At 59.8% G+C, this 57,671-nt stretch carries 46 protein-coding genes (1 of these 46 only partly in view); 29 read left to right on the top strand and 17 right to left on the bottom strand.

The features are described 5' to 3' along the window. Nucleotides 1–211: 211 nt before the first annotated feature. On the bottom strand, nucleotides 212–601 hold the full coding sequence (locus J0X15_RS17495) for a RidA family protein (RefSeq protein WP_206943525.1): 390 nt from the start codon (nucleotides 599–601) through the stop codon (nucleotides 212–214). A gap of 392 nt (nucleotides 602–993) precedes the next feature. On the opposite strand from J0X15_RS17495, the gene J0X15_RS17490 reads away from it, so the two are divergent. The 8 genes from J0X15_RS17490 to J0X15_RS17455 all read left to right on the top strand — a co-directional run bounded on the left by J0X15_RS17490 (nucleotide 994) and on the right by J0X15_RS17455 (nucleotide 8,569). Beyond that, on the top strand, nucleotides 994–1,995 hold the full coding sequence (locus J0X15_RS17490) for an ABC transporter substrate-binding protein (RefSeq protein WP_206943523.1): 1,002 nt from the start codon (nucleotides 994–996) through the stop codon (nucleotides 1,993–1,995). A 150-nt stretch (nucleotides 1,996–2,145) separates the two neighbouring features. Next, nucleotides 2,146–2,970: an ABC transporter ATP-binding protein gene (locus J0X15_RS17485; protein ID WP_331461951.1), complete on the top strand. Its 825-nt coding sequence runs from the start codon at nucleotides 2,146–2,148 to the stop codon at nucleotides 2,968–2,970. A 41-nt stretch (nucleotides 2,971–3,011) separates the two neighbouring features. After that, complete coding sequence (locus tag J0X15_RS17480; RefSeq protein ID WP_408015353.1) at nucleotides 3,012–3,848, top strand: ABC transporter permease; 837 nt, start codon at nucleotides 3,012–3,014, stop codon at nucleotides 3,846–3,848. A gap of 3 nt (nucleotides 3,849–3,851) precedes the next feature. Next, the gene (locus J0X15_RS17475) at nucleotides 3,852–5,189 is read left to right on the top strand and encodes a cytosine deaminase (RefSeq protein ID WP_206943517.1); all 1,338 of its coding nucleotides are present in this window, start codon (nucleotides 3,852–3,854) and stop codon (nucleotides 5,187–5,189) included. Next, nucleotides 5,186–6,592, top strand: a complete 1,407-nt coding sequence (locus J0X15_RS17470; RefSeq protein WP_206943515.1) for an FAD-binding oxidoreductase — start codon at nucleotides 5,186–5,188, stop codon at nucleotides 6,590–6,592. The genes J0X15_RS17475 and J0X15_RS17470 overlap by 4 nt, the downstream gene beginning before the upstream one ends. Before the next feature lie 110 nt (nucleotides 6,593–6,702). Further along, nucleotides 6,703–7,284 (top strand): NAD(P)H-dependent oxidoreductase, encoded by a 582-nt coding sequence (locus J0X15_RS17465; protein ID WP_206943513.1) that lies wholly within the window; start codon nucleotides 6,703–6,705, stop codon nucleotides 7,282–7,284. Further along, a complete protein-coding gene (locus J0X15_RS17460) occupies nucleotides 7,284–7,871 on the top strand; it encodes an NAD(P)H-dependent oxidoreductase (RefSeq protein ID WP_206943512.1) in 588 nt (195 codons plus the stop codon). The genes J0X15_RS17465 and J0X15_RS17460 overlap by 1 nt, the downstream gene beginning before the upstream one ends. 113 nt (nucleotides 7,872–7,984) lie before the next feature. Next, nucleotides 7,985–8,569: a MarR family winged helix-turn-helix transcriptional regulator gene (locus tag J0X15_RS17455; RefSeq protein ID WP_206943664.1), complete on the top strand. Its 585-nt coding sequence runs from the start codon at nucleotides 7,985–7,987 to the stop codon at nucleotides 8,567–8,569. A gap of 30 nt (nucleotides 8,570–8,599) precedes the next feature. Here J0X15_RS17455 and chrA read toward each other — a convergent pair whose 3' ends face one another. After that, nucleotides 8,600–9,946: a chromate efflux transporter gene (gene chrA, locus J0X15_RS17450; RefSeq protein WP_206943510.1), complete on the bottom strand. Its 1,347-nt coding sequence runs from the start codon at nucleotides 9,944–9,946 to the stop codon at nucleotides 8,600–8,602. 856 nt (nucleotides 9,947–10,802) lie between these two features. Between chrA and J0X15_RS17445 the strand changes: the two genes are divergently transcribed. Then, nucleotides 10,803–11,027, top strand: a complete 225-nt coding sequence (locus tag J0X15_RS17445) for a hypothetical protein (RefSeq protein WP_206943508.1) — start codon at nucleotides 10,803–10,805, stop codon at nucleotides 11,025–11,027. Nucleotides 11,028–11,054: 27 nt separating this feature from the next. Here the strand turns inward: J0X15_RS17445 and J0X15_RS17440 are convergent, their stop codons facing one another. Beyond that, entirely contained in the window at nucleotides 11,055–11,543 is a 489-nt protein-coding gene (locus J0X15_RS17440) for a methylated-DNA--[protein]-cysteine S-methyltransferase (RefSeq protein WP_206943506.1), read from the bottom strand. 199 nt (nucleotides 11,544–11,742) lie between these two features. On the opposite strand from J0X15_RS17440, the gene J0X15_RS17435 reads away from it, so the two are divergent. The 4 genes from J0X15_RS17435 (at nucleotide 11,743) to J0X15_RS17420 (ending at nucleotide 15,410) form a co-directional block, all read left to right on the top strand. Further along, the gene (locus J0X15_RS17435; RefSeq protein ID WP_231710472.1) at nucleotides 11,743–12,693 is read left to right on the top strand and encodes a DMT family transporter; all 951 of its coding nucleotides are present in this window, start codon (nucleotides 11,743–11,745) and stop codon (nucleotides 12,691–12,693) included. A gap of 179 nt (nucleotides 12,694–12,872) precedes the next feature. Then, a complete protein-coding gene (locus J0X15_RS17430) occupies nucleotides 12,873–13,532 on the top strand; it encodes a L,D-transpeptidase (RefSeq protein ID WP_206943504.1) in 660 nt (219 codons plus the stop codon). 102 nt (nucleotides 13,533–13,634) lie between these two features. After that, the gene (locus J0X15_RS17425; protein ID WP_206943502.1) at nucleotides 13,635–14,171 is read left to right on the top strand and encodes an OmpA family protein; all 537 of its coding nucleotides are present in this window, start codon (nucleotides 13,635–13,637) and stop codon (nucleotides 14,169–14,171) included. A gap of 81 nt (nucleotides 14,172–14,252) precedes the next feature. Continuing rightward, on the top strand, nucleotides 14,253–15,410 hold the full coding sequence (locus tag J0X15_RS17420) for a LacI family DNA-binding transcriptional regulator (RefSeq protein WP_209015426.1): 1,158 nt from the start codon (nucleotides 14,253–14,255) through the stop codon (nucleotides 15,408–15,410). A gap of 18 nt (nucleotides 15,411–15,428) precedes the next feature. Here J0X15_RS17420 and J0X15_RS17415 read toward each other — a convergent pair whose 3' ends face one another. Next, nucleotides 15,429–17,567 carry a diguanylate cyclase gene (locus tag J0X15_RS17415; protein ID WP_206943499.1) on the bottom strand — a complete coding sequence of 713 codons (2,139 nt, stop codon included), beginning with the start codon at nucleotides 17,565–17,567 and terminating at the stop codon, nucleotides 15,429–15,431. Between the two features lie 215 nt (nucleotides 17,568–17,782). Here J0X15_RS17415 and J0X15_RS17410 point away from each other — a divergent pair, with 215 nt between their 5' ends. Then, nucleotides 17,783–18,739: a 2-hydroxyacid dehydrogenase gene (locus tag J0X15_RS17410; protein WP_206943490.1), complete on the top strand. Its 957-nt coding sequence runs from the start codon at nucleotides 17,783–17,785 to the stop codon at nucleotides 18,737–18,739. Between the two features lie 400 nt (nucleotides 18,740–19,139). On the opposite strand, the gene J0X15_RS17405 is transcribed toward J0X15_RS17410, so the two are convergent. Beyond that, on the bottom strand, nucleotides 19,140–21,080 hold the full coding sequence (locus J0X15_RS17405; RefSeq protein ID WP_209015425.1) for a HoxN/HupN/NixA family nickel/cobalt transporter: 1,941 nt from the start codon (nucleotides 21,078–21,080) through the stop codon (nucleotides 19,140–19,142). 233 nt (nucleotides 21,081–21,313) lie between these two features. On the opposite strand from J0X15_RS17405, the gene J0X15_RS17400 reads away from it, so the two are divergent. Further along, complete coding sequence (locus J0X15_RS17400) at nucleotides 21,314–22,378, top strand: Glu/Leu/Phe/Val dehydrogenase dimerization domain-containing protein (RefSeq protein WP_206943488.1); 1,065 nt, start codon at nucleotides 21,314–21,316, stop codon at nucleotides 22,376–22,378. Nucleotides 22,379–22,640: 262 nt separating this feature from the next. Here J0X15_RS17400 and J0X15_RS17395 read toward each other — a convergent pair whose 3' ends face one another. The 6 genes from J0X15_RS17395 to J0X15_RS17370 form a co-directional block, all read right to left on the bottom strand. Then, nucleotides 22,641–23,555 carry a LysR family transcriptional regulator gene (locus J0X15_RS17395; RefSeq protein WP_206943486.1) on the bottom strand — a complete coding sequence of 305 codons (915 nt, stop codon included), beginning with the start codon at nucleotides 23,553–23,555 and terminating at the stop codon, nucleotides 22,641–22,643. Between the two features lie 65 nt (nucleotides 23,556–23,620). Beyond that, nucleotides 23,621–25,216: a gamma-glutamyltransferase family protein gene (locus J0X15_RS17390; RefSeq protein ID WP_206943484.1), complete on the bottom strand. Its 1,596-nt coding sequence runs from the start codon at nucleotides 25,214–25,216 to the stop codon at nucleotides 23,621–23,623. A 17-nt stretch (nucleotides 25,217–25,233) separates the two neighbouring features. Beyond that, the gene (locus tag J0X15_RS17385; RefSeq protein WP_206943482.1) at nucleotides 25,234–25,740 is read right to left on the bottom strand and encodes a DUF2937 family protein; all 507 of its coding nucleotides are present in this window, start codon (nucleotides 25,738–25,740) and stop codon (nucleotides 25,234–25,236) included. A gap of 26 nt (nucleotides 25,741–25,766) precedes the next feature. Beyond that, nucleotides 25,767–26,741 (bottom strand): WD40 repeat domain-containing protein, encoded by a 975-nt coding sequence (locus J0X15_RS17380; protein WP_206943480.1) that lies wholly within the window; start codon nucleotides 26,739–26,741, stop codon nucleotides 25,767–25,769. Nucleotides 26,742–26,751: 10 nt separating this feature from the next. After that, nucleotides 26,752–27,858, bottom strand: a complete 1,107-nt coding sequence (locus J0X15_RS17375) for a CobW family GTP-binding protein (protein WP_206943478.1) — start codon at nucleotides 27,856–27,858, stop codon at nucleotides 26,752–26,754. A gap of 166 nt (nucleotides 27,859–28,024) precedes the next feature. Further along, nucleotides 28,025–29,014, bottom strand: a complete 990-nt coding sequence (locus J0X15_RS17370; RefSeq protein WP_206943476.1) for a fatty acid desaturase — start codon at nucleotides 29,012–29,014, stop codon at nucleotides 28,025–28,027. Nucleotides 29,015–29,239: 225 nt separating this feature from the next. On the opposite strand from J0X15_RS17370, the gene J0X15_RS17365 reads away from it, so the two are divergent. Continuing rightward, nucleotides 29,240–29,953 (top strand): spermidine synthase, encoded by a 714-nt coding sequence (locus tag J0X15_RS17365; RefSeq protein ID WP_206943474.1) that lies wholly within the window; start codon nucleotides 29,240–29,242, stop codon nucleotides 29,951–29,953. 105 nt (nucleotides 29,954–30,058) lie between these two features. Further along, a complete protein-coding gene (locus J0X15_RS17360) occupies nucleotides 30,059–31,240 on the top strand; it encodes a pyridoxal phosphate-dependent aminotransferase (protein WP_206943473.1) in 1,182 nt (393 codons plus the stop codon). A gap of 497 nt (nucleotides 31,241–31,737) precedes the next feature. On the opposite strand, the gene J0X15_RS17355 is transcribed toward J0X15_RS17360, so the two are convergent. Then, nucleotides 31,738–32,496, bottom strand: a complete 759-nt coding sequence (locus J0X15_RS17355) for a gamma-glutamyl-gamma-aminobutyrate hydrolase family protein (RefSeq protein WP_206943471.1) — start codon at nucleotides 32,494–32,496, stop codon at nucleotides 31,738–31,740. A gap of 507 nt (nucleotides 32,497–33,003) precedes the next feature. On the opposite strand from J0X15_RS17355, the gene J0X15_RS17350 reads away from it, so the two are divergent. The 6 genes from J0X15_RS17350 to J0X15_RS17325 all read left to right on the top strand — a co-directional run bounded on the left by J0X15_RS17350 (nucleotide 33,004) and on the right by J0X15_RS17325 (nucleotide 41,051). Further along, nucleotides 33,004–34,104 (top strand): TRAP transporter substrate-binding protein, encoded by a 1,101-nt coding sequence (locus J0X15_RS17350; RefSeq protein WP_206943469.1) that lies wholly within the window; start codon nucleotides 33,004–33,006, stop codon nucleotides 34,102–34,104. Nucleotides 34,105–34,186: 82 nt separating this feature from the next. Further along, the gene (locus tag J0X15_RS17345) at nucleotides 34,187–35,224 is read left to right on the top strand and encodes a TRAP transporter small permease subunit (protein ID WP_206943467.1); all 1,038 of its coding nucleotides are present in this window, start codon (nucleotides 34,187–34,189) and stop codon (nucleotides 35,222–35,224) included. Between the two features lie 26 nt (nucleotides 35,225–35,250). Further along, a complete protein-coding gene (locus tag J0X15_RS17340) occupies nucleotides 35,251–37,917 on the top strand; it encodes a TRAP transporter large permease (protein ID WP_206943465.1) in 2,667 nt (888 codons plus the stop codon). 289 nt (nucleotides 37,918–38,206) lie between these two features. Beyond that, nucleotides 38,207–39,274: a ferrochelatase gene (hemH, locus tag J0X15_RS17335; protein ID WP_206943463.1), complete on the top strand. Its 1,068-nt coding sequence runs from the start codon at nucleotides 38,207–38,209 to the stop codon at nucleotides 39,272–39,274. A 314-nt stretch (nucleotides 39,275–39,588) separates the two neighbouring features. Next, nucleotides 39,589–40,572, top strand: a complete 984-nt coding sequence (locus tag J0X15_RS17330; protein WP_206943657.1) for an SPFH domain-containing protein — start codon at nucleotides 39,589–39,591, stop codon at nucleotides 40,570–40,572. Then, nucleotides 40,572–41,051 (top strand): NfeD family protein, encoded by a 480-nt coding sequence (locus J0X15_RS17325; RefSeq protein ID WP_206943462.1) that lies wholly within the window; start codon nucleotides 40,572–40,574, stop codon nucleotides 41,049–41,051. The genes J0X15_RS17330 and J0X15_RS17325 overlap by 1 nt, the downstream gene beginning before the upstream one ends. Nucleotides 41,052–41,527: 476 nt before the next feature. On the opposite strand, the gene J0X15_RS17320 is transcribed toward J0X15_RS17325, so the two are convergent. The 3 genes from J0X15_RS17320 to J0X15_RS17310 all read right to left on the bottom strand — a co-directional run bounded on the left by J0X15_RS17320 (nucleotide 41,528) and on the right by J0X15_RS17310 (nucleotide 44,306). After that, nucleotides 41,528–42,382, bottom strand: coding sequence for an OmpA/MotB family protein (locus J0X15_RS17320; RefSeq protein ID WP_206943459.1), 855 nt, complete (start codon nucleotides 42,380–42,382; stop codon nucleotides 41,528–41,530). 15 nt (nucleotides 42,383–42,397) lie between these two features. Next, nucleotides 42,398–43,165, bottom strand: a complete 768-nt coding sequence (locus J0X15_RS17315; protein ID WP_206943457.1) for a motility protein A — start codon at nucleotides 43,163–43,165, stop codon at nucleotides 42,398–42,400. Between the two features lie 130 nt (nucleotides 43,166–43,295). Beyond that, nucleotides 43,296–44,306 (bottom strand): KpsF/GutQ family sugar-phosphate isomerase, encoded by a 1,011-nt coding sequence (locus J0X15_RS17310; protein ID WP_206943455.1) that lies wholly within the window; start codon nucleotides 44,304–44,306, stop codon nucleotides 43,296–43,298. Between the two features lie 157 nt (nucleotides 44,307–44,463). Between J0X15_RS17310 and J0X15_RS17305 the strand changes: the two genes are divergently transcribed. The 3 genes from J0X15_RS17305 to J0X15_RS17295 all read left to right on the top strand — a co-directional run bounded on the left by J0X15_RS17305 (nucleotide 44,464) and on the right by J0X15_RS17295 (nucleotide 48,688). Next, on the top strand, nucleotides 44,464–46,089 hold the full coding sequence (locus J0X15_RS17305) for an outer membrane beta-barrel protein (protein WP_206943453.1): 1,626 nt from the start codon (nucleotides 44,464–44,466) through the stop codon (nucleotides 46,087–46,089). Nucleotides 46,090–46,176: 87 nt separating this feature from the next. Beyond that, nucleotides 46,177–47,442, top strand: coding sequence for a lytic murein transglycosylase (locus tag J0X15_RS17300; protein WP_206943451.1), 1,266 nt, complete (start codon nucleotides 46,177–46,179; stop codon nucleotides 47,440–47,442). 49 nt (nucleotides 47,443–47,491) lie between these two features. Beyond that, entirely contained in the window at nucleotides 47,492–48,688 is a 1,197-nt protein-coding gene (locus J0X15_RS17295) for an SGNH/GDSL hydrolase family protein (protein WP_206943449.1), read from the top strand. Between the two features lie 82 nt (nucleotides 48,689–48,770). Here the strand turns inward: J0X15_RS17295 and J0X15_RS17290 are convergent, their stop codons facing one another. Together J0X15_RS17290 and gltB are read right to left on the bottom strand one after the other, a co-directional pair. After that, nucleotides 48,771–50,213, bottom strand: coding sequence for a glutamate synthase subunit beta (locus J0X15_RS17290; RefSeq protein WP_206943447.1), 1,443 nt, complete (start codon nucleotides 50,211–50,213; stop codon nucleotides 48,771–48,773). 100 nt (nucleotides 50,214–50,313) lie between these two features. After that, the gene (gltB, locus tag J0X15_RS17285; RefSeq protein WP_206943445.1) at nucleotides 50,314–55,056 is read right to left on the bottom strand and encodes a glutamate synthase large subunit; all 4,743 of its coding nucleotides are present in this window, start codon (nucleotides 55,054–55,056) and stop codon (nucleotides 50,314–50,316) included. Between the two features lie 748 nt (nucleotides 55,057–55,804). Here gltB and J0X15_RS17280 point away from each other — a divergent pair. The 3 genes in view from J0X15_RS17280 to J0X15_RS17270 are tightly spaced (at most 29 nt apart) and all read left to right on the top strand, a layout consistent with a single transcriptional unit that may run on beyond the window. Beyond that, complete coding sequence (locus tag J0X15_RS17280) at nucleotides 55,805–56,104, top strand: BufA1 family periplasmic bufferin-type metallophore (protein ID WP_206943443.1); 300 nt, start codon at nucleotides 55,805–55,807, stop codon at nucleotides 56,102–56,104. 29 nt (nucleotides 56,105–56,133) lie between these two features. Next, entirely contained in the window at nucleotides 56,134–57,078 is a 945-nt protein-coding gene (bufB, locus tag J0X15_RS17275; RefSeq protein WP_206943441.1) for an MNIO family bufferin maturase, read from the top strand. Then, a protein-coding gene (locus J0X15_RS17270) for an HvfC/BufC N-terminal domain-containing protein (RefSeq protein WP_209015424.1) crosses the window boundary here: on the top strand, nucleotides 57,068–57,671 show its 5' portion. 203 nt of this gene lie beyond the right edge of the window; 604 of the gene's 807 nt are visible here — the first part of the coding sequence; its start codon is at nucleotides 57,068–57,070; the stop codon falls past the right edge of the window. The genes bufB and J0X15_RS17270 overlap by 11 nt, the downstream gene beginning before the upstream one ends.

Below are 57,671 nucleotides of genomic sequence, written 5' to 3'. Positions count from 1 at the left end.
TCCTTGAACTGGGACCTGCAGGCTTTGATAGCGGCGCAATGGCCACCCGAGTTCCGCGCAGGGCGGGAATTATCCCTCAAATGTCAAACAGCACGGAGGCTTGTCAGCCAGTCCGTGCCTGTACGCGGTCTATCAGCCCCTCAGCAGCAGACCGGTGCACAGTTTTCCTAAGTCACGCGAGCCGGTGCAAGCGTTTTTTGGCAACGTCGTTTCAATCCGGTTTCGCTGCCACAACTTCGACCTCCACAACGAACTCTTCACGGGTGAAGCCGGAGACGATCATCAGCGTGGAAGCCGGGGCGGGGTCGCGGGTGAACTCGTCGCGAACCTTCATGTATCCGGCCATATGCTCGCGCCCGGTGACATAGGCGTTGATGCGCACCAGATCCGAGAAATCCATGCCGGCCTCGGCGAGGATTTCGCGGATGTTCTCGAAGCAGACCCGCGTCTGCGCCTCGACGCCTTGCGGGATCTGGTCGTCGACGGTGATGCCGAGTTGCCCGGAGGTGAAGACCAGCCGATGGTCGGCAGGCACTTCCATGCCGTGGCTGTAGCGGGCGAAGGGCGCGCGGACGCTGGAGGGCAGAAGGGATTTGGTCATGGCGATGCCTTGTCGAGGGTCATTGTTCCCAAGTGGCGTAGCTCAGGTTCGCGTCGCTCGACAAGAGGACCGCTGCCGAAGCTTTGACCATGGCGTTTCTACAAAGTGATTATTATTTGGGCAGAAGGTGTTTTAAAACGGAGTTGCTCAGGTGCTACCCATCCGGCGTGAGGAGGGCTTCCACCGCGGAAGTCTCCTGCTGGTTGCGTCAAGGGTTGTGCGGGCCGTGCTTGGCACAGGGCTTGCAAAACAATTCAGGCGTGATTGCCTGATCCGCTCCCAGGGCCTGTGGAGGCACAGCGGCAGAGCAACGGACCGGTTTCAAGATATGCCCTGCGATGGAGAGATCCGCGCGGGTGGCCGGTCATGAGCGACAGGAGAGGTTGGACAATATGCGCACTTCTATGACTTTCGGAATTCTGGCAGCAGCCTTGATGACAACCACCAGTGCCCATGCGCTGGACCAGGTGAAGTTCGGCACAAACTGGCTGGCCCAGGCTGAGCACGGCGGGTACTATCAGGCCGTTGCCGATGGCACTTATGAGAAATACGGCCTCGACGTCGAAATCATCCAGGGTGGTCCGCAGGCTGCCAACCGTTCTCTGCTTCTGGCAGGCAAGATCGATTTCTTTATGGCCGGCAACATGCTGCAGCCGCTGAATGCGCTGGCCCAGGACATTCCGGTGATCGAAGTTGCCGCGATCTTCCAGAAAGATCCGCAGGTCATCATCGCCCATCCGGATCAGGGTCTGGAAAAATTCGAGGATCTGGCCACTCTGCCGACCATCTTCATGGGCAAGGACGGCTTTGCTTCCTACTTCCAGTGGATGAAATCCGCCTACGAAGGCTTCAAGGACGAGCAGTACAAGCCCTACACCTTCAATCCGGGTCCGTTCCTGGCCGACAAGCAGTCCGCTCAGCAGGGCTACATCACGTCCGAGCCTTTCGCGATTGAAGAAGTCGGCGGCATCAAGCCGAAGCTGTTCCTGTTGGCCGATGCCGGTTTTGAGACCTATTCGACGATGATTGAAGGCCGCAAGGACTTCGTCATGGAGAACAAGGATCTGACCCAGCGCTTCGTCGATGCGACCATCGAAGGCTGGTACAACTATCTCTACGGCGATAACGCGGCTGCCAACGAATTGATCAAGAAGGACAATCCTGAGATCACCGATGCGCAGATCACGTTCTCCATCGACACCATGAAGTCCTTCGGACTGGTGGAATCCGGTGAAGCGCTTGAACAGGGCATTGGCTGCATGACCGACGAGAAGCAAAAAGGCTTCTACGACACGATGGTCACAGCCGGCGTGGTCGAGGCAGGATTCGACATCACCGATGTCTACACGACAGAGTTCGTGTGCAAGGGCGTTGGTATGGATCTCAAGGGCTGATTTCAGCTCTCCAGCCTCTCCTCAACAATAGCCTTCTGTTAGCATAGGGTTCGTGCGGCGGTTCATTCCGCCGTGCGCCCCTTCTTGCAGCAGACCCGGTGCATGTGCGCCTGGCCGGCTTCTGGCCTAAAACGGAGCTTTCCCGTGACAATCGAACCGGCTACGGCCGCTGTTTCTCCCGATCATTCGCCCACCGGCAAATCCCTTGTCAGCCTGAAGAACGTTTCCAAGGTCTTTTCCAACGGAACGACCGCTCTGCAGAACATGAGCCTGGATATCCGGCAAGGCGAGTTCATCTCGCTGCTGGGCCCGTCAGGCTGCGGAAAATCCACGGTGTTGCGCATTATCGCCGGTCTGGGCGACCCGAGTGCGGGCAGCATCGACTGGCCGACGGCCAGCCATGATGCCAGCGGCAAAGCCCTGCCCGAAATCAGTTTCGTCTTTCAGGAGCCGACGCTGATGCCATGGGCGACCGTCTTCAACAATGTCTGGTTGCCACTGCGGCTGAAGGGGCAGTCGAAAGAGACCGCCCGCGATCAGGTGCTAGAAGCGCTTGAGATGGTTGGGCTGGACAAATTCGCCGAGGCTTATCCGCGTGAGCTGTCCGGCGGCATGAAGATGCGCGTGTCCATCGCCCGGGCATTGGTGACGCGGCCCAAGCTGTTGTTGATGGATGAGCCTTTCGCCGCCCTGGATGAAATCACCCGCTTCAAGCTGAACAACGACCTTCTGCATCTGTGGGAGAAGTTTGGCTGGACCGTGATCTTCGTGACCCACTCGGTGTTCGAGAGTGTGTATCTGTCGAACCGGATCGTCGTCATGGCAGCCCGTCCGGGCCGCGTCGTTGGCGACATGCCCGTCGGTGCGCCTTACCCGCGCAATGAGGACTTCCGCACCTCTCCTATCTACAATGACTACTGCAGGGACGCCTCCGCCGCATTGCATGCGGCCATGGATGCGAATGATCACCTATGAGCACAGTCAATCAAACAACAGCTTCCACCACTTCGGCGCATGTGCCGGCTGATCTGGATGAGCCAGCCCCGATCCTGGTGTCGAAGGACAGCGGAACGGCCAAGGTGTTGAAGGTCCTGATCCCTTTTACCATGCTGGCACTTCTGGTGATTGTCTGGGCCTGGTATGTCGCTGCTTACGATGTCCCGCATTACATTTTGCCGAGCCCATGGCGCGTGGCGCAGGCGCTGGTCGAGGACTGGGGCACGCTATCGGGCGCGCTGCTGATCACCTTGAAGATCACCTTTTCGGCGCTGGGCATTGCGCTTGTCGGCGGTGTCGGTCTGGCCGTTCTCATGTCCCAGTCGCGCTGGGTGGAGCTGGCGCTCTATCCGTATGCTGTCATTTTGCAGGTGACACCGATCGTCGCCATCGCGCCGTTGATCCTGATCTATGCCCCGACCACCCAGTCAGCTTTGCTGATCTGTGCCTGGCTGGTGGCGTTTTTTCCGGTGCTGTCCAACACCACGCAGGGCCTCAAATCGACCGACCATAACCTTTTGAATCTGTTTGAGATGTATGGTGCCAATCGTTGGCAGACCCTGATCCACCTGAAGCTGCCGAGCGCGCTGCCCTACTTCCTGGCGGGCTTGCGGATTGCCGGTGGGCTGGCATTGATCGCAGCCGTCGTGGCAGAATTCGCTGCAGGCTCTGCGGGCGCTCAGTCCGGTCTGGCCTACCGCCTGCTGGAAAGTCAGTTCCGCCTGAACATTCCACGCCTCTTTGCAGCGTTGATCCTGTTGTCGGTGGCCGGGGTGATGATTTTCGGCATGACCAGCCTGATATCGCATCTGCTTCTGCGCAAGTGGCACGAAAGTGCCCTGAAACGGGAGAACTAGGAGATGCAACGCGTCTTGCCGCAGGTCGCCACGGGCGATCTGCACCTGTTGAATGCCACGGTGCCGGCGTGCCTGTTGGCGCGCTCTACTCCGGGGGCGTCCGATCTCGTGCGGACGGATCTGGTTATCGAAGGCGGAAAGATCTCGTCGATCTCGCCAGCCGGTTCATCATCCAAAGCTTCTGAAACGCCGGGCCTGCCACGGCATGATCTCGACGGTGGTCTGGTGCTGCCGACGTTGGTCGACATGCACACGCATCTCGACAAGGGGCATATCTCGCCGCGTCGACCGAACCCGGATGGCACATTTGCCGGGGCGCTGAAGACTGTCGGTGAGGACCGGATTGCTGCCTGGACGGCAGAGGACGTGCGCGCACGTATGGACTTTGCCCTGCGCTCGGCCTTCGTGCATGGCACCAGCCATATCCGCACCCATATCGACAGTTTGCCGCCACAGGATGAGATTTCCTGGCCGGTGTTCTGTGAAGTGCGGGACGCCTGGGCTGACCGCATCACCCTTCAAGGGTCTTGTCTTTTCGGCGTTGACCGATTGGCAGACTTTCCGGAGTTTCTCGACAGTATTGCAGATCGGGTGCAGGCGGCAGGCGGGGTGCTTGGTGCAGTCACCTACATGATGCCAGGGCTGGACGGCCTGCTGGATAGGATTGTGCTGGCGGCAAAGACGCGTGGTCTCGATCTCGACTTCCACGTGGATGAGACCAAGGATCCGGAAGCGCGCTCTTTCGAGGCGATTGCCCGCGCCGTGCTGCGTAACGGCTTTGACGGCAAGGTGGTTTGTGGCCATTGCTGCTCGCTGGCGCAGCAGCCGGAAGATGAGGCCGACCGGACGATGGATCTGGTGGCGCAAGCCGGGATTGGCGTTGTCTCTTTGCCGATGTGCAACATGTATCTGCAGGACCGTCAGCTTGGTCGCACGCCGCGTTGGCGCGGGGTCACTCTTCTGCATGAAATGAAGGCGCGCGGCATTCCCGTTGCCGTGTCCTCTGATAACACCCGCGATCCGTTTTACGCCTATGGCGACCTCGACCTGATCGAGGTTTACACCCAGGCAACCCGCATCCTGCAGCTGGATCACCCGGTGGGTGACTGGATTTCCAGTGTCTCGACCCAGCCGGCAGAGATGATCGGGGTCGATGCCGGGACGCTGAAGTTCGGAGGGTCGGCGGATCTTCTTCTCTTTACAGTCCGCAACTGGAGCGAATTGCTGTCGCGTCCCAGGGCTGCCCGCGAGGTTCTGCGCAAGGGCATCAGCGTCACCGAGACGCTGCCCGACTACCGCGAACTGGACCCGCTGATGATTGAAAATGGAGCTAGACCATGAGCGCGCTTGAAGCGTTGAAACAGGATCTGGAAGGGCTCCAGATCGAAGACAATCCGCAGATCGTCAAACAGAAAAGCCGGGATTTCTTCTGGTACTCGCCTGTCCTCAAGGGGCAGCTGGACGATGTGACCGCCGATCTGGTGGTGACGCCGAAGACCGAAGCGGAGATCATTCAGGTTCTCAAGGCGTGTTTCGCCCATGATGTTCCGGTAACAACCCGCGGCTCGGGGACCGGCAACTATGGGCAAGCCATGCCTCTGGCTGGTGGGGTAATCCTTAATCTGGCCGCCATGGACAAGGTCAAGGAAATCCGCGCCGGGGTTGTCGTTGCCGAAGCCGGGGCGATCATCTCCAAGATCGACGATGAAACACGGGCGCACTCGGGTCAGGAACTGCGGCTGCACCCCTCGACCTATCGCACGGCGACCATCGGCGGCTTCATCGCTGGCGGGTCGGGCGGTGTCGGTTCGATCAACTGGGGCGGACTGCGCGATCTCGGCAATGTTCTGCGCTTGCGCGTGCTGACCATGGAAGCCGAGCCGCAGGTGCTGGAAATGACCGGCGAAGACCTGCACAAGGTCATGCATGCCTATGGCACCAACGGCATCATCACCGAAGTCGAGATGCCACTGACGGCAGCTTATGACTGGGTCGATGTGGTCGTCGGATTTGACCAGTTCATGGACGGAGTGCAGTTCGGCGACGATCTGGGCAATCTCGACGGGCTGCTGGTCAAGGAAATCGCGCCGATTGCAGCGCCCGTGCCGCATGAGTATTTCCTCCGCCACCAGAAGTTCATCCGCAAGGATCAGTCGGTGGTGGTCTGCATGGTCGCTCCATTTGCAATGGACGCCTTCGCCAGCTTCGTCGGACGGTTTTCCGGCGCCGAGCTGCTGTATCGTTCCGACACGGCGAGTGACGCGGAGAAGAAGGGCCTGCCGCCAGCCTATGAGCTGGCATGGAACCACACGACCCTGCGTGGTCTGCGGGTTGATCCGTCGATCACCTATCTGCAGGTGCTTTATCCGTTCCCGACGCAGATCGAGAGCGTGCGCAAGATGACAGAACTGCTGGGTGACGAAGTGCCCGGCCATCTGGAATATGTGCGGTTTGACGGCAAGATCACCTGTTTCGGTCTGCCCCTGGTGCGCTACACCACCGAAGCGCGGCTGAACGAGATCATCAAGCTGCATGAGGACAATGGTTGTCCGGTGTTCAATCCGCATCGCTATACCCTGGAAGAAGGGGGCATGAAGCAGACGGATGCTGTGCAGCTGGCGTTCAAGAAGCAGGCCGATCCGAAGGGGCTGTTAAACCCCGGCAAGATGATCGCCTGGGAAAATCCCGATTATGATTTTTCCTCGGACAAACTGTTCCTGTTCCCGGGCTTGCAGCGCGGCTGACGGTTTGGTTTGACGTTTTTTAATGGGATGCGAAGGCCGCCCGGCACGGGACACGTGCGGGCCGTCCCTTTCGCATGTCCGAAATTTGAAGACGATGGAGTGCATACCCCATGCGAGTTCTGGTGCTTTTCGCCCATCCGGTGGAAACGAGTTTCAACGCGGCGCTGCATGCCCAGGTGGTGCAGTCGCTGACGGAAGCTGGGCACGAGGTCGATGATCTGGACCTTTACGCCGAGGATTTCGACCCGCGCCTGAGCCGCGAGGAGCGGCTGAATTACCACGACCTGGAGACCAATCAGATGCCGGTTCAAGGCTATGTCGACCGGGTGCAAAGGGCCGAGGCGCTGGTGATCTGCACGCCGGTGTGGAATTTTGGCCACCCGGCCATTCTCAAGGGCTTCTTCGACCGGGTGTTCCTGCCGGGCGTCTCGTTCAAGATGCGCGACGGCAAGGTGCGGCCAAGCCTGCACAACATCAGGAAGCTGGCGGTTGTCACCACCTATGGCGGGGCACGGTTGCGGGCCTTTTTGGTCGGCGATCCGCCGCGCAAGATTGCCACGCGGGTGCTCCGGGCAATCATCAAGCCGGCGGCGCCAGTGGCTTATCACGCGCTTTACGACATGAACCGGGTGACTGATGCCCAACGCAAGAGCTTCCTCGACAAGGTCGGTGTGGCCATGGAGAAATTCTGATGCGCGCGCTCGTTGTCTATTGCCATCCGTGCGAGGAAAGCTTCAACGCGGCCTTGCGCGACAAGGTTGTCGCGACGCTGAAATCCGCCGGTCACGAGGTGCGGCTGCGGGATCTCTACAAGGAAGGCTTTCAGCCGGTGATGAGCGCCGAGGAGCGGCGCGGCTATCACGACGAGGGCGACAACGTGGTGCCGGTGAAGGCGCATGTCGACGACATCCTCTGGTGCGAGATGCTGATTTTTGTCTACCCGACATGGTGGTACGGGTTGCCGGCGATGCTGAAGGGCTGGCTGGACCGGGTCTGGGTGCCACACGTCACCTTCCAGATGCCGACAGCTGATCGGGGCATGCGGCCCAACATGCAGCACATCGTGCGATTGGGCGTCGTCACCACCTGCGGTGCGTCGTGGTGGCTGTCCAAGCTGGTGGGTGAGCCCGGGCGCAAGACCCTGATGCGGGGCATGCGGGCGCTGTGTCATCCACGCGGCAAGACGCTTTACATGGCGCACTACAAGATGGACAGTTCGACGGTAGAAAGCCGCGAAACTTACCTGGCTAAAGTGGAGCGAAGGCTGAAAAGCTTCTAGATAATGTCGTTTGCCCCGCGAGTGTCATTCGTCGGTTAAAGAACGGTCTTAGGGTCGCGCCAGGATCCGGCGGAAGCCGTCGGGCGTTACTTGATGAGTTGCGGGGCATGACCATGGCATTCAATCACAAGAAGAGCGTGACCTACCGTTTGGCCCAGTCGGCCAAGGCACTGCGGTCGCGATCCGGCTCGCATCTGATGCGCATCGGCTTGCATCCGGGACAGGAGCTGGTGCTGAAGGTTCTGGCGGAAAACGACGGCCAGACCATGAGCCAGCTGGCGCTGACACTCGGCGTGCAGCCGCCGACGGTTACCAAGATGGTCACCCGGCTTTCGGCGCAGGGGTATCTGCGCCGTCAGGTCTCCGATAGCGATGGCCGCCTGGCGCGGGTCTATCTGACGGATGAAGGCCGCGAGCTGGTGACAGGCGTCGACAAGGCGTGGAAGCGGCTTGAGCGCGAGGCCATGGCAGGCCTGGACGACAAGGACCGCAAGAAGCTGCGCAAGCTGCTGCGCCAGGTGGAAAAAAACCTCAGCCTGACGCCGGAAGACGATCCGGAAGACGAGCTCGAGCTTGAGACCGAGGGCGAAACCCCGGCGGATCAGGCCGGCGTCGCCGACCCTGTTGCAGCCAAAGCGGAAGACGCCGAGGCGGACGCCGGTTCAGACAGGGACGCGCCGCAGCTGACGCCTGCCTGATTTTGGTCCGCTCTGAAGCCCGCCTGTGCCTCACAGCGCATAGCGGGCCAGCAGGCCGGCGGCGCAGCATATTCCCAACAGCGGAAAGATCGACAGCCTTGCGCCAAGGGTGAGGCCAAGGGCGAGGAGAGTGATCCCCGCCAGAACCGGATCCAGCGTCGTCAGGGTCGGCCAGGTGATGTCCAGCGGCCCGTGCTGGATCTGCCGGGTTTGCGCAAACAGGGTGTTGAGCGCAAACCAGACACTGAGATTGAGGATGGTGCCGGCAACCGCGGCGCTGATCCCCGCCAGCGCCCGCCGCAGGGCGGGAATACCGCGCAGCCGCTCCATGAAGGGGGCGCCGATCAGCACGAACAGGAAACTCGGCGCGAAGGTCACCCAGGTGGTCACGGCTGCCGCAAGCAGGGCCCCGGTCAGCGGCGCGAATGGGTCGGCAAACCGCCAGCCAGCGAGAAATCCGACAAATTGCGTCACCAGAATGAGCGGCCCCGGCGTGGTTTCCGCCAGCGCCAGACCATCGAGCATTTCCTCCGGGCTCAGCCATCCGAGCGTGTCGACGACCACTTGCGCCATATAGCTGAGCAGCGCATAGGCGCCGCCGAAACTGACAACAGCCAAGGTGGAAAAGAAGCCGGACAGGCGCACCAGGACATGGTCTGGCGCAATCAGCAGAGCGGCGAGAGCCGCCGGTGCAGCCCACAGCACAAGCCCTTTCAGGAGCAGGGGCGAGAGACTGACTTGCTTGCTAACTGGAAGGCGCTCGGGCGTCGCGGGCGCTTCCGGGACACCAGTGGGATTGGGTGCAAAGAGAAACCCCAAAAGGCCTGCGGCCAGAACCACAAGTGGAAACGGCAGGTTGAAGGCAAACAGCGCGATGAAAGCTGCCAGACACAGGGCCTTCAGGAACGCGCCGGCAAGAGCTTTCTGGGTGATCCGCCAGAGGGCTTGCAACACGATGGCAAGAACGCCTCCCTTCAGGCCATAGAAGATGGCCTCGACCAAAGGCACAGCGCCATACAGCACATAGATCGTGCTGAGCGCGGCCATGATCAACGCACCGGGCAAGATGAACAGCAGTCCGGTGATCAATCCGCCACGCACACCGGCCATCAGCCAGCCGCAGTAAGTCGCCAGCTGCTGGGCCTCCGGGCCAGGAAGCAGCATGCAAAAGCTCAAGGCGTGCTGAAATCGGTCGGCGCTCAACCACTTGCGCCGGGTGACGAACTCGTCGTGCATCAGGGCGATCTGAACCGCCGGCCCACCAAAGGACAGCACCCCGATTTTCAGCCCGGCCGTGGCAAGCGATGCAAGGTTGCCTTCGTCAGAAGGTGTTGCATTACGCTTAGTCTCATCATTGTCAGTAACGTCCTTCACCATATGCTCCTGTGCCCCTGACGTGCGGCCACAGGTAGATGGCTTCGATGACCGACACAAGACGACCGCCATAGCTCTGCTTCAGCCTTAGCCAGTTGCACATGCGGCAAGGTTTCGCAGATAGAATTTAAGAATTCAGAGATTGTATTTAAGCTTATGGAAACTGTTTAGTGTAAATTCGTTATAAATCACAAGACGGACGATGAGTGATGGAGTGAATTGGATGACAGGTCGGAGGTTAAACGAAGAGCGTGGCGCCCGCAGGGCCGCCGAATTGCGTGCGCGCTTCAGTGAGATCTCCAATCGTGCTTTCCGCCGCCGCCGCCTTCGCGTCCCCGGATATGGTAGCAAGCGGCGAACCAACCTGACGTCTTCCGGGCGGGCGTTGGTTGTCTGGCTGGCAATAAGTATCGCTGGGTTTGCCGTCGCCTTTGTCACCGGGATGTTCATTTTCTGATTGTCTGAAGATTTGTCTGAACGTCCAAATCGGCCTCAGAGCAGAAACGGACAGCCGCCTTCTAGCCTCAGACCCCGATTTTCAGACCGGCCGTGGCAAGCGATGCAAGGTTCTCACCCGACGGATCTGTCGCGTCGGGAGCGGTCATCCGGCTGTCGAAATTGTCGGGCAAGACGGGCTCCTGTCGGCTCGGGTCGCTGTGACAGGTAGACGGCTTTGATGACTGGCACAAGACGGACACAAGGTTCTGATATCGACGCTGACTTGCGCTTGCAGAGACGGTCGCAAGGTTTCAGCCAGAAGATTTGAAGCATTTGGCAATTGAAATGCGGCTTATGGAACCTATCTAAGGTTCAGGCGTTGTTGTCCGTAAGATAGTTGTGGCGTTAAGGAGAGAAGCGGATGTCGGATCAGGGATTGAATGAAGAGCGTGGAGCCCGTAAAGCGGCTGAATTGCGTTCGCGCTTCAAGCATATCTCTAATCGTGCCTTCCGTAGCAATCGTCGTCTTCGCGTCGCCGGATATGGTGGTCAGCGGCGCACCAATCTCACCTCCTCCGGCCGGGCCTTGATGGTCTGGCTTGCGATTGGCCTTGTCGCCTTCGCCGTCGGCTCGCTGGTTGCCTGAAGGTTTTTCTGAGCGACTCAGTCGGGCTCAGAGCAGAAACGGATAGCCGCCTTCCAGCCTCAGCAGGGCAATTTTCGTCTCCAGTCCGCCGTTGCCAGAGTAGCCGCCGAGCCCCGTGGCTGAGAGAATACGGTGGCACGGAATGATCACCGGAATGGGGTTGGCGCCGCAGGCCTGACCCACCGGCTGGGCGTGATTTCCGATCTTCTTCGCAACCTCTCCATAGGTTCTGGTTTCCCCCATGGGAATATCGAGCATGGCCTGAAACACGGCCTGATGCAGATCGTTTCCCTTAGGGTTCATCGGCAGATCGAACCGGCGCAGTGTGCCGGCAAAATAGGCGTCCAGCTGGCGCCTGGTTTCCGCCAGCAGTCTTGTATCCTCATTTGACGCCTCGTCCGCATCGCAATTGACTTGCAGATGACTTCTCTCCTGCCAGTCGAGGCGAGTGAGCGCGCCTTCGTGGGCAGTAATGACCAGAACTCCGACAGGGGAAGCGTAGGCGAGGGTGGCCATTGGGATGTTCCAAGTTTGAACGTGCAGAAGATTGCTCTGCCCCGACCATAGCGCCCATTGGGGCGCTGGCAATCGCGAAACCGGCGCCGATGTGAAACGCTCGGAAAACTTCCATGGACGATAGTAAGGTAATCTTATAAAAAGGCGCGACGTTTGCTGATTTGGCAGGCTGCGCCCTTCTGCCTTCCTGGAGTTTCTCTTGGCCCCCCTTCCGATGACACCGCCGACCGATGATCCGGAAACCCCGGTTGATGAGCTGATTCCTGTGCCTGCCAAGGGCAGCACGGATGGATCGCCGCTTGTGGCCATCGGCCTGATGTTGCTGGCATGTCTGTTGTTCTCCTGCCTTGATGCAACAGCCAAGTTTCTCAGCCAAAGCATTGAACCGATGCAGGTGGTGTGGATCCGTTTTGTCAGCCATTCGGTCATCGCGGTTTTCCTCTTCCGCATATGGACCCGGCCGAAAGCGCTGAAGACCAACCGCAAGGGTCTGCAGGTGGTGCGCTCCTTCGCTCTGCTGCTGACCACATTGTTCAACTTTCTGGCTGTGCAATATCTGCAGCTGGCCGAGACCATCTCGATCATGTTTGCCGCGCCTTTCCTGGTTACGGCTCTGGCCGGTCCACTGCTGGGGGAATGGGCGGGGCTTCGCCGATGGATAGCGATTATCGTCGGCTTCTGCGGCGTGCTTCTGGTTACACAGCCCTGGTCGGGGCAACTGCACTGGGCGGTGATCTACTCGGTTCTGTCGATGATCTCCTATGCCTTCTACATGCTGCTGACCCGGATGCTGGCGATCACGGAATCCTCCATGAGCATGTTAATGGTCTCCGGTGTCGTGGCCGCGCTTGCGATGACGCCCATCGGTGTGAGTGTCTGGGTGGAGCCGCCGAGCCTGCTGCATTGGGTGCTGTTGCTGTCGACTGGCATTTACGGCCTGATCGGGCATTGGATCCTGATCATCGCGCATCGACTGGCCCCCGCGTCGCTGCTGGCTCCTTTCCTCTATGTGCAGATCATCTGGATGGTCATCCTGGGCTATCTGGTGTTTAGCGATGTGCCGATGTGGACGACGGCCGCCGGAACAGGCGTTGTTGTCGCCTCGGGGCTCTACATTCTCTACCGCGAGCAGTTTCTCAAGAAAGCATGAGCTGACCAGCGAATGCGCGCCACTGTCTGCCAATTTTCTCGGTGGTTGACGCTGCGACAGGTTTGCGCCCTAAATAGATGGCTCCCTTACGCGTGAACTGGGCCCTGGTGAACCGGGTACTCGTGATCTTGGCGGTCGAATGCGCGACCGAGTGAATAAGCGGGGCAAGGGAGGCAATCATGGGCGTGACACGACGTGAGTTCCTGGCAGGCAGTCTGACAACGGGAGGCCTTGCCCTGCTCGGCGCCGTTGCAGGGGTGCATCCGGCTCTTTCGAAAACGGCTGCATCGGCCTATTTCTCCGGCTTTGATGCGGACAATGGTTTCCGCTACCGGCAGACCAACTTCGACAAGATAGACCCGGCCTGGCACCGTCAGATGGTGAAATATTTCTCCGAAGAGCGGCCAGGCACCGTGGTCGTCGATACGCGCAATCATTTTCTCTATGTGGTTTGGGAGAACAACACCGCCTTGCGTTATGGCGTTGGCGTCGGGCGCGAGGGCTTCAAGTGGTATGGCCGCGCCCGCATCGACCGCAAGGCAATCTGGCCACGCTGGGTGCCGCCGCCTGAGATGCTGGAACGGCAACCGGATCTGCCGCGCAAGGTGGAGGGCGGTGCCGCCAACAATCCACTGGGACCGCGGGCGCTGTATCTCTACCGTGACGGCTCGGATCTTGGCTACCGGCTGCATGGAACGCTGGAGCCGTGGAGCATCGGCCGCGATGTTTCGAGCGGTTGTATTCGGATGTTCCCGGAAGATATCATTGATCTTTATCAGCGTTGCCCGAAAGGTACGCAGGTACTGGTGCTGGAGCACCTGGGCGCAAGTGCAGGCTGACCGGCAACGGAGGGCTTGAGGGACTGAGAACAACGGCGCTGGATTTCAAAAGGCACGGTGAAGGCCTTCCGATGCGCGCGTTGGAATTGGGGACAGTACACTATGAATTTTCTGGATCGCAGGGGGGCGAGGCTTTTGAGCCTTGGCCTATTTTTCGGGTTGTCTTGGGCACTGGCCGCCTGTGGTAACGTTTCGTCGCTGACGACGCCCGATGTGACCAACGCAACGGCTCCCGGCTTTGTCGACATGAAGCCGGGGTCGGAAGAGGACTTCATGCTGAATGTCGGGCGGCGGATCTATTTCTCCGAAGGCAGCTCCGAGATTTCCGACGAAGCCCAGATGAGCATCGACCGTCAGGCGGTCTGGCTGAAGAGAAATCCGAAGTGGCTGGTCAAGATCCAGGGCCATGCGGATGAGCCGGGTGGCGATGCGGCCAACAAGACACTTTCCACGAAGCGGGCCGATGCTGTGATGGCCGCACTGGTGGTCAAAGGGGTTGCGGCCAAACGCATGTGGACCAAGGGTTACGGCATTGAACGGCCTGTAACCGATTGCTCCGACATCACCTGCACCTCGCAAAACCGGCGTGTTGTCGTCAATCTTCGTGAGGAATTCGACGAATCAGCTCCACGACGCTAGAACCTGCCAATCGCAGGCTGTATGGATTGAGACTGGCGAGCCCGGGCACGCCGGTGCAGTGCGTGTGAGAGACTGAGTGTGATGGAAGACAGCGACGGGCCGGATAAAGACAAGTCCAGTTTACAGGACAGTGAGGCTTCTACAGCTGATCCACGCGACCAGGACGGGCCTGATATGGCCTCGTTTTCCGGCCTGCGGCCTGGAAAACGTCTGACCCTCAGCCATATTGCCGATCAGCTGGGCATCTCGACCGCGACCGTTTCCCTGGCCCTGCGCAACAGTCCGCTGGTGGCCGAGGACACCCGTGCCACGGTCAAGCGCACGGCGGAAGAGATCGGTTACATCTACAATCGGTCCGCAGCGTCGTTGAGGACAGCCCGCAGCCAGATTGTCGGCGTTGCCGTGCACGATATCCTCAATCCGTATTTTGCCGAGGCCTTTGCTGCACTGGAAACGGTTCTGGAAGAGCAGGGGCAGATGATTTTCATCTGCAACCACCGGGACAACGTGAAACGCCAGAGGGCCTTCATCAACACACTGCTGCAGCACCGGGCCGATGGCGTGATCCTGTGTCCTTCCGTCGACACCACGGCGGAGGAAATCAACCGGTTGGTCGGGCAGGGCATCCCGGTCACCCTGATGTGCCGCCAGGTGCCGAAAGTCTGGGCGCCGTGCATTTTGGGGGATGATGTGGCGGGCGCCTATGCGGTGACGAAGCATCTGATCGAGCGCGGACATTCCAAGATCGCCATGGTTGGCGGGCGACGCGACAGCTCGACCGGGAGGGACCGTCACGCTGGTTGGTGCAAGGCTCTGCAGGAGGCGGGCATCGACCCGACGGCGCAGCTGGACTTGCCCGAAGCGATGACCCAGGCAGATGGCCGTGAGGCGGTGCAGACCATTCTCGAAGCGCCTGATCGCCCCTCGGCGGTGATGTGTTTCAATGATCTGGTGGCGCTGGGCATGATGCCGATGTTCCGCCGGCACAAGCTGGAACCGGGGCCGGATATTGCCGTCACCGGCTATGACGATATTGATGGGGCCGCAGCCCGCACTCCGGCCCTGACCACGGTGCAGAACCATCCGGACAAGATCGGCCGCTTGGCGGCGCTGACACTGTTGCGGCAGATCGCCGGCGAAAGAGTGCCGCACACGCCGATCCGGATCGAGCCGGAATTGCGGATCCGCGAAAGCTCGCCGGCGCCGGGTGAGCGGTTGGCTCCAGCCCTTTACGACTGATCCCAGGACAATGGTGCCTTATCGGGCGCTCACCTGCGCATTCTGCTTGCCCGAGGGTACAGAAGGGGGGGCGAGAACCATCTGGTCGCGGCCCTTTTCCTTGGCCTCATAAAGCGCAACGTCGGCACGGTGGAGCAGGCTGCTGAACTCGACATCGTCGGCGGAAGCGACTGCAACACCGATGCTGCAGGTGACCTTGAGGTCGTGACTGGGCAGAAGCGGCGCATTGCGGAGCCGCTCCAGAATGCGGTCGCAGACGATTTTCGCGCCCTCTGCATCGGTGTTGATCAGCAGGATGGCGAATTCCTCTCCACCGACACGGCCAAAGATATCCACGACGCGCAGTTCTTCCTGAACCAGTTTGGAGAATTCTCTCAGCACTTCATCGCCGACGCCGTGGCCGTAATTGTCATTGACCAGCTTGAAGTGGTCGATGTCGAGGAGCAGTGTCGTGAAGATCCGGCGGTCACGCCGATAACGGGCGACTTCCTTGTTGGCCTGTTCCAGGAAAACCCGTCGGTTGAGCAGACCTGTCAGGTCGTCGATGCTGGCCAGGCGCTCCAGACGGATCTTGGCGTCGATCAGGGCTGTGTTAGCCTGTTCGCGGGCGATCTCATGCCCCACCCAGTCGGCAAACTGGCAGATCAACTGGTAGTCGGTCATGGTGAAAGGCCGAAGCCGAGGCTCCGGGCTGGTGAAGTTGATCGTGCCGTAACGCTCGCCGTTGACCATGAACGGCACGCCAATGTAGGTCTCCAGCGGAAAATTCTTGTAGCAGGGATGCAAGGAAAATTCCGACTTGGCCGTGTGCATGATGCCCAGTGGTTTGTCATCGCCGATGACATTCGAGCAATAGGTATCACCGAGTTCGAAATGCGCCCCGACGGGTATTTCACCTGCCGGGCTTTCCGCCCAGACGACCGTATAGCCATCTTCGATGATGTTGCTGACGATGCCGTAGGGCAGGTCGAAATGCTCACACCCGATGCGCAGGATCTGTTGGATCTTCTGATCCGAACTGAGTTCCTGCGTCGCCGTGACCTGATACAGGGAGGCGAGGCTCCGCTCGGTTTTCTTGGCTTCCGTAATGTCGGTTGAAACGATGATCAGCCCGGCCATGAACCCGGCAGAGGAAAGCTTCGGAATGAATTCCATCTGCAGGTCGCGTACCAGACCATCGGGAAACGCATCCATGGTTTCAATTTGCAGCCGCCGGCCGCCCAGGGCTTGGCGAAAGTGCACCGATATCTTGCTGATGTGTTCCGGTGACAGAAAATCCCGGTACTTCTTGCCGATGATCTGATCTGGCTTGAGATTGTACCAGGCGGCACCGTAATCATTGATGAAGCTACACATGCCGTCCATATCAACTTCGACAATGGCGTGGCTCAGGCTGTCAGTCAGCAGGGACATGTTCGCATAGGCATCCTGCAGCTCCGCCTGGGTGTGCTTCAGGTTGGTGATGTCCGTGCGGATTCCGGCGATATAGCCGCGCGGCGTTCGCTTTTCGGAAACCTGCAGCCAGCGTCCGCCTGCAAGTTGCTGCTCATGCACCTCGCCGTCGGCCCGGTGGTGTCGCTCCAGCCGCTCTTGCAACCAGTCGTCGGCGCTTTGTGCGTTGAGCTGGTATTGGTCCCGCTTGAGGCCATGCTGCAGAATATCGTGAAAGGATACGCCTTTTTCCATGGCGTCCTCGGAAAGCGAGTACAGACGCCGGTAATTGGCGTTGCAGAGGACCAGCCGATCCTGCTTGTCGTAGAGGGCAAAGCCCTCTGAAATCGTTTCGATCGCCTCGCGCAGAAGTTCGCTGGTGTCGGCAACCCTGTCCTCAAGCTCAAGCCGCCCGCTGCAATCACGGCCGATCAGCAAAGTGCCGAGCGTCGTGCCATTCGGATCAGCAAGCGGGATCATGGAAATATCTGCAGCAGCGATGAAGCGGTCCTTGCGGCGGAACCCGCTGGGCATCTTGGCACCATCTTCATGGGCGAGGATCTCTTCGCCCGGATGTCCGACGATCTCGGAATCGGCCCAGCCGAGCAGCTCGAGAAGAGATGTATTGGCATAACGGATGATGCCCTCAGGTGTCAGAACAGCGACGGCTTCCGGGCAGTCCTTAAATGTTCTCTCGATATCAACAGTAGAGTTGTTGTCGGTCATCACGAACTCGCTTTGAAGTCACCTATCTTTGGTAACAATGAATAGATAAAATTAAAAAACTTGAAATAATTGAAGGAATTTATACTAGTATTATTTTCATTGTTATTTGTTGCAAGAGCGCGATGCCAGGTGTGTCTCTGTCTTCTGTGTGGGGCAGACAGTCTGCGGGAAAGTGCTTATGCTGGCGTCTTTCAACCAGCCTCGTGGAATGCCAAATGTCGTTACCTGTTGTTCTGATGTCCCGTCCGATGCGCCCTCTCGTCGCCCGCCAGCTGACCGAAAAGGTCTCTCTGGTCGAAAGTCATCTCCAGGATGACCCGGATGCGGCCATTGCTGAGGTCGCTGCTGATGTGCGTGGGCTCGCCTGTATCGGTCAGAAAGTCGATGCCGCCTTGCTCGACCGCTTTCCGAAGCTGGAAATCATTGCCAACTTCGGCGTCGGCTATGACAACATCGACGCATCGGCCTGCGCCGCGCGGGGCGTGATGGTGACCAACACGCCGGATGTCCTGACCGAGGAAGTCGCCGACACGGCGCTCGGCCTGCTGATCATGACCGTGCGCGAGTTCGGCGCTGCGGAACGGCATCTGCGCGCCGGAAAGTGGGAAGGTGAGGGGGCTTTTCCGCTGACTGCCGGCACCTTGCGCGGGCGCACCCTGGGCATTGTCGGTCTGGGCCGGATCGGCAAGGCGATTGCCGAACGCGCCGAAGCTTTCGGTCTGAAGATTGCCTATCATGGTCGCTCAAAGCAGGCCGGGGTGGCTTATCCCTATTTTCCGAGTGTGCTGGAGCTGGCGGCTGCTTGTGACACCTTGATGCTGGTTGTGCCCGGTGGCGCAGAAACCCGGCATATGGTCGACAAGCCGGTGCTGGAAGCTCTGGGCCGTGACGGGGTGCTGATCAATGTCGGTCGTGGCACGCTGGTCGATGAGGCCGCGCTGATCGAGGCTTTGGAAAACGGCACGATCCTCTCTGCCGGTCTGGATGTCTTCGAGCAGGAGCCGCATGTGCCGGCCAAACTGCGCGCGCTGGAAAATGTTGTCGCGCTCCCCCACGTTGGCTCCGCCTCTGTTCATACCCGCGACGCCATGGGGCAGCTGGTGGTCGACAACCTGGTCAGCTGGTTTGAAACCGGCAAACCCGTCACCCCTGTCGCCGAGTGCAAAGGCTGATCTTTTTGTTTTCTTGAGGGTGTGAGGGTGCCATTCGGCGCTTTCGCATTCCCCAAACCGCGACGCCCTCGGCTCGCCGGTCCCGGCTCTGCGCTTGCGCTTGGCCGGGATGACGATGGTGGGAGTGGAGTTGTGTGGTTGCTGACACGCCTCCTGCAGCTTTTCGGCGCGCCGACACCCTCAGTTTTGTCATCCCGCACGCAGCAAAGCGCAGATGCGGGACCGGTGAGCCGGGGCATCAGTCCTCTACCCCCGCGCTGTCCCGGACCCCGACCCGGGACCTCATCCGAAGGCGCTATCTCTAGCGAGAAGGTCCCGGCTCGAGGCCGGGACAGCGCGGGGAAAGACCTCACTCCGCGAAACAGCAAATACATACGCAGTGCAGGGGTGCGAGGAAAGGCTACATGCCCCAGCCGAGGGTGGCGGTGAGGAGGGTGGCGCCGATGAGGAAGATTGTCAGAGCCCCGAAGATTTCCATCCCCCACAGAACACGACCCGCAGCGCTCGACCCGGATCCGAAGATTTTCAGTGCGCCCTCGCGGGCAAAGACGGCCAGACTGGCGAGTGCCGAAACGGTCAGACCGGTGCCCACCGCCATGGCAAAGCTTGATCCGATGCCCGCCAGCACCATGTTCTGACCGAAGGCGAACACCAGCACGATCAAGGCGCCGGAACACGGCCTCAGGCCGACCGCGAGAACAATCGACACCATCCGGCTGAGCGACATCTTTCCCTGGACCATGGCCGGGGTCGGCGCATGGGCATGGCCACAGCTGGAACACACCTCGGCTTCGCCGTGATGGTCATGGTCATGATGCGAATGCGCATGATCATCGCCATGACTGTGAGCGTGATGTTGGGAATGCTCGTGCGAGTGCCCATGATGGTGGTGACCGCCCGATTTTCCAAACAGCCGTGAAAGTCCCTTGGTCCACAGGAGATACGCGCCCAATGCTGTCACCAGCGTGTAGGAACCGATCTCAAGCCAGGTCGCCGTGTCCTGGATCGCCAGGCTGGTCAGGTTGAACACCGCAGCAAGGCCACCGACCAGAATGATCGCCGTCACCGCCTGGGCAAAGGCAGAAAGGAAGGACAGTAGAATGCCCTTCTTCAGGGTTTCATTATTGGCAATGACATAGGTCGAGATGATTGCCTTGCCGTGGCCAGGCCCCGCTGCATGAAAGATCCCGTACAGAAACGAAATGCTGACCAGGATCCACGCCGCGTGAGGGCCATTTCGGAAGCCGCGCAGGGCTGAAATGAGCTTCTGATAGAATTGCGCCTGCACGGCTGCAATGCCGCCAAAAATCTTGTCGGCAAGATTGGGGGAAGCTGCAGTAGCCACGGGAGCCACCGCATCGCCTGGTTTGAGCTGCGGGTTCGCCGAGCCTTCGGCCATAGCCCGCACCGCGTCCTTGGCCGCAGCAACTTCTGCGGCATTGGCTTCGATGTCGTTCGTATCGGCAGCGTCCGGCGTCGTAACGGGACCGGCCTCGGAGCCTTCCACCTGCAGCAGACCGTTGGAGGCCGTTACCGGACCTGCAACCGCATCCGGGCAGGTGACGATCATCTGGTTGACCTGGGAGGCCGCAGCGGATTGCAGCTCTGGCGGCAGGTTGCGCTGATCCGGGCCGACCTGCGCCAGCGCCATCTGGGTCGCCATATCGAGGGATGGCGGATCATGGCGCTCGACCGTGCAGGAGCCGGGGCCGTTTTCCACGCCCAGGGCGCCCGGCTCATGGGAAAAGCGGAAATCGACGTAATAGGTCGGGTCGTAGACGTCCAGCGTCAGCGCCTTGGTCAGATCACTCGGCGAGGCGAGCGCCAATTCGAAGTGAAGCTCCAACAGCTTGACGCTTTCCACCAGCGGCGAGCCGTATTTCTCGGCGTCCTCGCGCATGGCCTTCAGGTCTTCCGGCGAAAGCGCCCAATAGTCTGCCATCGGAACATCGACCAGTTCCAGCCAGTAGGCGCCGTCCCTGGGTTTGAAATCCAGCTCTACCCGGCCGTTGTCGCCAAAGGTGAAATAGCCGAAATCGCCCATGCTCTCGATGTTGACCTGCGCCAGTTCCGCCAGCTCTTCGCGGCTGTAGGCCCCATCGCCGTCCTTGTCGAACCCTTGAATGGCAAAGGCCGTGTAGGCATCGTCGAAGCGGAAGACATGTCGCACGCCGGTGGCCAGGCCCTGATCGTTCATCAACAGCGTGCTGCGCGCTTCGACAAAGACGTGCGGGTGTGCTTGCGCGCTCTCGGCAAACCCGAGCAGAAGCATGAGGCAGGAGAGGAGCAGACTGCCGAGGCGGTGTGCTTGAGGCAAAGCGGATAGTCGGGGAAAATGCATTGCCGGGAACACCCTTGGCGACCGTTATAAGAGAACATCAGTCCAACGTGGAGAAGACGGCAAGATCAAGACAGGCCGGGACTGAATTCTGGAATTAGCAGATTTTCCCGCAAAAACCGATCCTCGGGGAACATTGCTGCGGTGGTGCGCGATCTCCAGGCTGCAATAGGATCCATTTTTCTTGTGGCTCGGGCACTCTGGGGGGCATGTTTTCTCCATCCGGAGCCTTCCAGATGAATGCCCTTTCTTCTCACGCCGTGCCGACCGGTGTGTTCGATCACCCGGAATTTCGCAATCACGAAAGCGTCTGCTTCGTCTCTGATCCGGCCACCGGCCTGAAGGCGATCATCGCCATTCACGACACGACGCTCGGCCCTTCCCTCGGTGGCTGTCGCGTCTGGCCCTATGCCTCAGGGGCCGAAGCCCTGACGGACGCATTGCGCTTGTCGCGTGGCATGACCTACAAGAACGCGCTGGCTGGTCTGGATCTGGGGGGCGGCAAGGCGGTCATTCTGGCGGATCCGCGCAAGGACAAGACCAGCGACATGATGCGCGCCTTCGGCAGCTATGTGGAGCGCCTGTCCGGCAGCTACATCACCGCAGAGGATGTCGGTGTTTCCCCCTCTGACATGGAAGCGGTGGCCGAGAGAACCGCCCATGTGCGCGGCACCAGAGACACCGGCCTTGGCGATCCCTCGCCCTATACGGCGCTCGGGGTCTTTGTCGGCATTCAGGCGGCAGCGCGGCACGCCTTGGGCTCTGCGGATCTTGACGGTCTGAGTGTCAGTGTTCAGGGACTGGGTCATGTCGGGTTTGATCTGTGCGGTCGCCTTCAGGCTGCCGGCGCGAAACTGATTGTCTCCGATATTCACGCTCCATCAGTTGAAAAGGCCATCGAAGTCTTTGGCGCGACAGCGGTTCCTGCTGCGCAGGCACATCAGGTGCAGGCGGATATCTTCGCGCCTTGCGCGCTTGGCGGTGGGCTGAACAGCGAGACCATTCCGGCACTGAAAGCCGGGATCGTCGCTGGTGCGGCCAACAACCAGCTGATGACCGCCGAGGATGGGCTGGCCCTTAAGGCGCGCGGCATTCTCTACGCGCCCGACTACGCCATCAATGCTGGTGGGGTGATTTCCATCGCTCTCAGCCGTCCGGGCGAAAGCGATGCTCTGGTGGTGGAGCAAACGCAGGCGATTGGGGCGACGCTGACCCGCATTTTCGAGCGCGCGGCCGCAGAAAATCTGACACCGGAAGTGGTGGCAGATCGCATGGCTGAAGAGAGACTGGCGAAACCCTAGGGTGTGGACCCATAAATTTTACTGGAATGGTTTGAGAGAATTAAGCCGGATACGAGGCGCAAGGCCGCGGGTAGCCTTAAGGCTTTCAAGGGCTTGCAACGCAGTTGCCGGTTCAATTCTCCAAATCCGTTCCGGACGCTCAAATGGCCTTGATCTGCCGCGTCAAACGGCTCAACGGGGCAGAAAGCCCGCTTATCGCCCTTTTCCTTGCAGCTCGGTGCCATTTGAAGCGCCATTCCAGTCAAATTTATGAGTCTACACCCTAGAGCGGGCAGTTTTCCCCGGACCGCTTTTTATCGGCGAACCATGTGGCGAGATAATCCACGAAGGCGCGCACCTTGCCGGTCAGGTGCCGCCGATGCGGATAGACCGCATAGATGCCGCTGTTGTCCGGCTCAAATTCATCCAGAACCGGGATCAACCGACCTGCCTGAATATCGCCGAAGACAAACACTTGCGGCGTGCGCAGGAAACCCAGATGGCAGAACGCTGCATCCCGTCCGGCAGAAGCGCTGTTGACTTCCACCGGGCCACGAACCGTCACGCTGACCCGTGCGTTGTCCTCAACGAAGTTCCAGTTCTGCTTGAAGCGATAGTTCGTATCGATGATGCACGGCCGTCCCGACAGATCCGCCGGCACGCGGGGAATGCCGTATTTCTCGATCACTTCAGGTGTGGCGCAGACAACTGTTTGAAACGGCGCGATCTTGCGGGCAATCAGACTGGAATCTTCCATGTCGGTCACGCGGATCGCCACGTCGAAGCCTTCCTCGACCAGATCGACGAAACGGTCCTCCAGGCGCAGATCCAGAACCACGTCCGGATAAGCCACCAGAAATTCCATCATCGCCCGGTTGAGCAGACCATCGCCCATCGAGCGGGGTGCCGAGACCTTCAATCGGCCCTTCACCGCCTGATGCGATGACTGGATGCTGTCCTGCAGATCGTCGATCCGCTGCAGGATCTCGCTGGCCTCGCGGTAATAGGCCTCGCCGACTTCGGTCAGCGACACTTGCCGCGTGGTCCGGTTGAGCAGACGCACGCCAAGCTCATCTTCCAGCTCGCCGATGTATTTCGACACCAGCGCCTTGGAGCGTCCCATATCCCGCGCAGCCGCGGAAAAGCCCTGGCTGTCCACCACCTGGATGAAACATCGCATCCGCGTCAACGCGTCCATGGGCTCTCCAAATCAATTCTATTTCAGCGTCAGCAAACCGCGAAAGCCGGCAAGAGGCAAGCGTGCTATCGCGCGACCGCCGCTCCACCGTCGGCACGCGGATCATGCGCGCCTTCCAGCCCACCCCGGGCGTTGCGGGAAATCATGCCCGCATGGCCCATCATGTCGGAATAGTCATCGGAAATCTGGATCGCCTCATGACCGGACCGTTCCAGAGCTCTGACCAGATCCGGATCGAACCGGCCTTCCAGCCGTAGCGCGGTGGTGTCTTCGCCCCAGGTGCGGCCCAGCAGCCAGCGCGGCGCATCGATAGCCTCTCCGACCGGCATCTTGTTGAGCACATGGCGAATGAAGATCGCTGCCTGCGTCTGAGGCTGGCCCTCGCCGCCCATGGTGCCATAGGTGATGGTGCGGCCGTCCTTCAGACGCGCCATCGCCGGATTCAGCGTGTGGAACGGTTGGCGGCCCGGCTCCAGAACGTTCAGCGCATCCGGATGCAGGGAGAAACTGGCGCCCCGATTCTGCCAGATGATGCCGGTTTTCGGCAGCACACAGCCGGAGCCGAATTCCCAGTAGGTCGACTGGATGAAGGAGACCGCGACACCCTTGGCATCGACAGCGCCCATCCAGATCGTGTCACCGGGCTTTTGTACCTGTGGCCAGGCGGCAGCCCGCTTCATGCTGATTTCACCGGCTTCCTTGTCGAGCCACTCGGACGTCAGGAAATCACGCGGGCTTTCCGGCAGACGATTCGGGTCCGTGACAATGCGATCGCGCACAAGGAACGCCCGTTTGGTTGCTTCCACCGCGCCGTGGACCAGATCGAAGCCTTCTCCCGGCTTCAAACCCAGACGATCGTAAAGTCCCAGAATGATCAGAGAGGCCAGGCCCTGGGTCGGTGGGGGGGCATTGTAGATGGTGCCGCAGGAAAGCTCGGCCTTCAAAGGCTCCTTGAAGACCGCTTCGAACCTCTCAAGGTCTTTCTTGGTCACCGGAGAGCCGATGCGCTCCAGGTCCTCGGCGATCGCCGCACCGACGTCGCCGCGATAAAACTCGTCGAAGCCTTCTGCGCCGAGATGTTCCAGCGTGTCGGCCAGCCGCTCCTGACGCAAGGTGTCGCCTTCGTTCGGCGCTTTGCCGTCTTTCAGGTAGACATCGGCGAACCCGGGCTGGTCCTTCAGCTCTTCGAACTTGGACGCCGTCAGTCCGGCCTGGCTGCGGGTGACCGTGATGCCTTCCTTGGCATAGCGCACGGCGTTTTCCAGCAGGACCCGATTGGGGATCTTGCCCGCGCCAATCGACTGTGCCGCTTCCTTGGCCTTGGCCCACCCGCCAATGGTGCCGGCCACTGTCAACGCTGCCAGCGGTCCGCGTGTTGGCACCGTTTCATGACCGGCCCGGTGGTAGGTCTCAACCGTCGCATTGGAGCCGGCTGACCCACAGGCCATCAGCACCTTCGGCGCCTTGCCCGGCTCCGACATCAGCCAGAAGCCATCGCCGCCGATGGAGTTCATATGCGGATAGACCACCGCAATGGTTGAAGCTGCTGCGATCATTGCCTCAAGAGCCGAGCCGCCCTCACTGAGAATATCGGCCCCTGCCTGCGCTGCCGCCTTGTGCGGTGCCACAACCATGCCACCAGATGAGGTAATCGTATCCATGCCCGCTCCAGATCCCGTCAAATCGTTCTTGTTCTGCGTCGTCGTTGTCTTGCAGCGCGAACGGTGCCAACGCCCATCCACGCCAAAATCAATCCCAGTAATCCGCCCCCTGCGGCACTGGCAATGCCTTCACCTGTCACCGGCACCGCCGGCTCGAAATCCTCGAATGTGGCCCGGGCCAAAGGCGCATCCAGGTCTCCCATCACCACGACAACGCGGGCAAAAGGTCCGGCCTGCGCCAGGGCGTCTCGTTGATCGCTCAGCGACTGCAAGCGCCGCAGCGCCCGCTCCATCGAGTGCCCGCGCCGCGCAACAAGCGTATCTTGCGAGCCCTGCATCCTGACGATTGCCTGGGGAACACTCAGGTTCTCCGAAACAGCGTCCTGCTCGAACTCCGTCATCACCTCGCGCAACGCGTCAATCGCCCCACCCAGGCGTTGACGATATTGCTGGGCGAACTCGGGAAATTGCGATGTCGTGGTGCCAAGTATAACCGCGACGATCATTACAAACAGACGTGCCATGAAGAACCCTCCTCACCTGAAAAGCCTCAGATCAGGGAGATGGTTCCCGCTTCACCTTCCTCGGTGCCGAAGGCCAGTCGCAGACCCATCTTGTCCCAGCCCATGGCTGAGACGGCGCTCTTGCCCGGACGGCGCAGCAACACTTCGCCGTTGTCCTCGAACCGGCACATCATGATCATGCCGTCGAGATAGCCAACGGCGACCACATCTTCCTTTGGATGACAGGCGACGCAGGAGACCGTGCTGTCGCCGCGCGTGCCCAGCTGCAACGGGTTCTGCCCCATCGGTCCGGTCTTGCCGAAGAACGGCCAGCAGATCGCGGCCTGCGCGCCCGAGGTTGCCAGATAGCGTCCTTTTTGCGACCAGCTCCAGCTCTTCACCTTGGAGGGATAGCCGGACATGCGCATGTCCTGCGCATCGCTCAGGCGCCAGCCGTGCAGGGCGTTTTCCTGCATGGTGGTGACGAGATACTTGCCATCCGGCGAATAGCTGGCGCCCAGATGAGCGCCCTTCCACTCGTAGTCAGTCGGGGCAGCATCTGCATTGGCAAACCACACGCTCACGCCGTCATAACGCGCCACGGCCAACTTCAGGCCCTTGGGGGCAAAGGCCAGACCGCCGACAGCACGCTCATGGGTGAACTCGCGCTCCTTGCCATCCGGCATTCGCACCCAGGCGGTGCGGCCAGAGGCAAAGCCGATGGCCCCGGAGGGGCCGGCGGCGATCATGTCGATCCATTTGCGCGGCCGTTCCGCCAGCATCTCTGCCGATCCATCAGCGGAGATCTGCATGATCTTGCCATCGTCGCCGGAGGTGATCAGGCTGTTGCCATCCTCTGCCTCGACGGCAGCCAGAAGACCAGCCTTGTGAGCTTTGGTGCGGCTTTCCGCGCCTTCAACGAAACAGAGATCGCCATCGCCAAGGGCGAAATACGGCACGTCCTTGAGGAAGCCGGCGCGAACAACGAAGCTCTGCGCGTCGACGGGTGCTAATGTCGGCAAAACGGTCCCCTTATTCCGCAACGCAGGCGTTGAAGCTGTCCTTCAGCGCCTCAAAGTCGAGATCGCGACCGATGAAGACCAGACGGCTCTCGCGTGGCTCATCGGCTTTCCAGTCACGCTGGTGATTGCCTTCGACGATCATGTGAACGCCCTGCACAACGTAGCGCTGCGGGTCGCCCTTGAACGCCAGAATGCCCTTCAGACGCAGAATGTTCGGCCCCTGGATCTGGGTCACCTGATTGATCCACGGGAAGAACATGTTCGGATCGAGATCGCCCTGGCGCAGGGAAATGCTCTTCACGCTGTGCGGGGTGTCGTGGGCGTGGTGATCATGATCGCAGTCCGGACCACATTCATGGTCATGCGCGTGATCGTGGCCATGGGCGTGATGATGATGCCCGTGGTCGTGATCATGGTCGCAGTCCGGGCCGCATTCATCTTCGTGATGGCCATGCTCAAGGAAGTGCGGGTCGAGCGACAGAATGCGGTCCAGATCGAAAGCGCCGCGGTCGAGCACGGCCTTCAGGTCGATGGCGCAACGCTCGGTCTTGTGACGCACCGCGTAAGGATTGATTGCCCGGATGCGCGCTTCGACGGTTGCCAGCTCTTCTTCGGTGACCAGGTCGGTCTTGTTGAGCAGGATTACATCGGCAAAGGCGATCTGGTCTTCGGCTTCTTCCGTGTCTTCCAGGCGCTGCAACACATGGCGTGCATCGACGACGGCAATCACCGCATCGAGCTTCGCCTTGGCGCGTACGTCATCGTCCATGAAGAAAGTCTGTGCCACGGGGGCCGGATCGGCGACGCCGGTGGTTTCAACGATGATTGCGTCGAAAGAGCCGCGGCGTTTCATCAGATTCTGAACCGTGCGGATCAGGTCACCGCGAACGGTGCAGCAGATGCAGCCGTTGTTCATTTCGAAAATTTCTTCATCGGACTCGACCAGAAGATCGTTGTCGATGCCGACCTCGCCAAACTCATTGACGATCACGGCATAGCGCTGACCGTGGTTTTCGGTGAGGATCCGGTTGAGAAGCGTTGTCTTGCCGGAACCGAGATAGCCGGTCAGCACGGTGACCGGGATCTGTTCGACGGCGGCGTCTTGTGTCTGAGACATGATGTGTCCCTCGGGCTGTGCGTGGAAAGGGCGGAAACCAGACGGTCCGCCCACTGAGTCCCGGCGAATATAAGCAGTCTTTGTTCGAAACGGGAGGGGGCAGACGTGCAACAGGGCGTGGATTGTTCACACGCCCTGTCGAAATTCATCAAAATCTGTCTGTCGGTCAGGCGGCTCGGAAAGGCACCAGGCGTTTTGTGCTTTCGTCCCAAAGCGCCAGATTGGCGCACTTCAGGCTTTCCCAGATCGTCAGACGATTGATATGCGCCAGCTCCGGCCGCGCCGCCATGCATTCCTGCAGGCGATAGTTCGGGATCTGGCTGCACAGGTGGTGAATGTGGTGCAGGCCGATGTTGCCGGTGAACCAGTGCAGCACCTTCGGCAGCGCATAATAGGACGAGCCCAGGATGGCCGCTGTCTTGCGGTCCCACTCGGTACCGGCTGACCAATGGGTCTCCTCGAACTGATGCTGGATGTAGAACAGCCACACGCCGGCTGCACAGGCAATCAACACCATCGGTGCAAAGAGCATCAGGAAGTCGGTCCAGCCGAGCAGATAGACCAGAATGCCGTAGACCAGAACGATCGCCAGATTGAGCGCCAGAACACTGAGGGTCATTTGACGATTCGGGCGCTGCACTGAAAACGGTACCCGCTGGATCACCAGAAAATGCAGCACCCCGCCAACCAGCGTCAGGAAGAACGGGTTGCGGTAAACGCGATAGCCGACGCGCTTCAAGAAGGGGAGTGCGGAATATTCCGCCACCGTCAGCGTCGTTATGTCGCCGATGCCGCGGCGGTCGAGATTGGCCGAAGACGCATGATGCAGCGCATGGGCCCGGCGCCAGTAGGCATAGGGCGTCAGCGTCAGGATGCTTACGATTCGGCCGGTCATGTCGTTGGCAATCTGCGACGGGAAGAACGACCCGTGCCCGCAGTCATGCTGAATGATGAAGAAGCGCACCAGCAAGCCACCGGCGGGTATCGCCAGCCCGAGTGTCAGCCAGTAGCTGATGTCCAGGCTGAAATACATGGCCGCAAACAGCGCCAGAAACGGCAGAACCGTCGTGACGATCTGGCTGCACGCGCGCCACGTAACAGGAGTGCGGTAGCGCTCACAGTGAGCTGCGAGCTCTTGAATCTGGTGTTTCAGCAAGTTCGTTTGTCCCGATTTTATGTCGTTTGTGTTGTTCGGGAGAAAACCCCAAGCCGGAAGGTCGTGACAGACCAGAGGCCTCAGGTCAACGCACGTTCGAATACGGACCCAAATAGTTTGTCACTGCGAAAGGCCGTTTTACCCGGCTTTCTCTGGTGTAAAGACCGACTTGCTCTATGCTTTGCAGCGACATTAAGAAGCGATTCCGGATCAGAAAGACGTTACGTGAGCTTATTTTTCGAAGAACTTGACTACCGCCCGACGCCCATTGGCGCCCTTAGTTTGCGCCGTCGGCGGGATCCGGTCTCCAATGAAGACTACTATGAAATTATTCTTGGTGATGCCTATCTGATGTCCAGCCGCTTCACCGTGGCAGAAGAGGAATTGTCGACGCTCGGGCTTGCCGCCGTCTCTGGTGAAGGCCTCGATGTTGTCGTCGGCGGCCTTGGCCTTGGCTACACTGCACGCTCCGCCCTGAAGGATGAGCGCATCGCCTCGCTGATGGTGCTTGATGCGCTTGAGCCGGTGATCGACTGGCACAAGGAAGGGCTGCTTCCCGTTGGTCGCGACCTCACCGCCGACGGCCGCTGCCGGTTTCAGCTGGGCGATTTCTTCACTTTGGCTGCCTCGGACGAAGGCCTCGATCCACAGGCGCCGGGCCGCAAGTTCCACGCCATTCTCGTCGACATCGACCATTCGCCCAGCAACGTGCTCGATCCGAAGAACGCCGCCTTCTACCAACCCGATGGCCTGATGAAGCTGGCGAGCCACCTGCAGCCCAAAGGCGTTTTCGCCCTCTGGTCCAATGATCCGCCCGCTGATGATTTCGAAGCCGCAATGGCGCAGGTCTTTCCGCACACGGAAAGCCACATCATTCCGTTCAGCAGCCCGTTGAACGATGTGGAAGAGACCAACACGATCTATGTCGGACGGCTTTGACCGGTCAGTTCTGGAACAACTGTTTTGGCGCGGCGCGCTTTCCACGGCATGCTGATTTCCGCTAAAGCTACTGGCAAAACAGACAAGACGAGGATCGGGGGACCCATGCTGACGACCATTTCCGGATTTGACCGCATCGGCGAGGAAAACGCCTTTGCCGTTCTGGCGCGCGCCACTGCCCTGGCAGGCGAAGGCCGCGATATCATCAACCTTGGCATCGGCCAGCCGGATTTCCGTACGCCGGAACATATCGTCGAAGCGGCGATCAAGGCGCTGAGGGATGGCCACCACGGTTACACCCCGGCGACCGGCATTTTGCCGCTGCGCGAGGCCGTCAGCGCCGATCTGGAGAAACGCACGGGTTTTGCGCCCAACCCGGACAATGTGCTGATCGTGCCCGGCGGCAAGGTCACCATGTTCATGGCAATCATGATGTTCGGAGAGCCGGGCGCGGAAATCCTCTACCCGGATCCGGGTTTCCCGATTTATCGCTCGATGATCGAATTCACCGGCGCCACGCCGATCCCGGTGCCGATCCGCGAAGAGAACGAGTTTGCCTTCTCTGCCGAAGAGACCTTGTCGTTAATCAACGACAAGACCCGTCTGGTCATCGTCAACTCGCCGGCCAATCCGTGCGGTGGTGTTACCCCGCGGGCAGAAATCGAAAAGCTGGTCGCTGGCCTGGAAAAGCATCCCAACGTCGCCATCATGTCCGACGAGATCTACGCCCAGATGACCTATGATGGCATGGAGCATGTGTCGCTGCTGGGTTTTGAGAGCATTCGCGACCGGTTGATCCTGCTTGACGGCTGGTCCAAGACCTATGCCATGACCGGTTGGCGCATGGGCTATTCCGTCTGGCCAGACGGTCTGATGGACAAGGCGCGCAAGCTGGCGGTCAACGCCTGGTCCTGCGTCAACGCCCCAGCCCAGTTCGCAGGCCTTGCCGCCCTCACCGGTCCGCAGGACGCGGTGCACGAGATGGTCGCAGAATTCGACAAGCGCCGGAAGGTTGTCGTCGACGGTCTCAATGCGTTGCCGAACGTCACCTGCCGCACGCCGCTCGGCGCATTCTACGCCTTCCCCAACATCAAGGCGACCGGCTGGAAAGCCAAGAAGCTGGCGTCTGCGCTTCTCGAAGATGCGGGCGTTGCCGTCATCGGCGGTCCGGATTTCGGCATCCTTGGTGAAGGCTACATCCGGCTGTCCTACGCCAATTCGACCGAAAACATCCAACGCGCCCTGACGCGCATGGACGACTTCCTCGGCGAAAACAGCCAACCTTGAGGTTTTGAAATCTCCGCTGTCCCGGCCTTGCGCCGGGACAGCCGTTTGAGGTGAGGGTGGTGGCTTGCTAGCAAGGCCGTGGCTCCCCGATCCCGCATCTGCGCTTCACTGCGTGCGGGATGACAAAGGAGAGGTTGACCACTGACGTTACGGGGTGGCGCCCGTGAACAGGGCGGGCCCGAAAGCCTGAATCTATTTGCTTCTTGGCACTTCCTTACCCGCGTCATCCCGGCCAAGCGCAGCGCAGAGCCGGGACCGGTGAGCCGAAAGCTTGGCGTTTTCCAGAACTCCAGACCGCATCGGCGACGCCTTCTCCGCTGTCCCGGCTTTGCGCCGGGACCTGCACGCCGCAGACGCCGTGCCTCATATGAGGTCCCGGATCTTTGTCCGGGACAGCAACGGGGGGTGAGGGCTTGTCCGCGAGGCCGTGGCTCACCGATCCCGCATCTGCGCTTCGCTGCGTGCGGGATGACGAAGGAGAGGGTGTGCTTGCAGGTTCAGGTGCCGGATTTGGTTGCCGCATAGGCGCGGGTTGCGTCACCGAAGGCCTTGAACAGCTGTTGCGAGGGTTCGTCGCTGGAAGCCCAGTATTCCGGGTGCCACTGGGTGGCCATGACGTAGCCTGGGGCGTGTGCTGCGGTGACGGCTTCCACTGTGCCGTCTTCGGCACGGGCCTCGACCTTCAGGCCCTTGCCCAGAGTGCCGACAGCCTGGCGGTGGAGGGAGTTCACCGCGACCGGCTTGCCACCGAAGATGCCGGCGATGCAGCTGCCTTCCTCGACCTGGATGGGGTGAGCAATGCGGAAGCGTTCGTCGGGAACATCCGATGTCGGGGCCCGGTGGTCGTGACGTCCGTCGATGTCCTGGATCTCGGTGTGAAGTGTGCCGCCCATTGCTACATTGAGCTCCTGCATGCCGCGGCAGATGGCGAAGACCGGAACGCCCTTTTCAATCGCCTTGCGCAGCAGTGGCAGGGTGGTGGCGTCCCGGCCCGGATCATAGGGTCCATTGGCCTCGGTCGGCTCCTCGCCATAGAGATCCGGTGAGACATTGGAGCGTGATCCGGTTGCGAGCACGCCATCGACTCGCTCCAGCAAACCGTCAATATCGATTTCATCCCCAAAGGATGGCAGCACCAATGGTGTCACATCTGCCGTATTTATAAGCGCTTTCAGATAGGTGTCCGGAGCGGCATGCCAAGAATAGCCTTCGAAGAATTTGACATCAGCGGAGACAAGAACGAGAGGTTTGGGCATTTTGGGAAGGGTCCATGGGATGAAGTACGGGAGAGATTACAATGTCGATTGTTGCATTGTAGTCGGTCATTTGGCGCATGATAATCGATATTCTTCCGTGATCATAAGCAAATGCCCTCAGGGAAAAACAACTTTCCATAATAGTCGTGGATGGCTGGTCATGGAATATCGTTTCAGGAACTTGGCGGTTTGTGGAAAGTTGATGCTGTTCTGATCCTTGAATGCCCCGAGGTAAAGTAGTGCTTATGTAGTATTAATGAAATTACTGCGTCATTGTGCGGTGCAATAAAAATAGAACAATATAGTAAGGGTTCCATTCTATTTTAGTTCAGGTATATCCGTGCACAAATTTTAGCTTGCTGCATTTTTTCTTCAAAAAATTGTTGCACTTACTTCGTGGATGTGGCCAATTTCCCTCGTGGCGCAAGCCGCCGGTTTCATGAAAGCATTCATCCGCCTGGAGGTCTGCTTTCACAGTATGGAATTGCCACGATCTGGGAGGAGCACATGGATCGTCGTTCGTTTATTAAAAAAGCTGGCCTGGGTGCAGGCGGGGCCGCTGTAGCGTCAACGCTCGCAGCGCCAGCTATCGCACAGTCCACGACTGATATGGTTATCGTGTCGACCTGGTCGCGTGACTTCCCGGGCTTGGGAACGTCTGCACAGCGTCTGTCTGCACGTATTGGTGAACTTTCCGAGGGCCGCATCGCGGTTCAGTACTTCGCAGCTGGCGAGCGCGTAGGTGCGTTCGATTCCTTCGACGAAGTGGCGTCCGGTAATGCGCAGGCCTACATCGGCGCTGACTATTACTGGAAGGGCAAACACCCTGCCTGGGCTTATTTCACAGCTGTTCCGTTCGGCCTCACCTATGCCGAAATCGACGCCTGGATCAAATTCGGCGGCGGTCAGGAGCTCTGGGATGAGCTGGCTGGCGAATTCGGCCTGAAAAACCTGGCTGCCGGCAACACCGGCGTTCAGATGGGCGGCTGGTTCAACAAGGAAATCGAAACTGCTGACGACCTCAAGGGTCTGAAGATGCGTATTCCGGGTCTCGGCGGCGACGTCATGGCCAAGCTGGGCGCATCTCCGGTTTCCCTGCCGGGTGGCCAGATTTACGAAAACCTTGTTTCCGGCGCCGTTGATGCGACCGAGTGGGTTGGTCCGTGGAACGACTACTTCATGAAGTTCTACGAAGCTGCCAAATACTACTACTATCCGGGCATGCATGAGCCGGGCTCCCAGCTCGCCTTGGGCATGAACGCATCCTGGTGGGGAACTCTCTCCAAGACAGATCAGCAGATCATCACGGCTGCCTGTATGGAAGAAAACGCGGTCTCCATGGCCGAAACCAACCAGAATAACGGTATCTACCTGAACAAGCTGATCGATGAGCACGGCGTTGAGCTGCGCAAGTTCTCCGAAGAAGTCTATGACGCCTTCGGTGAAGCTTCGGAAGAAGTGTTTGACGAAACCATTCAGCATTCCGATCTGACGGCACGTGTGCATGAGAGCTTCGTTCAGGCTCGTAGCGACCTGGGTCGCTGGATGCTGCTGGCTGATACCGGTTACACCGAGCAGCGTAACCGCGTTCTGGGTATCACGATCTAACAGTCCTCCTGGACTGAAAGGGGGCGGGCTTCAACCCGCCCCCTAACTCGTCTCTTTTCGGAATATAGAGGGCACACCTGCTATGACGGCCTTGGACCCGGTTCAAGACGATGTGTCTGCCACCCCGCAAATGCCCCAAGCAACAGGCAAGTCTCCGGTGCCGGTCCGTATCTTCGGATGGGCCGTGCTGTGCGTGCTGGCAGCGTTTCTGCTGAACAACTACCTCAATTATTGGCAAGATTTGCCAGGTGTCGCGCCGATCTTTGGCGGCGCTGCCAATGGATCCCTTGGCCTGGCCTGGTCCTGGGCGCAGCTTGGCCTTTACGGTCTGGCCTGCCTGATCGCCGTTGCACATGTCTTGCGAACACGCACGGTCAGCTTGCGTCAGGATGCCCTGTGCATTTCCGCCATCAACGCCTACATCATTCGCGCGGCCTTCTGGGCAGTTCTGATTGTCGGTCTTGTCGATACCGCGATTTCCTTCCTGCGCGTTGAAGGCTTTCTGGACGTTCTCGTCGGCTCCGACCTGGCCGCCGACCTCGGCCGGTCTCACTTCCGCGGCGGCTATGTGCATATGCCATTGATCGCGATTTCTCTGGTGATTGCCGCCTTCACCCGGACCCTGGGGTTTCCTTGGCTGGCTCTGCTGGTGGTTGCAGCGGAGCTGCTGATCGTCGTTGGCCGGTTCATCTTTTCCTATGAGCAGGCTTTCATGGCCGACCTGGTGCGCTTCTGGTATGCGGCGCTGTTCCTCTTTGCCAGTGCCTATACATTGATCGAGGAGGGGCATGTGCGGGTTGACGTGTTCTATGCAGGCTTCCCCACCCGGCTCAAGGGGCTGGTCAACGCCATCGGCTCGCTGTTTCTGGGCATGAGCCTGTGCTGGGTCATCCTGATCATCGGGATGGGCGGCAAGCAGAACATCATCAACAGCCCGATGCTGGCCTATGAAACCACGCAGGCCGGATTTGGGCTTTATGTGAAATATCTCATGGCCGGCTTCCTTGCGGTCTTTGCCGTGTCCATGTTGATCCAGTTCGTCAGCTACCTGATGGAAGCGATTGCCGATATGCGGGATGAACCCGGTGGGCGTGATCACGACTCCACTGCAGCTCACTAGGCGAAAGCGACGAGAGATACCTTCTGATGGAACTATTCTTCCTCCTCCTTCTTATCGTCCTCATGGCAACGGCCCTGGGTTCCGGTTTTCCGGTGGCCTTCTCGTTGCCTGGCGCCGCCATCATCACCATCGGCATTGCATCGCTGGCCGGTGTCCTGTTTTCGACAGGCACCGACGCGTTCTTTACCCATGGCGGGCCCGGCCAGTGGCTGAGTGCCGGCGTGACGAACTTCCGTGGCATTTACTGGGAGGCTGAGCGCGACACGCTCATTGCCATTCCGTTGTTCGTGTTCATGGGCATCATGCTGCAGCGGTCCAAGATCGCGGAAGACCTGCTGGTCACCATGGCGCGGTTGTTCGGGCCGGTTCCCGGTGGTCTCGGCATTTCCGTGGTCTTCGTTGGCGCGCTTCTGGCGGCAACCACTGGCATCGTCGGGGCGACTGTTGTGGCGATGGGGCTGATTTCCCTGCCGGCAATGTTGCGCAACAATTATTCGGTGCCACTGGCAACGGGAACGATTGCAGCGTCGGGTACACTGGGCCAGATCATTCCGCCGTCCATCGTTCTGATCATTCTGGCCGATCAGTTGGCCAGTGCGGTCGATCAGGCCGGCAGCATTCGTCAGACGCTCTACAAGCAGGCGACCGGCGAGTTTTCCATGCCGTCGGACTTCAGCGTGGTCTCCACCAGCGCAGGTGAAATGTTCCTTGGAGCGTTCCTGCCGGGTCTGCTGCTGGTTGGCCTTTACATGCTGTTCATCCTCGGCTTTGCGCTGATCAATCCGAAGTCCGCACCGGCTGTTCACTCCGATGAGGCTCTGGACCGTCGTTTTGCGGCCAAGGTGTTCATCACGCTTGTGCCGCCACTGGCGCTGATCTTCCTTGTTCTGGGCTCGATCATCGCCGGTGTTGCCACCGTCAACCAGGCTGGTGCGATTGGCGCGATCGGTGCCATGGTGATGGCCGGTTACCGACTGCGTGAAGGCAAGCGGGGCGCTTACAGTCCTGCGATCATTGCGATCCTGGCGCTTGTCGCGATTGCCATGGTGGTCAGCTTCTTCGGCGCGGTGAACATCAAGCGTATCGAAACCAGCCAGGACATTCTCGGTCTGGTGATTGCGGTGATTGCCGTGTCGTTGCTGCTGATCGCCCTGTTCTGGAGCGGATGGCGGACCCTGAAGCTGGAAGACACCCTGCGCGGCGTGATGGTGGAGACGGCGAAAACCAGTTCGCTGGTGTTCATCATTCTGCTCGGTGCTGCGATGTTGACCTCGTCCTTCCGTGCCTTTGGCGGGGAAGAGCTGGTCAAGGACTTCCTGCTCAGCCTGCCGGGTGGCTTCTGGGCGCAGTTCCTGATCGTCATGCTGGTGATCTTCGTCCTCGGGTTCTTCCTCGACTTCATCGAGATTGCCGTGGTCGTGGTACCGATTGTCGCTCCGATCCTTCTGGCGGATCCTCAGGCCAACGTGACTGCGGTCTGGTTGGGCGTGATGATCGGTCTGAACATTCAGACGTCGTTCCTGACACCGCCCTTCGGCTTTGCCCTGTTTTATCTGCGCGGCGTTGCTCCTGCGGTGGTGAAGACCATCGACATGTACAAGGGCGTGGTGGCCTTCATCGGTCTGCAGATCCTGGCGCTGTTCATCGTCGGCTTCTATCCGCAGCTGGTGAATTATCTGCCGAACCGGTCTTCTCTGCTGTCGGACACTGCGCCGCCGCCGATGAACCCGCGTTTGCAGTACTGCATGGAAACGCTGACCTATGATGCGTATCTGGAGAAGGGCGACAGCATTCTGGCGGCCATCCAGACCATGGAAGGTCAGGACCTGAGCTATCTGCCGAAGGGCATGCAGAAAGACCTGAAGGAAGGTCTGAAAGCAGCGCGCGAAGCGATGCCGAAAATGACCGAAATCGCCGAGGCGGAAGCCGCTGTCGGGGAAGCCGCGGTGTCCTATCGTCCTGTTCATCGCAACGTCCGTGCCCTGGAGCGTGATGCTCATCGCCTGGAAGAGCGGATCGAGGAACAGAAGGTCATCGTGTCCCGCGCTGGCGAGACGGGCATCTACACCGCAGAGCAAGGCGAGCGGGCGCAAGCACGTATCGAGAAGCTGACGGCGCAGGTCGAAGATCTGATGAGCCAGGTTCCGGGCGACTGGACGGACGTCAACAAGACGTTCAACGCGATCCAGAAGACCGAGAACACGGCACGGATGCAGTATCGCCGTATGGTGGACAATGCCTTCAAGCCAGTGATGGAACTGCAGGCCGTTCTGGCCGGTGCACCGCTGCTGGCTGAAAAGCGTCCGCAGCTGGTGGATCTGATCGCGGCCTTGCCCGACCTGGAGCCGGCTGTGGCGGTGGATGCCATCGAAGTGGTGCGCTCCTCCATCGGTGAAATTGAGGAGAGCAGTGATATTCGCAAGGGCTTGAGCAATGCGCGCAAGATCATGCGGGGCAAGTCTCCGAATGCAGCCGAGGCCATCGTGGAAGTTCAGGCGTCTATCGACGAACTCGATGCGGATCTCATCTGGCGTCAGAAGGGGGCAGCCGAGCTTCTGCCTGAGCTGAGACTGTATCAGGCCGCTGTTGGCGACACGATCGGCCTGCGTCAGTTGCCGCACCTGCCGCGCGGTGTTTCCCTGGATGTGGCGGCTTGCCTGTCCGGACATCGGGACGTCTCGCTGAACTTCTAAGCGCGACGCTGACATCAAGATCCTGAAGGGCGGAAGGAGCTTCTCTTTCCGCCCTTCTTTTATGTGTTCGTGTGTTTGGCGTGCGGCACTGACCTGTGAGGCGGGTAAAGAGTGACAGAAAGTCGCTGCTGAATCGCGGTGTTGGGCGGTCGCTTCACTTTAATTTAGAATGATTATGATCTAAAAGCTGAGCATCAGCGTAAGGATTTGACGACGCGGCGCTGCCCCCCGGTCCTCCGGGGTGGTCCGGCCGCCGCGCGCTCCGCGCCAGACACCGAACGGAAAACCTATGACCGCGCCAGATTCGAGTTCAACCCAGTCCGACATGCAGCAAGTGAAATTGCCTGAGGCCCACCCGCCGGTAAAGGCGGGCAAGATCGGGGTTCTGCTTGTGAACCTCGGAACGCCGGATGACACCGGCTATTGGTCGATGCGGCGCTATCTGCGCGAGTTTCTCTCTGACAAGCGGGTGATCGAATGGCCGAAAATTCTCTGGTATCCGATATTGCACGGCATTGTCTTGATGACGCGGCCAAAGAAGTCCGGCGCAGCCTATGATGAGATCTGGAACAAGGAACGCGACGAAAGCCCGTTGCGCACCATCACGCGCAGCCAGTCCGACAAACTAGCCGCGCTGATTGGTGACGCCGGCGGCCGGGTGAAGGTCGATTGGGCAATGCGTTATGGCAAGCCGTCGATTCGCTCGAAGCTGCAGAAGCTGAAAGACGACGGTTGCGACCGGATCCTGATTTATCCGCTGTACCCGCAGTATTCCGCCTCGACCACGGCGACGGTCAACGACGAAGTCTGCAAGGCGTTGCTTGAAATGCGCTGGCAGCCAGCGATCCGCACCGTACCGCCTTACCATGACGACGAGGTCTATGTGTCGGCACTGGCGACATCCCTGAGGGAGCATCTGGCGAAGGAAAGCTTCGAGCCGGATATGGTTCTGACCTCCTATCACGGTATTCCGCAGTCTTATTTCCGCAAGGGCGACCCCTATCATTGCCACTGCCAGAAGACGACACGGCTGATGCGTGAGCACCTGGGGTGGGACAAAGACAAGCTGCAGATCACCTTCCAGTCGCGTTTCGGGCCAGAGGAATGGCTGCAGCCTTACACGGACAAGACGGTCGAGAAGCTGGCCAAGGACGGGGTGAAGAAAGTTGCCGTGATGAACCCGGGGTTCGTTGCCGACTGTCTGGAAACTCTGGAAGAAATTGCCGGTGAAGCAGGCGAGATCTTCGAAGAAAATGGCGGCGAGCATTTCACCCATGTTCCATGCCTGAACGACAGTGATCTCGGTATGAAAGTCATCGAGCACATAGTACGCCAAGAATTGTCCGGCTGGTTGTGAGTCTGGTCTGACTTGTTGCGAGCTATCTGAAGGGGCGATCCGATCGCCCCTTTTTTGTTTTCACAGCTTGAACCCTGCAGACCTCGCTGCCCCGGCCTCGCGCCGGAATATCAGTGCTCCGTGATGAGCTTAACTTGGATGCCGGAGCTTTCCGGCAGTTGTCGGGACGGCAACGGGGGGCATCAACATAGTGAGAGATATGCCGTTTGCTGCATTTTATTGTCCGCGTGCGGCTGTGAGCTGGTATTTGGTGCGTGGGATTTGCATACTCGAAACTTGTTTCGCCACATGGGAGACGCGTCGTGGACGTTGATTTGAATTTGTTCGGTTTTGACATCGTCTTGATCGTTTTTCTGGCCCTCGTGGTTCTGGTGTTTTTCTCCGGGGTCAAGACAGTGCCCCAAGGTCATAACTACACGATCGAGCGGTTCGGGCGGTATCGCGCGACGCTGACACCGGGCCTGAACTTCATCGTACCGTTCATCGACCGGATCGGGCAAAAGCTCAACATGATGGAGCAGGTGCTCGACGTGCCGTCGCAAGAGGTCATCACCCGCGACAACGCGTCGGTAACAGCGGATGGGGTGACCTTCTATCAGGTTCTGGATGCGGCCCGGGCGGCCTATGAAGTGCTGGGTCTGCAGAACGCGATCCTCAACCTGACGATGACCAACATTCGGTCTGTCATGGGGTCGATGGATCTCGATCAACTGCTCTCCAACCGCGATGAGATCAATGCCCAACTGCTCCGAGTGGTGGATGCTGCGGTAGAGCCCTGGGGGATCAAGATCACCCGCATCGAAATCAAAGACATCAATCCGCCGCGCGATCTGGTGGAAGCCATGGGCCGACAGATGAAGGCCGAACGTGAAAAGCGTGCGGCTATTCTGGAAGCAGAAGGCCGCAGGCAGTCCGAAATTCTCAAGGCGGAAGGGCAGAAGCAGTCGCTCATTCTGGAGGCCGAAGGTCGGCGCGAATCCGCTTTCCGGGATTCCGAGGCGCGCGAACGAGAGGCCGAAGCGGAAGCCAAGGCGACGCAGCTGGTGAGTGAGGCAATTGCCGCCGGAGACGTTCAGGCAATCAACTATTTTGTTGCCAACAAATACATTGAGGCCTTCGGCAAGATGGCGACCTCACGTAATCAGAAAACCCTGATAATGCCGATCGAGGCAACGTCCATGCTGGGCGCTCTGACCGGGATCGGCGAAATTGCCAAGGAAGCCTTCGGCTCAGGATCAACCGCTTCCGCCCGCAGCAGTAGCGTGCCTGAAACCGGGCAGGGCCGGGAGACCGACTGATGGACAGTGTCATTCTGGACCAGATCCGCGCCCTTGGCCCCTGGGCCTGGTGGGTCCTGGGGCTGCTGCTTCTGGGGCTGGAAATCGTCGCCCCTGGCACGCTGTTTCTGTGGTTCGGCATTGCGGCCATACTTGTGGGCGCAGTTGCACTGGTCATCGACATGAGCTGGCAGGTCGCGCTCATTCTCTATGTGGTTCTTGCCTTTGCCAGCTTCTTTTTGGGGCGCGGGCTGATCTCGCGTCTGAAGTCCGAGGAAGGCGACCCGCAACTCAACAAACGCGGCAGCCGCTATATCGGTCGCGTCTTCACGCTGGCCTCGCCGCTTCATCAGGGCAGCGGCAATCTCTCCATTGATGACACGGTCTGGCGGGTATCAGGGCCGGATTTACCGGCCGGAGTGAATGTTCGGGTGGAACGCATCGAAGGCGCTCACCTGGTGGTGGCCCCTGTCGAGGATGAAACTGCGTCGACCAATTGAAAGGCTACGTCTCGCTGTCCCGGCCTTGCGCCGGGACCTGGCTCCCTGCAGGCTCATTGGGTCAATGAGGTCCCGGATCGGTGTCCGGGACAGCGCAAGGTGATCGATGTGCGGTCGCGAGCTTCGGTGGGGATACACGCGAAACTGTGGCTCACCGGTTCCGCATCTCCGCTGGCGCTGCGTGCGGGATGACTTAGGCGAGGGTGTGCGAAAGCGACCGATGTCGCGCAATGGCAGCTGATGCTTCCCTCGACACTCACCATCGTCCTCCCGGCCAAGCACAGCGCAGAGCCGGGATCGGTGAGCCGAGGGCGTTGCAACTCAAAGAAAAACTTCCCTCCACCACTGTGTCCTGGCCTTGAGCCGGGACCTGGCTCACTGCAGGCGCATTGGCGCCATGAGGTCCCGGATCGGTATCCGGGACAGCAGAAGGGGAAGCGCGGAGCGTGTGGAAGGAAATACCGCTTGCCTTCTGCTTACGGCTTGTGGCCGGGAGGGATGGGCGGGGATTCAGCTTTCAGCAGAATGCCGATACGGCGGTTGGCTGCGAGATAAGGATCGTTGGGGAACATGGGTTCCGTGTCGGCCTTGCCAATGACAGCAAAAAACTGATCATCCGGAACACCATATTCGTTCAGCACCTGGCGGGCGACATTGGCGCGCTCAGATGACAGGTCCCACCCGGTGTAGGACGGGTCGATGGTCTGTCCGCCAGCGGTGGTGTGACCGGTGATCTCGATCCGGTTCGGCATTTGCGACAGCACAGGTGCCATCTTGGCCAGCAATCGGCGGGTGGTTTCATAGGGGAATTTGGAGCCTTCGCGGAACATCGACCGGCCATCCTGATCGACGAGCAGGATATTCAGACCTTCTTCGGTTTCTTCCAGAATGATGTTGGACGAAATCTCGGTGATTTCCGGCATTTCCTGCCAGGCCTGTCGCAAGGACGCAGCTGCGGTAGCGAACTGGCGCGGTTTTTCGATATCGGCCTTCATGGTGTCGTAGGTGTTGGCTTCCGGTCCCTGCTTGCTGCGCTGGTCGTGGCGCTCATTGGAGAAATCGGAATCCTTTTCCTGCGGAACCTGGGAGATTTCCTTCATGTAGTCGCGGATCGGAATGCCCTCGACCTCGATGATTCCGGTGCGCTTGGAGCTGTCCTTCACACCAAAGGCTTCTCGCATTGAGCCGGCAACAACCTGAAGCTTTTCCTTGTCCTGAATGGAAAAGGAGATGATCAGAACGAAGAAACAGACGAGCAGTGACATCAGATCGGCGAAGGTCACCAGCCAGTCGGGAGCGCCGCCGCCGCCTTGCTCTTTTTTCCTTGCCATGATGTGTCCTTAAAATTAGGCCGCGTCGACCAGATCGGCCCGCAGTTTTTCAGGCAGATAAGCGATCAACATTTCCTTGATCAGCGCCGGGCTCTTCGATTCGCGGATCTGCAACACGCCATCGATGATCAAAGTGGTGTTGAGATCATCGACATCGAACTTGGCGTCGAGCTTTTCAGTCAGCGGAATACAGATGATGTTGGAGATCAGAGCGCCGTAGAGCGTCGTCAGCAGCGCGACCGCCATGGAGGGGCCAATCGCTGCCGGATCATCCATGTTGGCGAGCATCTGCACCAGACCCACGAGCGTCCCGATCATGCCGAAGGCGGGGGCTGAATCGCCCAGAGCCTTGAAGACGCGCTTGCCTTCCGCGAGCCGGGAAAGGTTCAGGTCGCGTTCGCGTTCCATCGATTCGCGGATGAAATCGAGCTCATATCCATCGGCGATATATTGCACGCCCTTGGCCAGGATCGGGTCGGAAACGTCAACGTTTTCAAGGCCGAGAGGGCCGGACTTGCGGACGACTTCGCCGAGGTTGGTGATTTCGGCAATCAGATCGCGCGGCTTGGCGCCGGAACCCGCAAGCGCGACCTTGAACCCGGTGCCGAAGGCCTTGCCGACATCTGAAAGCTGGAAGCGGATCATGGTGGCCATAAGGCCACCACCGATCACGATCAACATGGAAGGAACGTCAATGAACTGGCTGAAACTTCCGCCAAGAAAGATAGCCACCACCACGATACCAAAGGCACCGATCATTCCGATGAGCGTCGCGAGATCCATACAGGCACACCATAAAGACAAGGATGGGCGATTTCGCCGGTGTGCATCTTAGGAACATCAAGGCTAATCAAATCCTAACCGATCCCCGCAAAGTGCGGAAACTCATGAAGGATTGATCTTTCGCGTGTCTTCAGGCGGCGCCAATGCGCAGCAAGTCGTGCAAATGGATGAGGCCGATCGGCTTGGTGTCGTCGACCACGAAGACGGAGGTGATGCCCTTGCTGTTCAACAGCTCCATGATCGTGCCGGTCAGGGCCGTCTGGGGGATCGTCTTCGGGGCCGGGGTCATCACATCCTCAACCATCAACTCCAGCAGGTTGGAGGAGATGTGACGACGAAGATCGCCATCGGTGATGACGCCGATGAGGGCACCATCTTCATTGAGAACGCCGACAGTGCCGAAGCCTTTCTGGGTCATCAGCAGCAGGGCATCGGACATGGTGCCATCGCGGGCGATCAGCGGAATGGCTGTTCCGGTGTGCATGATGTCGCGGGCGGTCTTCAGGCTGGCGCCGAGGCGGCCGCCGGGGTGGAAAATGCGGAAATCCTGGGCAGTGAAGCCACGAGAATCCAGCAGGGCGATGGCGAGCGCATCGCCAATGGCCATTTGCAGCAGGGTCGAGGTGGTCGGAGCCAGCCCATGCGGACAGGCTTCAGTGACCTTGGGCATTTGCAGGATGATGTCGGAAGCCTTGCCCAGTGTGCTGTTCTTCGACGATGTGATGGCGACCAGCGGCACCTTGAAGCGCCTTGTATAGCTGACGAGGCTCGCCAGCTCCTGGGTTTCTCCGGACCATGACAGCGCAATCACCACATCGTCCTGAGTGATCATCCCCATATCGCCATGGCTGGCTTCAGCCGCATGGACGAAAAACGCCGGTGTTCCGGTGGAGGCCAGGGTGGCGGCGAGCTTGGTGCCGATATGGCCGCTCTTGCCGATGCCGGTCAGGATCACGCGGCCGGGGCTACGGGAAATCAGATCAACGGTTTCGACGAAGGGTTTTGAAAGGCCGTTGTGAAGAGCTGCCCGAAGGGCGCTCATTCCGGCAATTTCAGCTTCCAGAGTCCGCTCCGCCGACGTCAGATAGGCGGTGTGCGACTCAAGTGCCTCAGTGTGCAGCTTGGCGAGTTGTTCCGACATTTTTATTCCTTGTGTGCCCGCGCCCGAAGCCATTCAGACTTGTCTACGCCAACTGACCAAGGGGTGCAAGCAGCGGTCGGAAACCGCAAACTGTCAATGAACAATTAACCATGTTTCTGCACTTTGGCGGGTGAATGTTCAGGATCCATTTTAGCTGATGCGCACCGCTGCCGTACTTTTGTTGCCTGTTGTCCTTGTGGCTGTTCCTGTGGCTTTGGCCCAGGAGGGGGCTGTGCTGTTGCGCGGTAGTTTGCCGGAGGACGTGCAGGCGAAGCAGGCAGCGCAAGATCCGGCCGAAGCTGAAAGCTTTGTTGTGGTGAGTGATCCGTCGCTTGTTGGCGCCGTGTTGCCTCCGCAATCCAGCGAGGGGCAGTCGCCGGATGAGATGATGACCGGTTCGATATCGGTCCCGGATGAGGGCGTTTTTGCGTTGCGCGCCTTCGAAGACCCGGCACCGGGTGTTGCGACCCTGAACCAAGGCGCCAGTACCGGGCTGTCTGGTGGCGCCAAGCTGGTGCCTGTTGCGCGGTTCTCGGAACGCGTCAACAGTGTCGGGCGTCAACAGCGGGCAGAAGGCAATGGCGTCGCCGGAAGAGCGGCACCGGCATCGGCTCAGGGCGCTGCAGGTGGCTCTTCCGGGGGCGTTGGTACGACAGCAGAGGCTTTCGACGGCGAAACCCGGTTCGACGCGCCTGTCGGCCTTCGGGTCGGGACGTTCACGATTTTCTCCGAAGCGTCCTTGCGCGGCGGATACAGCGATAATCTCAGCCAGACCCGAGGTGGTGAGGCTGGCAGCTATGTGGTGGTGGAACCATCTGTCACGGCGCGCTCCAATTGGGCACGACATGAGTTGAGTCTTAATCTGAATGGCAGCCTGACGACCTATTCCACCGGGTTGGATCCGGAAAAGAGTATTCTGGCCGGAACAGCCTTGCGGCTCGACATCGACCCGAGCCTGACCGGAACCGGCAACCTGTCTTATGCCTACAGCCAGGAGAGCAACTCGACGGCAGAAAGCGCTGGCGGTGTTGAAGACGTGCATGAGATCTCCGGTGAGCTGGGCCTGGCGCGTGAGCTGCCGCTGGCGACTGTCAGAGGGCGTGTCGGTGCCGTGCGCAGTCAGTATGCAGGGGCAAGCGGCAGTTCGTCGGAGCGCAACAACACGCTCTACTCGACCGGGCTGCGTCTGGATGCCAACACCGGTGCGATCCTGAGGCCTTTCACCAGCGCGGACCTGCTGTTGCGGCGCTTTGACGCGAGCTGCAACTCGGATTGCGAGAAGCGCAACAGCTGGGGGTACGAGATGCGGTTGGGTACGCGGGTCGACTATGGCGCGAAGCTGGCAGGCGACATCTCTGCCGGGTGGCGTGCGGAGCATCTGGATGACGAAACGCTTGGCGATCTGAGCGGTCTTGTGGCCGGGGCCAATCTGGTCTGGTCACCGACCCGGCGCACGACGGTCACGGCCGGGGTGAACACGACATTCGCCACCACCACGATTGCCGGATCCTCGGGCTCGGCTATCTATGCTGGTGACATGCGATTGGCCCATGACTTCAGTGATCGCCTGGCGGGCGAGCTGGGGGCAGGGGTCAGCCTGCGTCACTATGAAGGTGTCGGCATCGATGAAGTCACGGCGACAGGCCTTGCCGGGTTGACCTTCGCTGTCACCCGCAATGCGGCGCTGCAGGCCAAATACACCTATCGGGCTTTCACCTCTTCGCAGGGCGGAAGCGACTATGACGAAAACAGTATCGAAGCGGGTGTCCGGATCCGCCACTAAGGCCTTGATCACGGTTTCGCCGCATCGCATGCGCAAGCTCACATGGAGTTGCGCCCCATTTTCCCAAGACAGGCACAGGAGGCCTGAATGACGTCGCTGGCACATATCGGACCAAAGGTTCTTCGCCGTTTTCGCGATTGGAATTGGAAAGGGACCGCGTTTGCGCTGACAGGCGCACTGGCGGTTGTCCTGGTGTCCGGTCACGGAACTCCCGTGAAAGCAGACGCGGGTTTCGACCGCTTTGTTCGCTCGTTCTGGTCAAAGGCCAGTTCTGCTGGAATTTCCTCGCGCACCTACAATGCCGTCTTCACAGGCATGGACCCGGATGCGGACACGCTCCGCTTGATGGACAAGCAGTCTGAGTTCGTCAAACCGGTCTGGTCTTATCTGGAGAGTGCGGTCTCCGATTCGCGCGTTTCGCGTGGGCGGGAACTGCTGGACGAATACGCTTCCGTGCTGAGCAAGATCGAGGCGCGCTACGGCGTCGACCGCGAAGCCGTGCTGGCGATCTGGGGCATGGAAACCAACTATGGCACCTTCAAGGGCAAGCACAATGTCATACGTGCGCTTGCCACGCTGGCCTATGCGGCGCCGCGTCGTTCCAGCTTCTGGGAGCGGGAGCTGATCAAGGCGCTTGGCATTGTGCAGGCTGGCCACGTGCGGTTTCAGGACATGGAAGGCTCCTGGGCCGGTGCCATGGGACATACCCAGTTCATGCCCACCAGCTGGCAGGCCTATGCTGCCGACTATGATGGCGACGGGCGGCGCGATATCTGGACGTCGGTGCCGGATGCGCTTGCCTCAACTGCGAACTATCTGTCGGAACATGGCTGGCAAACCGGCAAGACCTGGGGCTATGAAGTCGCCCTGCCGCGCAGCTTTAATTACAAGCTGGCCGATGACGACACGACCCTGTCGATTGCCGCATGGGCTCGCCAGGGGGTGCGCCGGGCCAATGGCCGGGACTTCCCGCGTCCGCAAGACGACGCGATTCTGGTGATGCCTGCCGGTGCCAGTGGCCCAGCCTTCCTGATGCTGCGCAACTTCTATGTGATCAAGCGCTACAACAACGCCACGGCCTATGCCTTGGCCGTCGGGCATCTCGCCGACCGGATCATCGGTGGCGGTGAGTTCCACGGCGACTGGTCACGTGAATATCTGCCGTTGTCCCGCTCTGAAACCAAAGAGCTGCAGCAGGAACTCAACCGTCGCGGCTACAATGTGGGATCGGCTGACGGCAAGGTAGGACCGGCGACCAAGCGTGGCATTCGGGCCTATCAGAAAGCCCTTGGTCTCATTCCCGACGGCTATGCCTCTGTGGTATTGCTTGCCAGGATGAAACTGGACAGCTGATCTTAATCAGCACCAGTCTGGAAAAGCAGAGGCTAACCGCATGGTTCTGATGGGACGATATTCCCTCCGGCAAAGGCTTGCACGTCGTGCAGGCCTTTTGCTGCTCGGCTTTGCGTTTGTGCTGTGTCAGGCAAGTGGGTGGCCTTCAGGGGCCTATATCGCAGGCGCTTCTGCGCAGGAGCAGGCTAAAATCGTTCTGGCGCAGGCCGAGGAGCGGCGCAGTTTCAATCCGCTCGGTGCTCTGTTTCGCCTGTTCAAGGGTGATGACCGGCCGCGCCGTGGCACGCAACGTAGCGGCTCGAACAATCGAAAAGCTTCATCCTCTTCCTCGGGTTCCAGCAGTGCGGGCTCAAGCGGCTACTCCAAGCCGCGCTTTGTCGAGCAAGTGAAAGACCCGGATGCGGGGGTGTTGCTGGTTGTCGGTGACGACATGGCCGACGGCGTCGCTGAAGGACTGAGGTTTACCCTGCAGGACAAGCCGATGGTGAGGACGGAAAAGCTCGTCACCGCACGGCAGGGGCTGGCGGGCGACAGCCCGCCTGACTGGATCAGCCAAATCAAGACCTTTGAAGAGTTGGACCGGGTGCGCGCTGTCGTCCTTATGATGGGCCAGCACGACCTCAAGCGGATGTTTCCAGGTGAGCCGCCGGTTGAGTTCGGAACGCCGGATTGGGAAAAGACCTACCGCGAGCATGTGCGGCTGCTGATCGAGCAGACCAAAGCCCTGCGCAAGGCGGTTATCTGGATTGGCCTGCCGCCGACGAACTCGGCGCTTGTGAACGAGGATTTTCAACTGCTGAACGGGATCTTCCGCGAGGAACTTGAGGCGACCCGCAGCTCTTATGTCGATATCTGGGACATTTTCCTCTCTGATACAGGCGAATACTCGTCCTACGGCCCTGATGTGGATGGGCAGCGCAAGAAGCTGCGCTCGGGCAATCGCATCGGCTTTACCTGGGCTGGCTATCTGAAAGTGGCGTTCTTCGTCGAACGTGAATTGACCCGGGTGCTGGGTGGATATGGCGGGCTGGCCTTCGAGGGCGTTGCCGATGACCCCAACTTCATCGTTCTGACAGGGCGCACCACTTCCTCCGAAACTGATCTGCTGGGGGGAGGGGAGGTCCAGACTGACGAGGATGCTGCGGAGTCGCTTGGCTATCGGGCATTGGTGAAAGGCGAAGTGCTTGAGGCGCCCGTTGGACGGGTCGACAACTGGCAACGCGATCCGGCCAACCTGGAAAATTAGGGCGGGCGTAGCCGTTCAACAAAAAGGGCCGCTTTGTCCCTCGGGAAAAAGCGGCCCTTTTCGTAAGGTTTTGTGTGACGCGTCAGCGCGGCAGGTTGGTTGACCCTGTCAGGAACTCATCCACGGCGCGGGCGGCCTGACGGCCTTCACGGATGGCCCAGACGACCAGCGACTGACCCTTGCGCACGTCACCGGCTGCAAAGACCTTGTCCATCGTGGTCTTATAGTCCTCGGTGTTAGCCTTGACGTTGGTCCGGCCATCGAGTTCCAGCTTGTCTCCAGCACCGGCGATGTAGGTGTCGAGACGCGGGCCGGAGAAACCGATTGCGGCCAGAACCAGATCGGCCTTGAGGATGAACTCGGTGCCGGGGATCGGTTGACGCTTTTCATCAACGCGGGCGCATTTCACCCCGGTGACGTGACCGTCTTCGCCGACAATGCCGAGTGTTGCTGCGGAGAACTCGCGTTCAGCCCCTTCGGCCTGCGAGGAGGACGTGCGGAACTTCGTTGGCCAATAGGGCCAGATGGTCTGCTTGTCTTCTTTCAGCGGCGGGATCGGGCGAATGTCGAGCTGGGTGACCGACAGGGCGCCCTGTCGGAAAGATGTGCCGACACAGTCAGAGGCGGTGTCGCCGCCGCCGATGACGACGACGTGCTTGCCAGCCGACCAGATCGGCGCTTCGTTGGAGTGCGCAGGAACTTCCGGCTCACCACCAACGCGGCGGTTCTGCTGAACCAGGTAAGTCATCGCCCAATGACAGCCTTCCAGGTCGAAGCCGGAGACGCCGGGATCGCGCGGGCGCTCAGAACCGGCGCAGAGGATCACGGCATCGTGGCGCTCGGCCAGGTCTTCCAGAGAGACGCTGGTACCGACATCCACGCCATAGTGGAATGTCACGCCTTCGGCTTCCATCTGCTCGATGCGACGGTCGATGAAGTGCTTTTCCATCTTGAAGTCGGGAATACCGTAGCGCAGCAGGCCGCCTGCCTTGGGCTCACGCTCATAAACGTGAACCGTATGACCGGCACGGGCGAGCTGCTGGGCGGCTGCCATGCCTGCAGGACCGGAGCCGATGATGGCGACGGCCTTGCCGGTCTTGGTGGCGGCGGGTTCCGGTGTGATCCAGCCTTCGGAGAAGCCCTTGTCGGCAATCGCCTGCTCGATGGATTTGATGTTCACCGGAATGTCTTCCAGGTTCAGCGTACAGGCTTCCTCGCACGGGGCGGGGCAGATGCGGCCGGTGAACTCCGGAAAGTTGTTGGTGGAGTGCAGGTTGCGCAGTGCCAGATCCCAGTCGCCCTCATAGACAAGATCGTTCCAGTCGGGGATCTGGTTGTGCACTGGACAGCCTGTGGGGCCGTGACAGAACGGAATGCCGCAGTCCATGCAGCGCGCTGCCTGACGCTGAACTTCGCCTTCGCCGAGCGGGATGACGAATTCCTTGAAATGGCGGATACGATCAGACGCAGGCTGGTACTTTTGTTCCTGCCGGTCGATTTCCATAAATCCGGTTACCTTGCCCAAGGTGACCTCCTCACATATATTTCAAGTCTCTGGGGCGGCTCGATCGGGTGCGAGAAAGTCCCGCACCCGAGAGCCGATCGTAGATCGTTGGTGCCGCAGATCACTCCGCTGCCACCAGACCAAGGCGTTTTTCTTCCATTTCCCGCAGTGCGCGGCGGTACTCGACCGGCATGACCTTGACGAACTTGGGCCGGAACTCGGACCAGTTGTCGAGGATCATCTGAGCCCGGGTCGATCCGGTGTACTCCACATGCTTCGTCAGAAGCTGGCGGAGACGCTCGTCGTCGTGGCGGGTCATGTCGCCGGAGATGTCGACGCGGCCCTTGTGCTCCAGATCGCCACCGTGGTGATGCAGCTTCTCCAGAAGATCGTCTTCCTCGGAGACAGGCTCGAGCTCGACCATGGCCAGGTTGCAGCGGGACCCGAAGGTGCCATCTTCATCCAGAACATACGCCACGCCGCCGGACATGCCAGCTGCGAAGTTGCGTCCAGTCTGACCGATGACCACGACAACGCCGCCGGTCATGTATTCGCAGCCGTGGTCGCCGACGCCTTCGACAACCGCCTGAGCGCCGGAGTTACGCACCGCAAAACGCTCACCCGCAACACCGCGGAAGTAGCATTCACCGGTGGTTGCCCCGTAGAGCACAGTGTTGCCGACGATGATGCTTTCCTCGGCAATGATCTTGGTGTCGAGCGGTGGACGGACGATGATCTTGCCGCCGGAAAGACCCTTGCCGACGTAATCGTTGGCATCGCCTTCCAGGGTGAAGGTCACGCCCTTGGCGAGGAAGGCGGCAAATGCCTGACCAGCCGTGCCCTTGAGATTGACCCGCAGCGTGTCGTGCGGCAGGCCCTTGGCGCCGTAGCGCTTGGCAACTTCACCCGACAGCATCGCACCGGCAGAGCGATCAACCGAGCAAATGGTCTCTTCGATGACCGTCGGTTCCTTGGTCTCAAGCGCCGGCTTGGCCGCAGAAATCAGGCGACGGTCGAGGATGTCGACGATCGGGTGTTCCTGGCGCTGGGTCCAGCGGGTCTCTTCCGGCTTTGCGTCTGGCTGGTAGAAAATCCGGGTGAAGTCGAGGCCCTTGGCCTTCCAGTGATCGATGGCGTCCTGCTTGTCGAGGAAGTCGGCGCGACCGACGAGGTCTTCCAACTTGGCGACGCCCAGGGCTGCCATGTATTCCCGCAGCTCTTCAGCGACGAAGAAGAAGTAGTTGATTACATGCTCGGGCGTGCCCTTGAAGCGCTTGCGCAGGACCGGGTCCTGGGTCGCAATGCCGACTGGGCAGGTGTTGAGGTGACACTTGCGCATCATCAGACAGCCTGCGGCAATCAGCGGAGCGGTGGAGAAGCCAAACTCGTCAGCTCCCAGAAGCGCGCCAATCAGCACATCGCGGCCTGTGCGCAGACCGCCATCGACCTGCAGGGCAACACGGGAGCGCAAGCCGTTGAGAATCAGGGTCTGCTGGGTTTCAGCCAGGCCCATTTCCCACGGGCTGCCCGCATGCTTGAGCGAGGTCAGCGGCGAGGCACCGGTGCCACCGTCGTAGCCGGAGACCGTGATGTGGTCGGCACGCGCCTTGGCCACACCGGCCGCAACTGTACCGACGCCAACTTCAGATACCAGCTTGACGGAGATATCGGCCGCAGGGTTGACGTTCTTCAGATCGTAGATCAGCTGAGCCAGATCCTCGATCGAATAGATGTCGTGGTGCGGCGGCGGAGAAATCAGGCCGACGCCCGGAGTTGAGTGGCGCACCTTGGCGATGACCGCATCCACCTTGTGACCCGGAAGCTGACCGCCTTCGCCGGGTTTTGCACCCTGCGCAACCTTAATTTGGATCATGTCGGCGTTGACGAGATACTCAGCCGTGACACCGAAGCGACCGGAAGCCACCTGCTTGATGGCAGACCGCTGCGGATTGCGCGAGCCATCGGGAAGCGGATTGAAGCGCTCTGCTTCTTCGCCGCCTTCACCGGTGTTCGACTTGCCGCCCATTTCGTTCATGGCCATCGCCAGCGTGGTGTGCGCCTCGCGGGAGATGGAGCCGTAGGACATGGCACCGGTGACAAAGCGTTTGACGATGTCCTCAGCCGATTCAACCTCAGACAGGTCAATAGGCGTGCGGTTCAGCTCCTTGGCATCCTTGATGCGGAACATGCCACGGATCGCATAGCGACCGCTTTCCTCGTTCACGATCTTGGCAAACTGACGATACATGTCCGGCAGCTTGGAGCGAACGGAGTGCTGCAGCACGGCGATGCTGTCCGGCGTCCACATGTGGTTTTCGCCACGCATGCGGTAGGCATATTCACCGCCGACTTCGAGAGAGCGGCGCAGAACCGCCACATCGCCGAAGGCTTCGCTCTGACGTTCGACGGTTTCGCGCGCCACTTCCTCAAGGCCGATGCCTTCGATGGTGGTGGCAGTGCCGAAGAAGAACTTCTTGATGAAGTCGCTGGACAGGCCGACCGCATCGAAGATCTGGGCGCCGCAGTAGGACTGATAAGTCGAGATGCCCATCTTGGACATGACTTTCAGCATGCCCTTGTTGATAGACTTCATGTAGCGGTTCACGACCTCTGAAGCGTCGACCTCCTCTGGGAAGTCCAGCTCCATGTGCATGGACAGCAGGGTCTCGAACGCCAGATACGGGTTGATCGCTTCGGCGCCAAAACCGGCGAGAACGCAGAAGTGATGCACTTCGCGAGCTTCACCGGTTTCAACAACCAGACCAACCGATGTGCGAAGACCCTTGCGGATCAGGTGATGATGCACGGCGGCTGTCGCCAGCAGAGCCGGGATCGCAATGCGCGAGCGGCTGATCAGGCGGTCGGAGAGAACGATGATGTTGTCACCGGCGAGAACGGCCTTTTCTGCACGGTCACACAGTTCCGACAGAGCTGCATCCATGCCTTCCGCGCCTTTTTCGGCGGAATAGGTGATGTCGAGCGTCTTGGCGGAAAACTGGTTGTCGGCGATGTCGCCGATGGCGCGGATCTTTTCCAGGTCGGCGTTTGTCAGAATTGGCTGACGCACTTCCAGACGCTTGGAGGTCGAGACCTGCTTCAAATCGAAGAGGTTCGGACGCGGGCCGATGAACGACACCAGGCTCATGACCAGTTCTTCGCGGATCGGATCGATCGGCGGGTTGGTTACCTGGGCGAAGTTCTGCTTGAAGTAGGTGTATAGCAGCTTGGACTTGTCGGACAGCACGGAGACCGGCGTGTCTGTTCCCATGGAGCCAATGGCTTCCTGACCGATTGTGGCCATCGGCTGCATCAGAAGCTTGATGTCTTCCTGGGTGTAGCCGAAGGCCTGCTGGCGATCGAGCAGGCTTTCACCGGCGATGGGAGCGCGATCGCGCACAGCCGGCATGTCTTCCAGAACGATCTGCGAGCGGTGCAGCCAATCCTTGTAGGGGTTGGCCGTGCAGAGTTCGCGCTTCACTTCCTCATCGGAAATGATGCCACCCTGTTCCAGGTCGATCAGCAGCATGCGGCCCGGCTGCAGGCGCCACTTCTTGACGATCTTTTCTTCCGGTACCGGCAGCACGCCGACTTCCGAAGACATGATGACATAGTCTTCGTCGGTGACGATGTAGCGGGCAGGGCGCAGGCCATTCCGGTCCAGCGTGGCGCCGATCTGGCGGCCATCAGTGAAGGCTACGGCGGCAGGGCCATCCCACGGCTCCATGATGGCGGCGTGATACTCGTAGAAGGCGCGACGGTTGTCGTCCATCAGCGGGTTGCTGGCCCAGGCTTCCGGAATCAGCATCATGGCTGCGTGGGCAAGCGAGTAGCCGCCCATGACGAGAAGTTCCAGCGCGTTGTCGAAACACGCGGTGTCGGACTGGCCTTCGTAGGAGATCGGCCACAGCTTGGAAATATCGTCGCCGAACAGTGGCGAGGAAACCGATGCCTGACGCGCGGCCATCCAGTTGACGTTGCCGCGCAGGGTGTTGATCTCACCGTTGTGGGCAACCATCCGGTAGGGGTGGCTGAGGTCCCAGGACGGGAAGGTGTTGGTGGAAAAGCGCTGGTGCACCAGGGCAAGTGCCGAGGTAAAACGCTCGTCCTTCAGATCAGAATAATAGGCGCCGAGCTGGTAGGCCAGGAACATGCCCTTGTAGACGATGGTCCGGCTCGACAGGGAAACGATGTAGAAGCCCTGCTTCACGGCGTCGGTCTCGGCGCGAATGGTGTTGGAGATCACCTTGCGCAGCACATAGAGACGACGCTCAAACGCGGTTTCGTCTTCGTTCTCACCACGGCGGATGAAGACCTGACGGGAGACCGGCTCGGTCGCAGCAATATCGGGCGCCTTGGACAGGGAGGAGTTGTCGACTGGCACATCGCGCCAGCCGATGACGGCCTGGCCTTCGGCGCCGATGATGCGCTCGACGATCTCTTCGCACTTGGCACGCAGGGCGTCGTCCTGGGGCAGGAAGACAAAACCGACACCATAGTCGCCAGCGGAGGGCAGCTCCTTGCCGAGCTTCGCCATTTCATCGGCGAAGAAGGCATGGGGCATCTGCACCAGCATGCCGGCGCCGTCGCCCATCAACGGGTCGGCGCCAACCGCACCGCGGTGGGTCAGATTTTCAAGAATGTTCAGGCCATCGGCAACCACGCGGTGAGACTTTTCGCCTTTCATATGGGCGATGAAGCCGACGCCACAGGCATCATGTTCACGTGCAGGATTATAGAGCCCGTTCTCGGCGGCCACGCGCAACCGTTTCGCCAGCGCGGTTTCGGTTGCTGTCGCAGCTGTGGTGTCCGCATTGGACGCGGCGCCCTGGATCGCTGTGCCGTTTGTCAGCTCTATGGTTTTCATGTGCTCCCTCACGTGTTCTCACACGATGTATGAGAACCGGGGTTGAAGCGTCGGGTCCCGTTCGGGTCGCGTTCCTATCCGGACGCGGCTCGTGCGACGACCCTGGCTTCCCGCCTCGGCTCTGTCGAAATTCGGACGCCTGGCTGCCGAAGGTGGAGTAAAATCCTCCTGGCTGCCTGACGTGGTGTTGACCACCGGATAGCTTTCCGGTGCCGATGCCCTGCTGCGCAATTGCCTTTTCGTGTGATCGAAAGGCAGTGCGACGGTGCGAAAGTCAAGGCATTCGCAAGCGATCAAGCCGATCTCGGCCTTTTCGCGGTCAACGTGTTTGGTGGGGTTTTCCGCCTTCCAGTGGTCCCGTCGCATCTGATTTAAATGCGTCCGCGCCGATGACTGTAAACAAGACGTAACCCTACCCGGCCGAAAGGGACAGTGATGCTGTCCTATTCCAAGCGGCGCGAACATGCCAGATTTCACCTGCCTGAGCAAGTCTGTTTCTCTTTGACATTATTATAAAAGTTTCGCCATTGCAGCGCCAATTCGTAGATTAGTTGGTTTTAACCCCGTCCAAAGGAAAGAATCTTACATGTAGTGGGCGTGAGCGTGTCGGAGCGGTCCGGCGTGATCACGAAATCTGTCACAGTCGTTTGATTTTTCAGTGATCGGGAGAACGGCGAAGGTGACCCCAGATCCCCAGGGTGGACGTCCTCCGGTCTGGGCCTAGAGTTCAAATGAACGGGAGTTGACCATGACCAAGAAGACAATGACTGCAGCTGTTCTCGCCAGTGCCGTTGCCGGTGCGTTGGCCAGTGTTGCCGTTCCGCAGGAAGCTGCGGCCCAGGCCAAGGAAAAGTGCTACGGTGTGTCTTTGAAAGGCCAGAACGACTGCAAGGCGGGTGCGGGTACAACTTGCGCCGGAACCTCCACAGTCGATTACCAGGGAAATGCCTGGACGCTGGTTCCCAAGGGTACATGTGTCGACATGGACCTGCCTGGCGATCGCCACGGCTCGCTTGAAGAGCTGGACCGCGATCTGCCGAAAGCCTGAATTAAGCCGTGACCCGGCTGGAGCAAATCATGACCCAACAGCATCTGACCTCTGACGGCCCCTCGGCACAGAACGCAGGCGCCGGTCCTCATGGATTGCCCTGCCGGGCCGGGGCGGGTCTTAAGCCGGAGCATGTTGCCGACATCCTTCAAGACAGCCCGGACATTGGTTTCTTCGAGGTTCATGCCGAGAATTATATGGGCGATGGTGGCATGCCGCACCGCCAGCTTGCAGCCATCCGCGAGCGCTATCCGATCTCCCTGCATGGGGTCGGGCTTTCCATCGGAGCAGAAGGGCCTCTGGACAGGGGGCATTTGAGCCGTCTCAAGGCGCTGGTGCAGCGCTATCAGCCTGGTCAATTCTCCGAGCATCTGGCGTGGTCGACCCATGACACCACCTATTTCAACGATCTTCTGCCGCTACCCTATACGGGTGAAACTCTGACGCGTGTATGTGATCACATTGACCAGGTGCAAGACGTCCTGGGCCTACGCATGCTGCTGGAAAATCCCTCTACCTATGTGGCATTCGCCCAGAGCACATACGCTGAGACAGATTTCTTGAAAGAAATTGTTCGGCGCACCGATTGTGGCCTGCTTCTGGATGTCAACAACGTCCATGTGTCCTGCGTCAATCAGCAATGGGATGCAAAAACCTACCTTGAGTCGTTTCCGGTCGAGGCTGTCGGAGAGGTGCATTTGGGTGGCCATGCGGTGGATGAAGATGATGCAGGACGCCCGTTGCTGATTGATGCGCATGACCGGGAAGTCGATGCGGCTGTCTGGGCGCTATATGAAGCGCTGATCGGACGTATCGGTCCGGTGCCAACGCTGATCGAGTGGGATAATGATGTGCCTGCCTGGCCCGTTCTGATGAACGAAACCATGGCGGCGAATGCCATTCTGGAAGCGGAGCGGGAAGCTCGTTCAGATCAACCCGATGCCGTGGCGCGGGAGGCTCGGCTTGCCGGGTGATTTTTATCCGCCACTGCCGGGCCGGGCTGATTTCGCCTCAGCTCTGACAGACGCTGGCGTGTCGATGCCCGACGGAATTATCGGGCCGGATGGCGCACCGGCGCCGAAGCGTTTCAACGTCTACCGCAACAATGTGATGTCGAGCCTGAGCGAGGCCCTGGCGCAAAGCTATCCGGCACTGTCAAATCTGCTGGGCGAAGACTATTTCAAGGCGATGGCGCGTGTGTTGATTGCGCAGCATCTGCCGCAGTCTGCCGTGCTTCTGAGCTATGGAGCGGAAATGCCCGAGTTCATTGAGGCTTTTCCTCCACTGGCAGCCTACCCGTATCTGGCGGACGTGGCGCGGTTGGAGTGGGCCTGGCTGCGGGCTTATCATGCGTCCGACTGCGCGCCTCTCGCAGTCGAAGCGCTATCCTCCAGAGCTCCGGATCAGCTGGGCACGCTGAAACTTTGTCTGCATCCCGCTGCTGCGCTGATTTCTTCGCGCTATCCGATTGTCGCGATCCTGAGCCAGAACCGAGTGGCGCAATCAGGTAGGATGGATCGGGAGGCGGGGAAGACATCGATCGATATGTCCCTGTCGCAAGTGGCGC

Origin of the sequence: Roseibium limicola (assembly GCF_017313085.1) — a bacterium.
GTDB lineage: Bacteria > Pseudomonadota > Alphaproteobacteria > Rhizobiales > Stappiaceae > Roseibium > Roseibium limicola.
Note: the sequence above shows the minus strand (reverse complement) of the source record. Positions and strands in the feature narration are given on the sequence as shown.

What these genes read in the sequence shown, in the direction of transcription:
- J0X15_RS17495 (WP_206943525.1), bottom strand. Translation starts at nt 601, where the DNA reads ATGACCAAATCCCTTCTGCCCTCCAGCGTCCGCGCGCCCTTCGCCCGC.
- J0X15_RS17490 (WP_206943523.1), top strand. Translation starts at nt 994, where the DNA reads ATGCGCACTTCTATGACTTTCGGAATTCTGGCAGCAGCCTTGATGACA.
- J0X15_RS17475 (WP_206943517.1), top strand. Translation starts at nt 3,852, where the DNA reads ATGCAACGCGTCTTGCCGCAGGTCGCCACGGGCGATCTGCACCTGTTG.
- J0X15_RS17470 (WP_206943515.1), top strand. Translation starts at nt 5,186, where the DNA reads ATGAGCGCGCTTGAAGCGTTGAAACAGGATCTGGAAGGGCTCCAGATC.
- J0X15_RS17465 (WP_206943513.1), top strand. Translation starts at nt 6,703, where the DNA reads ATGCGAGTTCTGGTGCTTTTCGCCCATCCGGTGGAAACGAGTTTCAAC.
- J0X15_RS17460 (WP_206943512.1), top strand. Translation starts at nt 7,284, where the DNA reads ATGCGCGCGCTCGTTGTCTATTGCCATCCGTGCGAGGAAAGCTTCAAC.
- J0X15_RS17455 (WP_206943664.1), top strand. Translation starts at nt 7,985, where the DNA reads ATGGCATTCAATCACAAGAAGAGCGTGACCTACCGTTTGGCCCAGTCG.
- chrA (WP_206943510.1), bottom strand. Translation starts at nt 9,946, where the DNA reads ATGGTGAAGGACGTTACTGACAATGATGAGACTAAGCGTAATGCAACA.
- J0X15_RS17445 (WP_206943508.1), top strand. Translation starts at nt 10,803, where the DNA reads ATGTCGGATCAGGGATTGAATGAAGAGCGTGGAGCCCGTAAAGCGGCT.
- J0X15_RS17440 (WP_206943506.1), bottom strand. Translation starts at nt 11,543, where the DNA reads ATGGCCACCCTCGCCTACGCTTCCCCTGTCGGAGTTCTGGTCATTACT.
- J0X15_RS17430 (WP_206943504.1), top strand. Translation starts at nt 12,873, where the DNA reads ATGGGCGTGACACGACGTGAGTTCCTGGCAGGCAGTCTGACAACGGGA.
- J0X15_RS17425 (WP_206943502.1), top strand. Translation starts at nt 13,635, where the DNA reads ATGAATTTTCTGGATCGCAGGGGGGCGAGGCTTTTGAGCCTTGGCCTA.
- J0X15_RS17420 (WP_209015426.1), top strand. Translation starts at nt 14,253, where the DNA reads ATGGAAGACAGCGACGGGCCGGATAAAGACAAGTCCAGTTTACAGGAC.
- J0X15_RS17415 (WP_206943499.1), bottom strand. Translation starts at nt 17,567, where the DNA reads ATGACCGACAACAACTCTACTGTTGATATCGAGAGAACATTTAAGGAC.
- J0X15_RS17410 (WP_206943490.1), top strand. Translation starts at nt 17,783, where the DNA reads ATGTCGTTACCTGTTGTTCTGATGTCCCGTCCGATGCGCCCTCTCGTC.
- J0X15_RS17405 (WP_209015425.1), bottom strand. Translation starts at nt 21,080, where the DNA reads ATGCATTTTCCCCGACTATCCGCTTTGCCTCAAGCACACCGCCTCGGC.
- J0X15_RS17400 (WP_206943488.1), top strand. Translation starts at nt 21,314, where the DNA reads ATGAATGCCCTTTCTTCTCACGCCGTGCCGACCGGTGTGTTCGATCAC.
- J0X15_RS17395 (WP_206943486.1), bottom strand. Translation starts at nt 23,555, where the DNA reads ATGGACGCGTTGACGCGGATGCGATGTTTCATCCAGGTGGTGGACAGC.
- J0X15_RS17390 (WP_206943484.1), bottom strand. Translation starts at nt 25,216, where the DNA reads ATGGATACGATTACCTCATCTGGTGGCATGGTTGTGGCACCGCACAAG.
- J0X15_RS17385 (WP_206943482.1), bottom strand. Translation starts at nt 25,740, where the DNA reads ATGGCACGTCTGTTTGTAATGATCGTCGCGGTTATACTTGGCACCACG.
- J0X15_RS17375 (WP_206943478.1), bottom strand. Translation starts at nt 27,858, where the DNA reads ATGTCTCAGACACAAGACGCCGCCGTCGAACAGATCCCGGTCACCGTG.
- J0X15_RS17360 (WP_206943473.1), top strand. Translation starts at nt 30,059, where the DNA reads ATGCTGACGACCATTTCCGGATTTGACCGCATCGGCGAGGAAAACGCC.
- J0X15_RS17355 (WP_206943471.1), bottom strand. Translation starts at nt 32,496, where the DNA reads ATGCCCAAACCTCTCGTTCTTGTCTCCGCTGATGTCAAATTCTTCGAA.
- J0X15_RS17350 (WP_206943469.1), top strand. Translation starts at nt 33,004, where the DNA reads ATGGATCGTCGTTCGTTTATTAAAAAAGCTGGCCTGGGTGCAGGCGGG.
- J0X15_RS17345 (WP_206943467.1), top strand. Translation starts at nt 34,187, where the DNA reads ATGACGGCCTTGGACCCGGTTCAAGACGATGTGTCTGCCACCCCGCAA.
- J0X15_RS17340 (WP_206943465.1), top strand. Translation starts at nt 35,251, where the DNA reads ATGGAACTATTCTTCCTCCTCCTTCTTATCGTCCTCATGGCAACGGCC.
- hemH (WP_206943463.1), top strand. Translation starts at nt 38,207, where the DNA reads ATGACCGCGCCAGATTCGAGTTCAACCCAGTCCGACATGCAGCAAGTG.
- J0X15_RS17325 (WP_206943462.1), top strand. Translation starts at nt 40,572, where the DNA reads ATGGACAGTGTCATTCTGGACCAGATCCGCGCCCTTGGCCCCTGGGCC.
- J0X15_RS17320 (WP_206943459.1), bottom strand. Translation starts at nt 42,382, where the DNA reads ATGGCAAGGAAAAAAGAGCAAGGCGGCGGCGGCGCTCCCGACTGGCTG.
- J0X15_RS17315 (WP_206943457.1), bottom strand. Translation starts at nt 43,165, where the DNA reads ATGGATCTCGCGACGCTCATCGGAATGATCGGTGCCTTTGGTATCGTG.
- J0X15_RS17310 (WP_206943455.1), bottom strand. Translation starts at nt 44,306, where the DNA reads ATGTCGGAACAACTCGCCAAGCTGCACACTGAGGCACTTGAGTCGCAC.
- J0X15_RS17305 (WP_206943453.1), top strand. Translation starts at nt 44,464, where the DNA reads ATGCGCACCGCTGCCGTACTTTTGTTGCCTGTTGTCCTTGTGGCTGTT.
- J0X15_RS17300 (WP_206943451.1), top strand. Translation starts at nt 46,177, where the DNA reads ATGACGTCGCTGGCACATATCGGACCAAAGGTTCTTCGCCGTTTTCGC.
- J0X15_RS17295 (WP_206943449.1), top strand. Translation starts at nt 47,492, where the DNA reads ATGGGACGATATTCCCTCCGGCAAAGGCTTGCACGTCGTGCAGGCCTT.
- gltB (WP_206943445.1), bottom strand. Translation starts at nt 55,056, where the DNA reads ATGAAAACCATAGAGCTGACAAACGGCACAGCGATCCAGGGCGCCGCG.
- J0X15_RS17280 (WP_206943443.1), top strand. Translation starts at nt 55,805, where the DNA reads ATGACCAAGAAGACAATGACTGCAGCTGTTCTCGCCAGTGCCGTTGCC.
- bufB (WP_206943441.1), top strand. Translation starts at nt 56,134, where the DNA reads ATGACCCAACAGCATCTGACCTCTGACGGCCCCTCGGCACAGAACGCA.